At 45.2% G+C, this 57,671-nt stretch carries 51 protein-coding genes (2 of these 51 cut by a window edge); 18 read left to right on the top strand and 33 right to left on the bottom strand.

Features of this window, described 5'->3' with window-relative positions; translation table 11 throughout:
- Positions 1–522: the 5' portion of a GNAT family N-acetyltransferase gene (locus ACHKAR_RS02390; RefSeq protein ID WP_395416016.1), read on the bottom strand. Its footprint begins 516 nt before the window's first position; 522 of the gene's 1,038 nt are visible here — the first part of the coding sequence; the start codon lies at positions 520–522; the stop codon falls past the left edge of the window.
- Complete coding sequence (locus ACHKAR_RS02395) at positions 523–3,351, bottom strand: S8 family peptidase (protein ID WP_395416017.1); 2,829 nt, start codon at positions 3,349–3,351, stop codon at positions 523–525.
- A gap of 244 nt (positions 3,352–3,595) precedes the next feature.
- Between ACHKAR_RS02395 and ACHKAR_RS02400 the strand changes: the two genes are divergently transcribed.
- Positions 3,596–4,441 (top strand): M57 family metalloprotease, encoded by an 846-nt coding sequence (locus ACHKAR_RS02400; RefSeq protein ID WP_395416018.1) that lies wholly within the window; start codon positions 3,596–3,598, stop codon positions 4,439–4,441.
- A 55-nt stretch (positions 4,442–4,496) separates the two neighbouring features.
- Here ACHKAR_RS02400 and ACHKAR_RS02405 read toward each other — a convergent pair whose 3' ends face one another.
- Complete coding sequence (locus tag ACHKAR_RS02405; protein ID WP_395416019.1) at positions 4,497–5,045, bottom strand: DUF2911 domain-containing protein; 549 nt, start codon at positions 5,043–5,045, stop codon at positions 4,497–4,499.
- A 134-nt stretch (positions 5,046–5,179) separates the two neighbouring features.
- Here ACHKAR_RS02405 and ppgK point away from each other — a divergent pair, with 134 nt between their 5' ends.
- From ppgK to ACHKAR_RS02425, 4 genes are all read left to right on the top strand, one after another.
- Positions 5,180–5,920 (top strand): polyphosphate--glucose phosphotransferase, encoded by a 741-nt coding sequence (gene ppgK, locus ACHKAR_RS02410; protein WP_159579919.1) that lies wholly within the window; start codon positions 5,180–5,182, stop codon positions 5,918–5,920.
- A 24-nt stretch (positions 5,921–5,944) separates the two neighbouring features.
- Complete coding sequence (locus ACHKAR_RS02415) at positions 5,945–7,624, top strand: AMP-binding protein (protein WP_395416020.1); 1,680 nt, start codon at positions 5,945–5,947, stop codon at positions 7,622–7,624.
- The gene (locus ACHKAR_RS02420) at positions 7,614–8,564 is read left to right on the top strand and encodes a D-2-hydroxyacid dehydrogenase (protein WP_395416021.1); all 951 of its coding nucleotides are present in this window, start codon (positions 7,614–7,616) and stop codon (positions 8,562–8,564) included. The genes ACHKAR_RS02415 and ACHKAR_RS02420 overlap by 11 nt, the downstream gene beginning before the upstream one ends.
- 93 nt (positions 8,565–8,657) lie before the next feature.
- Positions 8,658–9,494 (top strand): hypothetical protein, encoded by an 837-nt coding sequence (locus ACHKAR_RS02425; RefSeq protein WP_395416022.1) that lies wholly within the window; start codon positions 8,658–8,660, stop codon positions 9,492–9,494.
- An 80-nt stretch (positions 9,495–9,574) separates the two neighbouring features.
- Here the strand turns inward: ACHKAR_RS02425 and ACHKAR_RS02430 are convergent, their stop codons facing one another.
- From ACHKAR_RS02430 to ACHKAR_RS02455, 6 genes are all read right to left on the bottom strand, one after another.
- Positions 9,575–10,171 carry a sterol desaturase family protein gene (locus ACHKAR_RS02430; protein ID WP_395416023.1) on the bottom strand — a complete coding sequence of 199 codons (597 nt, stop codon included), beginning with the start codon at positions 10,169–10,171 and terminating at the stop codon, positions 9,575–9,577.
- 220 nt (positions 10,172–10,391) lie between these two features.
- Complete coding sequence (locus tag ACHKAR_RS02435) at positions 10,392–10,997, bottom strand: hypothetical protein (RefSeq protein WP_395416024.1); 606 nt, start codon at positions 10,995–10,997, stop codon at positions 10,392–10,394.
- A gap of 35 nt (positions 10,998–11,032) precedes the next feature.
- Complete coding sequence (locus ACHKAR_RS02440; RefSeq protein WP_395416025.1) at positions 11,033–13,456, bottom strand: leucine-rich repeat domain-containing protein; 2,424 nt, start codon at positions 13,454–13,456, stop codon at positions 11,033–11,035.
- Complete coding sequence (locus ACHKAR_RS02445; protein ID WP_395416026.1) at positions 13,443–14,276, bottom strand: hypothetical protein; 834 nt, start codon at positions 14,274–14,276, stop codon at positions 13,443–13,445. Before ACHKAR_RS02445 ends, ACHKAR_RS02440 begins: the two co-directional genes overlap by 14 nt.
- Positions 14,273–14,845: a hypothetical protein gene (locus ACHKAR_RS02450; RefSeq protein ID WP_370519051.1), complete on the bottom strand. Its 573-nt coding sequence runs from the start codon at positions 14,843–14,845 to the stop codon at positions 14,273–14,275. The genes ACHKAR_RS02445 and ACHKAR_RS02450 overlap by 4 nt, the downstream gene beginning before the upstream one ends.
- A gap of 20 nt (positions 14,846–14,865) precedes the next feature.
- The gene (locus ACHKAR_RS02455; RefSeq protein ID WP_395416027.1) at positions 14,866–15,357 is read right to left on the bottom strand and encodes a nucleoid-structuring protein H-NS; all 492 of its coding nucleotides are present in this window, start codon (positions 15,355–15,357) and stop codon (positions 14,866–14,868) included.
- Between the two features lie 268 nt (positions 15,358–15,625).
- Between ACHKAR_RS02455 and ACHKAR_RS02460 the strand changes: the two genes are divergently transcribed.
- Positions 15,626–16,192: a hypothetical protein gene (locus ACHKAR_RS02460; RefSeq protein WP_395416028.1), complete on the top strand. Its 567-nt coding sequence runs from the start codon at positions 15,626–15,628 to the stop codon at positions 16,190–16,192.
- Positions 16,193–16,315: 123 nt separating this feature from the next.
- A complete protein-coding gene (locus ACHKAR_RS02465) occupies positions 16,316–16,693 on the top strand; it encodes a hypothetical protein (protein WP_159579939.1) in 378 nt (125 codons plus the stop codon).
- A 37-nt stretch (positions 16,694–16,730) separates the two neighbouring features.
- Here the strand turns inward: ACHKAR_RS02465 and ACHKAR_RS02470 are convergent, their stop codons facing one another.
- The 3 genes from ACHKAR_RS02470 to ACHKAR_RS02480 all read right to left on the bottom strand — a co-directional run bounded on the left by ACHKAR_RS02470 (position 16,731) and on the right by ACHKAR_RS02480 (position 20,680).
- Positions 16,731–18,380, bottom strand: a complete 1,650-nt coding sequence (locus ACHKAR_RS02470; protein ID WP_395416029.1) for an alpha-amylase family glycosyl hydrolase — start codon at positions 18,378–18,380, stop codon at positions 16,731–16,733.
- A 633-nt stretch (positions 18,381–19,013) separates the two neighbouring features.
- A complete protein-coding gene (locus tag ACHKAR_RS02475) occupies positions 19,014–19,664 on the bottom strand; it encodes a response regulator (protein ID WP_395416030.1) in 651 nt (216 codons plus the stop codon).
- A 176-nt stretch (positions 19,665–19,840) separates the two neighbouring features.
- Positions 19,841–20,680 (bottom strand): CvfB family protein, encoded by an 840-nt coding sequence (locus tag ACHKAR_RS02480; protein ID WP_395416031.1) that lies wholly within the window; start codon positions 20,678–20,680, stop codon positions 19,841–19,843.
- Positions 20,681–20,760: 80 nt separating this feature from the next.
- On the opposite strand from ACHKAR_RS02480, the gene ACHKAR_RS02485 reads away from it, so the two are divergent.
- A complete protein-coding gene (locus ACHKAR_RS02485) occupies positions 20,761–21,198 on the top strand; it encodes a peptidylprolyl isomerase (protein ID WP_159579947.1) in 438 nt (145 codons plus the stop codon).
- A gap of 49 nt (positions 21,199–21,247) precedes the next feature.
- Here ACHKAR_RS02485 and ACHKAR_RS02490 read toward each other — a convergent pair whose 3' ends face one another.
- The 5 genes from ACHKAR_RS02490 to ACHKAR_RS02510 all read right to left on the bottom strand — a co-directional run bounded on the left by ACHKAR_RS02490 (position 21,248) and on the right by ACHKAR_RS02510 (position 25,899).
- Positions 21,248–22,459 carry a hypothetical protein gene (locus tag ACHKAR_RS02490; protein WP_395416032.1) on the bottom strand — a complete coding sequence of 404 codons (1,212 nt, stop codon included), beginning with the start codon at positions 22,457–22,459 and terminating at the stop codon, positions 21,248–21,250.
- Positions 22,456–23,460: an HlyD family secretion protein gene (locus ACHKAR_RS02495; RefSeq protein ID WP_159579951.1), complete on the bottom strand. Its 1,005-nt coding sequence runs from the start codon at positions 23,458–23,460 to the stop codon at positions 22,456–22,458. The genes ACHKAR_RS02490 and ACHKAR_RS02495 overlap by 4 nt, the downstream gene beginning before the upstream one ends.
- A 5-nt stretch (positions 23,461–23,465) precedes the next feature.
- On the bottom strand, positions 23,466–24,146 hold the full coding sequence (locus tag ACHKAR_RS02500) for a DUF4956 domain-containing protein (RefSeq protein ID WP_395416033.1): 681 nt from the start codon (positions 24,144–24,146) through the stop codon (positions 23,466–23,468).
- A gap of 303 nt (positions 24,147–24,449) precedes the next feature.
- Positions 24,450–25,454 carry an alpha/beta hydrolase gene (locus tag ACHKAR_RS02505; RefSeq protein ID WP_395416034.1) on the bottom strand — a complete coding sequence of 335 codons (1,005 nt, stop codon included), beginning with the start codon at positions 25,452–25,454 and terminating at the stop codon, positions 24,450–24,452.
- Between the two features lie 34 nt (positions 25,455–25,488).
- On the bottom strand, positions 25,489–25,899 hold the full coding sequence (locus ACHKAR_RS02510; RefSeq protein WP_395416035.1) for a QcrA and Rieske domain-containing protein: 411 nt from the start codon (positions 25,897–25,899) through the stop codon (positions 25,489–25,491).
- A 180-nt stretch (positions 25,900–26,079) separates the two neighbouring features.
- Here ACHKAR_RS02510 and typA point away from each other — a divergent pair, with 180 nt between their 5' ends.
- Positions 26,080–27,858 (top strand): translational GTPase TypA, encoded by a 1,779-nt coding sequence (typA, locus tag ACHKAR_RS02515; RefSeq protein ID WP_395416036.1) that lies wholly within the window; start codon positions 26,080–26,082, stop codon positions 27,856–27,858.
- Between the two features lie 77 nt (positions 27,859–27,935).
- Here typA and ACHKAR_RS02520 read toward each other — a convergent pair whose 3' ends face one another.
- Together ACHKAR_RS02520 and ACHKAR_RS02525 are read right to left on the bottom strand one after the other, a co-directional pair.
- On the bottom strand, positions 27,936–28,418 hold the full coding sequence (locus tag ACHKAR_RS02520) for a DUF6495 family protein (protein WP_395416037.1): 483 nt from the start codon (positions 28,416–28,418) through the stop codon (positions 27,936–27,938).
- Positions 28,418–28,843 (bottom strand): VOC family protein, encoded by a 426-nt coding sequence (locus tag ACHKAR_RS02525; RefSeq protein ID WP_395416038.1) that lies wholly within the window; start codon positions 28,841–28,843, stop codon positions 28,418–28,420. Before ACHKAR_RS02525 ends, ACHKAR_RS02520 begins: the two co-directional genes overlap by 1 nt.
- Before the next feature lie 137 nt (positions 28,844–28,980).
- Between ACHKAR_RS02525 and ACHKAR_RS02530 the strand changes: the two genes are divergently transcribed.
- Positions 28,981–30,231: a tetratricopeptide repeat protein gene (locus ACHKAR_RS02530; RefSeq protein WP_395416039.1), complete on the top strand. Its 1,251-nt coding sequence runs from the start codon at positions 28,981–28,983 to the stop codon at positions 30,229–30,231.
- Here the strand turns inward: ACHKAR_RS02530 and ACHKAR_RS02535 are convergent.
- From ACHKAR_RS02535 to ACHKAR_RS02550, 4 genes are all read right to left on the bottom strand, one after another.
- Positions 30,208–31,674, bottom strand: coding sequence for a TolC family protein (locus ACHKAR_RS02535; RefSeq protein WP_159579967.1), 1,467 nt, complete (start codon positions 31,672–31,674; stop codon positions 30,208–30,210). The genes ACHKAR_RS02530 and ACHKAR_RS02535 overlap by 24 nt on opposite strands.
- Positions 31,667–33,004: an ABC transporter permease gene (locus ACHKAR_RS02540; protein WP_159579969.1), complete on the bottom strand. Its 1,338-nt coding sequence runs from the start codon at positions 33,002–33,004 to the stop codon at positions 31,667–31,669. Before ACHKAR_RS02540 ends, ACHKAR_RS02535 begins: the two co-directional genes overlap by 8 nt.
- Positions 33,004–34,347 carry an efflux RND transporter periplasmic adaptor subunit gene (locus ACHKAR_RS02545; protein ID WP_159579971.1) on the bottom strand — a complete coding sequence of 448 codons (1,344 nt, stop codon included), beginning with the start codon at positions 34,345–34,347 and terminating at the stop codon, positions 33,004–33,006. Before ACHKAR_RS02545 ends, ACHKAR_RS02540 begins: the two co-directional genes overlap by 1 nt.
- Positions 34,348–34,501: 154 nt before the next feature.
- Positions 34,502–35,440, bottom strand: a complete 939-nt coding sequence (locus ACHKAR_RS02550) for an aldose 1-epimerase (RefSeq protein WP_395416040.1) — start codon at positions 35,438–35,440, stop codon at positions 34,502–34,504.
- Between the two features lie 116 nt (positions 35,441–35,556).
- Between ACHKAR_RS02550 and ACHKAR_RS02555 the strand changes: the two genes are divergently transcribed.
- Together ACHKAR_RS02555 and ACHKAR_RS02560 are read left to right on the top strand one after the other, a co-directional pair.
- Entirely contained in the window at positions 35,557–36,375 is an 819-nt protein-coding gene (locus ACHKAR_RS02555) for a hypothetical protein (protein WP_395416041.1), read from the top strand.
- Between the two features lie 156 nt (positions 36,376–36,531).
- Positions 36,532–39,630 (top strand): ATP-binding cassette domain-containing protein, encoded by a 3,099-nt coding sequence (locus ACHKAR_RS02560; RefSeq protein ID WP_395416042.1) that lies wholly within the window; start codon positions 36,532–36,534, stop codon positions 39,628–39,630.
- A 5-nt stretch (positions 39,631–39,635) separates the two neighbouring features.
- Here the strand turns inward: ACHKAR_RS02560 and ACHKAR_RS02565 are convergent, their stop codons facing one another.
- Complete coding sequence (locus ACHKAR_RS02565) at positions 39,636–41,003, bottom strand: alpha-amylase family glycosyl hydrolase (protein ID WP_395416043.1); 1,368 nt, start codon at positions 41,001–41,003, stop codon at positions 39,636–39,638.
- 67 nt (positions 41,004–41,070) lie between these two features.
- Positions 41,071–41,661: a pseudouridine synthase gene (locus ACHKAR_RS02570; RefSeq protein ID WP_395416044.1), complete on the bottom strand. Its 591-nt coding sequence runs from the start codon at positions 41,659–41,661 to the stop codon at positions 41,071–41,073.
- A gap of 21 nt (positions 41,662–41,682) precedes the next feature.
- On the opposite strand from ACHKAR_RS02570, the gene ACHKAR_RS02575 reads away from it, so the two are divergent.
- Positions 41,683–42,354, top strand: coding sequence for a uracil-DNA glycosylase family protein (locus ACHKAR_RS02575; RefSeq protein ID WP_395416045.1), 672 nt, complete (start codon positions 41,683–41,685; stop codon positions 42,352–42,354).
- A gap of 7 nt (positions 42,355–42,361) precedes the next feature.
- On the opposite strand, the gene ACHKAR_RS02580 is transcribed toward ACHKAR_RS02575, so the two are convergent.
- Complete coding sequence (locus tag ACHKAR_RS02580) at positions 42,362–43,093, bottom strand: MBL fold metallo-hydrolase (RefSeq protein WP_395416046.1); 732 nt, start codon at positions 43,091–43,093, stop codon at positions 42,362–42,364.
- A gap of 18 nt (positions 43,094–43,111) precedes the next feature.
- Complete coding sequence (locus tag ACHKAR_RS02585) at positions 43,112–43,810, bottom strand: TIGR04283 family arsenosugar biosynthesis glycosyltransferase (RefSeq protein WP_395416047.1); 699 nt, start codon at positions 43,808–43,810, stop codon at positions 43,112–43,114.
- Positions 43,811–44,021: 211 nt separating this feature from the next.
- Between ACHKAR_RS02585 and ACHKAR_RS02590 the strand changes: the two genes are divergently transcribed.
- The 3 genes from ACHKAR_RS02590 to ACHKAR_RS02600 all read left to right on the top strand — a co-directional run bounded on the left by ACHKAR_RS02590 (position 44,022) and on the right by ACHKAR_RS02600 (position 50,563).
- Complete coding sequence (locus tag ACHKAR_RS02590) at positions 44,022–44,363, top strand: PadR family transcriptional regulator (protein WP_159579989.1); 342 nt, start codon at positions 44,022–44,024, stop codon at positions 44,361–44,363.
- The gene (locus ACHKAR_RS02595; RefSeq protein WP_395416048.1) at positions 44,350–46,935 is read left to right on the top strand and encodes an ABC transporter permease; all 2,586 of its coding nucleotides are present in this window, start codon (positions 44,350–44,352) and stop codon (positions 46,933–46,935) included. The genes ACHKAR_RS02590 and ACHKAR_RS02595 overlap by 14 nt, the downstream gene beginning before the upstream one ends.
- An 88-nt stretch (positions 46,936–47,023) precedes the next feature.
- The gene (locus tag ACHKAR_RS02600; protein ID WP_395416049.1) at positions 47,024–50,563 is read left to right on the top strand and encodes a caspase family protein; all 3,540 of its coding nucleotides are present in this window, start codon (positions 47,024–47,026) and stop codon (positions 50,561–50,563) included.
- Here the strand turns inward: ACHKAR_RS02600 and ACHKAR_RS02605 are convergent, their stop codons facing one another.
- The 6 genes from ACHKAR_RS02605 to ACHKAR_RS02630 all read right to left on the bottom strand — a co-directional run bounded on the left by ACHKAR_RS02605 (position 50,564) and on the right by ACHKAR_RS02630 (position 55,970).
- A complete protein-coding gene (locus tag ACHKAR_RS02605; protein WP_395416050.1) occupies positions 50,564–50,764 on the bottom strand; it encodes a hypothetical protein in 201 nt (66 codons plus the stop codon).
- Positions 50,765–51,012: 248 nt separating this feature from the next.
- Entirely contained in the window at positions 51,013–51,375 is a 363-nt protein-coding gene (locus ACHKAR_RS02610) for a hypothetical protein (RefSeq protein ID WP_395416051.1), read from the bottom strand.
- Positions 51,375–51,986 carry a tetratricopeptide repeat protein gene (locus ACHKAR_RS02615; RefSeq protein ID WP_395416052.1) on the bottom strand — a complete coding sequence of 204 codons (612 nt, stop codon included), beginning with the start codon at positions 51,984–51,986 and terminating at the stop codon, positions 51,375–51,377. Before ACHKAR_RS02615 ends, ACHKAR_RS02610 begins: the two co-directional genes overlap by 1 nt.
- A complete protein-coding gene (ku, locus tag ACHKAR_RS02620) occupies positions 51,986–52,828 on the bottom strand; it encodes a non-homologous end joining protein Ku (RefSeq protein ID WP_159580001.1) in 843 nt (280 codons plus the stop codon). Before ku ends, ACHKAR_RS02615 begins: the two co-directional genes overlap by 1 nt.
- A 208-nt stretch (positions 52,829–53,036) precedes the next feature.
- Positions 53,037–55,343, bottom strand: a complete 2,307-nt coding sequence (ligD, locus tag ACHKAR_RS02625) for a non-homologous end-joining DNA ligase (protein WP_395416054.1) — start codon at positions 55,341–55,343, stop codon at positions 53,037–53,039.
- Positions 55,344–55,358: 15 nt separating this feature from the next.
- Complete coding sequence (locus ACHKAR_RS02630) at positions 55,359–55,970, bottom strand: histidine phosphatase family protein (protein WP_395416055.1); 612 nt, start codon at positions 55,968–55,970, stop codon at positions 55,359–55,361.
- A gap of 132 nt (positions 55,971–56,102) precedes the next feature.
- On the opposite strand from ACHKAR_RS02630, the gene ACHKAR_RS02635 reads away from it, so the two are divergent.
- Both ACHKAR_RS02635 and ACHKAR_RS02640 read left to right on the top strand, forming a co-directional pair.
- On the top strand, positions 56,103–56,522 hold the full coding sequence (locus tag ACHKAR_RS02635; protein WP_395416056.1) for a hotdog fold thioesterase: 420 nt from the start codon (positions 56,103–56,105) through the stop codon (positions 56,520–56,522).
- Positions 56,523–56,527: 5 nt separating this feature from the next.
- Positions 56,528–57,671, top strand: partial view of an isochorismate synthase gene (locus tag ACHKAR_RS02640; RefSeq protein ID WP_395416057.1) — the 5' portion only. Its footprint extends 53 nt past the window's final position; 1,144 of the gene's 1,197 nt are visible here — the first part of the coding sequence; its start codon is at positions 56,528–56,530; the stop codon falls past the right edge of the window.

Below are 57,671 nucleotides of genomic sequence, written 5' to 3' on the forward strand. Positions count from 1 at the left end.
CTTGACAGGTGTTATTTTCGGATGCCTCTTGGGAAACAGGCGACTAAAAAATACGGTACGGAACCTTCCAACTTCCTCAAACCCAAAGGAGGTAATGAGCCTTCTGGAGCGAAGATTATCCGGATCTACGTAAGCATAGAAAAGATGACCTTCCGGAATTTCAAGTGTTTTTCCGGAGAGCACCTCGGCAATTTCATCTTTAAGAATTGACTTTTTCTCAAGGCGTTGCAATGCGTTAGAGGGAGCTCTGAATCTGCTTTGAAAAGTAAGGTACCTGATGTAGTGGGCGGGTGAATCCTGCCCTGAATTGGAAACGGTTCTGCCCACCAAACAGCAGGCTCCCACCACTTTATCACCCAACTCCACCGTCAGAAAAACGGGGTTGCTGATGTGATCCAGCTTAGGATTGACCATGCGATGCTGATATACCAGACTTTCACCCGGAGTACCAATGATGTTTTCATTGAGCAATGCCCTTAGCTGGTCGTTGGGAGCACCTCGTGATATTTTCAGAATTCGCATCTATTGAATGATCAACTTACCATTAAATGACTGATTGCCAGCTTCTATTCTGTAAAAATACAAACCACTTCGCACTCCAATAATAGGTACAGATTCCTGACTAGTCAATAAAGTATGTCTGAGAATAAGTGCTCCACCACGGTCATAAAGATGAAAGACTGGAGCTGCTGAATCAAACGCTCGGGTATAAACATTGAGAAAAGAGGTGTTGCTCAGAGGATTTGGAAAGATAAGAATCGGCTTTTCAGTCAGATAATAAGTGTTGCTTGCGGTTTGGCTAAGCGATTGTCCATTTTGAAAATGCAATGTCACCCGGTGCTCATTGTGACCTTGCCTGGGTTGCGGATCCAGTAGTCTGATGCTGGTGGATTCCGGATGAACCAGCTCACCCACCCTTTCAAAATTGTCGCCTATTCTTCTCTCAAATACAATCTTCTTTACTCCATAAGTAGTGCTCAAGGTCAGGTTTAGATAAATGCCTTCTTCCAGTACCACTTCCTGAAAAAAGGAACTCAGGAAACACCCTGCCCCCTGGATGGTATAATCAAAGGTGTAGCTTGGAAGGTACGTGTCACCAGTGCTGCTGACTGGCTGAATCGAAAAGTGATTACTAGTAAGATTCTCCCCATTTAGGAGGAGAAAGGTATCTGTTACCACAGAGAGTAGTTCAAGGTGTGACTCACCCAAAGTAGAAACCCGATATTGTGTGGACAGATCCTGCATGGGCCATTGAAGCATCAACGAGTCCCCACAGTTAAATCCAACAGAAGCATTGAGCCGTCTGGAAATCGTGAACACCTCCGTTTCGTATTGCGCTTCATCTATAGACATTCGAGCCCTGGCCATGCCTGTAAGATCATCCGGTAAAGAGCTCCATCGAAAATGGCCATTTTCGAGTGTTAGGTCCTCTTCAATCATCTGCCATTCACTTTGCCCCACCATCTGATATTCCAATGTGCCTGTTTTACTTCCGAAAGTACTTTGCCATCTAAAATAGGTAGTGGTTTCTCCATTATAAGGAAAATTATCACTTCCTGTTGGATAATCCCATTCGAAAGTATTCAGGGTATCCCAGTCATAAACCACTTCAAAGGATTGTGAAGGGGTTAGAAGCCCCTCTCCGTTAATATTTAGCGTATAAGTCCCTGCCTGGGGTGTGCTTAGTGAAATTTGCTCAATGTTATTCAGGTGATCAGCGCCTCTGACTGCAGGGAGACTCAGCGCCAAACTATCAGGAGCGGTATTGAGAACCCAAGGTCGGTAGATGGCTCCCTCGGGATCGATCAATTCCAGGTCCAGGTCATTGATCAGCGCGATAGCATCTCCCGGATGGGCGGGCGGATCTATCCAAACCAGTGTAATCTTAAGATTGATTGCATTTTCAGGAATGAAAAGTTCGAAAGTACTGATCTCATCCTGGGTGACACTTGAAGAGACAAAATTCCCAGAAAGGAGAGATTGCATTGATTTCCACGCATTGATTCCGCCAAATCCCGTAACGTGATCTGGCCCCACCTCACCAAAATCATCAGCACCATTAATCAGAAGGGCTTTGATCAGTGCAGAAGTGGGCTGATATCCATAAGCATTACTGAATTGTTCCTGAAGCAAGGAAACCGTACCTGAAACGAGCGCTGCAGCGTTAGAACTTCCATACATGCTGTACGATACTACTTCTGGTTTTATTCGTCCGTCATATGCCGGGCCACGGGAGGAAAACTCCAACCTGTGCCCTACTGTATCTACAGCGCCCACTATTAGTGTGTTTTTAGCCATTTTGAAATTCCCGGTAATGTTACTGAACCCATTGACCCCTGCGTATAGGCCCACGTGAGCGGTCAGTGACCCCTGATTTCCGCTACTCAATACATGCAGCAGGGTTGGGTTCCTGACGGCATTCTGATCAAAAGCCTCGGCTTGCAACCCGTAAAAACTCTCGATACTGGTGCCGTAGGAATGATTTTGAACAGAGATACCCCGCTTTTGATAATAGAGATCCGACTGTGGCAATACATTATTGAACCCGGATGACGAGAGTTGGACAGCAGGACTCACTCCTCTCCCTGTGATGAATGAATTACCTGCTCCGCCCACTATAGTGGCCATTTCAGTGGCATGCTGGCTCATTTCGAGGGATGATTTATCAGAAATGTGCGTGCGGCCTATGAGATCTATATCCGTAGGATCAAAGCGGTCTTCCTGAATGGACAGCGTAGTGCCACTCCCATTGAGCAACGGGAAAAAGTTATGCAACTTATTTACCCGATTCGGGTTCAGATTGAGGTCGATTACCCGGCTTTCTGTAACTGGCTCCAGAGACTCCCTGGAGACGAACAATACCTCGCGGTTTTGGACGATTTCGGGTAGGTGCCTGTTCAGGGTTTTTAGCGTAAATAATTTTCTGGATCGGTCTATAATTTCCACATTTCCGAAATTTTCCAGAAATGGCAGTATATCAATTGATGAACTTTTGATTACATAGGTTACCCAGTCATCTGGCATGGTGAGGTAGTCCCTGAATTGCAGTTTCCAAAGATTATTTGCTTCCACTTCACTAATGCCATACAAATTATTTTTTTGTTCTTTCTGCTGCCGAATTATGTACGAATTCTGACCTGTTCGCCGAAGAATTTGATTCGAAGTATCCCGTAAGTAGTCCTTTCCTTGTTGGCCTCTAAGGGTGACTTCCAACGTAGAAAGCCCTTGTTTTTCACTTTTTGAGACCGTTTCTTCTAAGTTTTTCTCTCGGCGCGATTCACCAGACACAATCTGTCCCTCGGCGTAAAAACAAAGAAGGGTTAACACTAAATAAACTGGTACCTTAATCATTGATTTCAAATTAGGTAAAATTTAACTCCAAAAGCCTAAGAAATGAACACTAAACCGCTCATTCAAGGGTGAATCTTGCATTTTTCATAGTTAGCCTAAACAAAATTATATTTGGATAAATATGCTTAGACTGACAAAATATCCTATATATCAAATGATATATAGGTAAAATAAATACAATCATTCCTTCTGCAAATAGAATCTCTTTTTCTACATTCGATGCATAACTAAAACCTAATTCATTATGTCTAAATTAAAATTCACGCTATTGAGCACTGTTGTGCTTCTGGCGTCTTTCACGTTGGTGACGTCTTGTACACAAGATGAAGTAGTCCCTAATGACAATGCGATTTCTGACGAAATCTCTGCCAAGTTCGAGGAACTTGGATTTGACGTAAGTGATATGCGCAAAGTCAACACCACTAATCCGCTCACTAAAGAAACCACTTCGGGCTTCTTGCTGGAGGGGGACATTATGATTCCTTTGGCACAAATGGAATCAATGCTGAGTAGTGAGCTTTTCCACCAGGGTCCTTGTGGTGAGCAGTACCGTACCAATAACCTGGTGAGTTCACCTAGAACGATTTCGGTTATCGGCTACACTGGTGGATCACAAGCATTGGATAACACCATGCGGACAGCCTTGAGCTGGGCAGTAGACAACTACAACGCGCTCAACATCGGCCTGACGTTCACTCTTTCTTATGGTACCAACTATGGTAGCAAAGATATTGTAGTCTACAAAGGAGGTAGTGGAGCCGGTGGTTCTGCCGGATTCCCTAGTGGTGGAAATCCTTACAAGTACGTGCAAATCCTTTCAGGAACCAGCAGCTATGGCACGAATGTAACCGAACATGTGATCACTCACGAGATTGGTCATTGCCTGGGTATGAGACACACTGACTACTTCAACAGGTCATTGTCTTGTGGATCAGGAGGAAATGAAGGTGATGGAGGTGTAGGTGCCAACCACATCCCCGGCACTCCCACAGGATTTGATGCCAACTCAATCATGCTCTCTTGTTTTAGCTCAAGTGAAGATGGTGAGTTTGGCTCTTATGATGTGACTGCTTTTGAGTATCTCTACTAAGATACTGAGTGGACTATTTCAATTAAAAAAGGCTGCCGAATGGCAGCCTTTTTCTTTACTCTGTAATCACCGGAACTTCCATCTTAATCTTGTCCCATTTGAAGACAATCTTAACGCCTGTGTCATACAATGGCTCCAGCGCAATTGTAAACTGCTCTGTATGCTCAGAAGTAAGCACAGGAATCATCACCGAAAGAATGTCTAACTCGCTATCCGCTTCAAAAGCACCCCACTCACCAAGCTCTGAGTTCAATCTCAATTCAAAATATTGAGGGCCGGGGATTGCGTACATGCGATAAGTTCCTTTTTTCACTGGCTGATCCACCAGAAGGACATCCTGACTGAAAGTAACCTCAGTAGATTCGTTGGCCCCTAGTCGCCAGTACTTTCCATAAGGCTGCAAAGCCTCGTCCTCTTCGGTCCCGAAAATCAGGCGATCTCTTACAGATGGTCTACTGTAAGTGATGTCAACAGTCAGCTCCCCATTGGTAAGGTTGGCCGCTCCTCTAGGGCTAAGTGTTCGGTTTCTATTGTCCAGGTAGAAGTAAGCTGCCACCAGCAGAACTACAACTACTCCAAGCGAGATTAATATTTTCTTCAACATTTTATGAGTGTTTATTTTCGGCACAATCTAGCGATAATCTGTTGCTTGGAAGATATTGGGTAGATGATTTATTCCAACACAGCCTGGCAGGAAACGCTACCAATTCATTCATATTTTGGTAAGTTTAAGGCAGGATGAAAATATTAGGAATAGACATTGGAGGCACAGGAATCAAGGGAGGTATCGTAGATACCAAAAAAGGTGAATTGATCACCGAAAGGCATAGGATTTCCACACCCGACCCTGCAACCCCAGCTGCCATTATCGAGACAGTCATAGAGTTGGTAAAGGAATTTGACTGGCAAGGCCCTATAGGTTGCGGTTTTCCGGCGGCAGTACGTCACGACATTGTAGTCACGGCCTCTAATATTGATCAAAGTTGGATAGGCATGAATGCTGCCAAAGCCATTCAAAAAGCCACTGGCTGCCCTACCCACCTGGTCAACGATGTAGATGCTGCAGGTATGGCCGAGATGAAGTTTGGAGCTGGCAAAGACCAAAAAGGAGTAACACTCATGGTGGCCGCCGGCACTGGTATAGGCACGGCACTGTTCATTGGTAAGCATTTGGTCCCCAATACTGAACTGGGTTTTGTGCACGTAAAAGGGATGCCTGGTGAACATTATGCCGCCAATTCAGTTCGGAAGTCAGAGGATTTGTCCTGGCAGGAATGGGCAGAAAGGCTCAATGAATATTTCAAGAAACTGGAATTTCTATTTTGGCCAGACCTGTTTATTTTAGGAGGTGGTGTCAGTAAGGATTTTGACTCATACAAACAGTATTTTACACTGGATACCCAATTGGTACCCGCCGAGTCAAGAAATCATGCCGGAATCATTGGAGCTGCCCTGGCGGCCAAAGAAGCACTCAAATAGATCATTTACCTCAGAATAGACAACATGAAAGACTACCCATGGCTGGCCCAGTACCCGGAGGCTACTCCCCACGAAATTGATCCCGACATCTATCCCTCACTGGTGGCCTTTCTGGCTGATTGTGTAGCCAAATTCGGGGATAAGAGTGCCTATGAAAACTTGGGCGTCGAGATATCTTTTAACGATCTGGATGTGCTCAGCAGTGCCTTTGCCAACTACCTGATGCACGAGACAAACCTCAAGAAGGGCGATCGGGTGGCGCTGCAAATGCCCAATGTGCTCCAATATCCTGTTGCACTGTTTGGCATACTCAAAGCCGGAATGGTGGTGGTCAACACCAACCCTCAATATAAGCCTTCAGAAATGGAGCATCAGTTTACCAACGCGGGTGCTAAAGGCATTATTTTACTCAATACATTTGCTTTTAAACTCGAGGAGATTTTACCGAAGACTCCAATTGAGACCATCATCATCGCCGAAGTGGGCGATATGCTGGGAACTCTCAAAGGTGCGCTGGTAGATTTCATGATCAAAAGAGTCAAGCGAATGGTGCCTGATTACGATCTACCTACAGCGGTAGACTTCCAGGACGTCATCAAGGCAGGCAAACAACACACCTATGTGCAGCCAGAGATTAAGAATACAGACCTGGCACTACTTCAATATACCGGCGGTACTACAGGGGTGGCCAAGGGCGCTGCTTTGAGCCACCGCAACCTAATCGCAAATATAGAGCAGGTGGCCGCCTGGATGCGCCCCAGACTGGTAGAAGGTGAAGAAGTGACCATCACCGCTCTCCCACTCTATCACGTTTTTGCGCTTACGGTCAATTGTTTTGGCATGCTAAAAATCGGGGCTAAGAGTGTCCTCATTACAGATCCCAGGAAGATGGGCGATTTCATCAAAGTGCTAAAAAATCATCCGTTCTCAGTGATTACAGGAGTTAATACACTTTTTAATGGGCTAGTACAAAGACCTGAGTTTCAGAATGTGAATTTTGAGCACCTGAAAGTGGCCGTAGCAGGTGGTATGGCCCTGCAGAAAGCTGTGGCCGACAAGTGGAAATACCTGACTGGCAATGATATAGTGGAAGGTTACGGACTTTCGGAAACCTCTCCACTCCTCACCTGCAATCCCATAGATGGCACTGAGAAACTAGGAACAATTGGACTGCCTGTCCCCTCTACTGAGATCAAAATTGTGAATGATGAAGGAGAAACCCAGGGGGTTGGTGATTTTGGAGAGATCTGGGCCAGAGGCCCACAGGTAATGATGGGTTATTGGCAAAATCAAGCGGAAACAGACATTGTGATGGAGGGCGAATGGTTCAAGACCGGGGACATTGGTTTTTTCGATAGTGAAGGATACATCAAGATTGTGGACAGAAAGAAAGAGATGATCAATGTATCTGGCATGAAAGTCTTTCCAAATGAAGTGGAAGATGTGATTGCACAACTGGAGGGTGTTTTAGAAGTGGGCGTGATCGGTGTAGCGCACAAAACCTCCGGAGAAGTGGTCAAAGCCTTCATTGTGAAAAAAGACAAAAATCTCACTGAAGATATGATCATGAAGCACTGCCGGGACCATCTGGTGGCTTACAAGATGCCTAAGTTCATAGAATTCCGGGAAGAGTTACCCAAATCCACCGTTGGTAAAATTTTGCGCAAAGAACTCCGAAAAGAAGAGATTGCCAATGCGATTTAAAATTGTGGTTTTGGATGGCATCTATGCCAACCCTGGAGACTTGATCTGGGATGGTTTGAAGCCCCATGGAGACTTCACTATATATGAACGAACTGCCCCCGAACAGGTAATGGATCGGGCCCTGGAAGCCGATATTCTCATTGTCAATAAGGTGGAATTGAGAAAAGCGCTGCTGTACAAGCTTCCTAAGCTCAAAATGATTGTGATCTCCGCCACAGGAATGAACAACGTGGACCTGGAAGCGGCAAAAGAGCATGGAGTTTTGGTGAAGAATGTTGTGGGATATGGCGCTCCATCCGTGGCACAGCATACTTTTGCCCTGATTCTGGAATTAACCAACCGAGTGTCTGCTCACCATCACAGTGTGCAAAATGGTGAATGGGATTCAGGAAAAGGATTTAGCTACACCGTCTCTCCGGTTACAGGCCTCAGTGGAAAAACCCTTGGCATTTATGGTTTCGGAAGTATAGGTCGGGAGGTAGCCAGCATTGGCCGGGCCTTTGGTATGAACATTCTCGTGGTGAGCGGTCATACCCTCCCCGCTGATTACCCCAATTATGAATTTGTGAGCCTGCCTGAGTTATTTGAGCGATCAGACATCATCAGTTTACACGCCCCCCTTCGCGATGACAATGAACGTGTGGTAAATAGAGCGCTCCTGAGTAAGATGAAGCCGGATGCTCGCCTGATCAATACTGCCCGCGGGCCTTTGATCCATGAAGAGGACCTGAAAAACTGGCTTATGGCACATCCCATGGCAGGAGCCGCACTGGATGTGCTGGAGATGGAACCCCCGGGAGCGCAGCACCCATTATTCGGGCTTACCAACTGCATTATCACCCCACACATGGCGTGGACTGCTAAAAGTGCCCGGAAAAAGCTGATTGATGAAGTTGTCCTACACGTCACAAAGTTCGTTTCCCAACAAAATTCACTTTAAAGCGGGTTTTCGAGGTTTCTTTTTCCCCTAAGGTCCAAGTCATTGGGCGTAGTTTCTTATTTTTGCGCCTAGTACTCAAAACGTTTACATCACTTGCCTATGAGACTCGGTCAGCTCTCCAGACAACTCAACCTGGACACTAAAGATATTGTTAATTTTTTGGCTGAAAACAATATTGAAATCAAAGATCACCCCAATGTAAAGCTTGATGAAAACGCTGAGCAAATGGTCATGGAAAAATTCAGCGACCCCAAATCTGAAGAAACTTCGGTACTCATGGAAACTTCAGAAACCCTGACCATCGAAAACGAACCATCTGAATTGGACAGCGACATTCTTCCGGAGCCACAGAGTGATGCAATTGAAGATGACCCATTGGCCGAGCCAATAGCCACTACGTCCGATGTGGAACCTACTGAACCAGCCAGCGAAGAAGCAATAGCATCAGAAACACCGGATTCAGAGGAAGAAATAGAAGTTATTAAAGCACCTAAAATAGAGCTACCAGGGCTTAAGGTGGTAGGCAAAATCGACCTACCCGAACCTAAAGCCCCTAAAGAGGATGAGGAACCTGAAGAACCCATCGAGAAAGAGGAAAAGGAAGAATCTATCCCCAAAGTACGGTTGGTGCATCACAGCAAAAGAAACAGCCGGCCCAGACTCACTCCTGAGCAGCTGGAAGAAAAGCGCTTAAGAAACAAGAGAGCCAAAGAAAAGCGTATCCGAGAAGCTGAAGAACGTGCCAAAGCACGGGAGATACAGCGACTCAAAGACATCAAAGCTGAACACTATAAAAAGAAGTTGTCTAAGGCCAGTGCCAAACAAACTACCAACAAGAAGAAAGCGACCTCCAAGCCAAAACAAGTCACCCAACAAAAGCCACAACCTAAATCACTATTAGGTAAATTTTGGCGATGGCTGAATACCTAGATAAGCTACAGATGGTAATGTTTCAGATTTATGCCGAAACTAAAATCACTTAACAATTCGGATGCGCTACACCCAGTGGATCAGGGCATCGTGCGAAAGACAAAATCCCAAAGCGGAGAAGTAACCCCAAAAGCTTTGTGCCCCTGACGGTAATGGTGAATCCCATGATGCACCCAGAAGATCTTCAGGAAATTCTTAGGCGGACGGTAAGCATGCACCAGGTAATGGATGAAAAGATATCCTGCATACCCAAACAGAAATCCTGGCAAAAATGCAAACACCTGATCCCCTATCACCAGTTTGAACAGGAAAAGTAAAATCGTAGAAATCGTCACGCTTACGATGGGTGGCATGGCCAGCCTGTCTTTGTCTTTCGGGTAGTCATGATGCACCCCGTGAAATTTATACTGGAAGTTTTTACGAGCGCTGGTGTGAGTGCTCATGTGGAAAAGAAACCTGTGAATGGAATACTCCAAAAGCGTAAAAAAAAGCAATCCGCCAAAAAATAAGCCGGTGGTAACCAGTGGATCCAGCTGCACCGTCGCAATACTCCAATAGAGTAGTGCCATTCCATAAAGTATGAAAATGCCGATTGGCAGGGCTATATGGGTTCTTGTGAGACGCTCCAGTATCGGATTCTCAAATAATCGCTTGGTTCCTTTATTGTGTATTTCCATATCAGATGCTAAGTTAATTTTTTACAGGAGGTTTTGATTGTTTTTGCGAGAAATGAAGGAATGCACAAACAACCCTTCTAATCACCGCCTAACCAGCATCGGAACTCTGACTGAGTCTTTGATTAATCAGCGATGAGGAACTTTGATCTCAAAGGATCGACCCCATCCTCGGTTGGGTCACAGGATCAATAAAGGATATGAGAAGTGAATGTCTTAACAGCTACCTCCGGGCTCCTCCGCGTTTCATTTCTTCGATGGTATTCACCGCTGTTTGAAGCTCTCTTTTGAGTCTTACCTGAGTTTCCCTGGATTTATCCCGGTGAGTTTCAAACTCTTTTCGCTGTTGTTCAAACTCTCTTTTAATTCGGGAGGTGGAGGCATTGCTCTTCATAAACATGCCATAAGCCAGTACCACTGCCACGGCAAGAATGAGAATGATCACCCAAACCAGAATATGATAGGCGGTCTTTTCCATCTCCATACCAAGAAAGGTTATCACATCGTTGGTTTTGATGCTTTCAGCCAATCGTACATTCACTTTACGTAAGTCTGACTTCAGAGAATCTATGTTCGTCTGAAGGTCTGTGATTCTGGATTGAAGTGATGAAATTTCATCTGACTTACTGCTGAGGGTATCTGCAATATTTACCCAAAAACCCTCAATTTCGGTCTGTCTGATCACCTTGTATTGCTCGTAGGTGGACGACTTCTGCATGATCTGTTCGTACTGATCTTTTAGGCTCTCCTGTGTGTACCCCACATGAGTGGTGGCCATTACAGTAAATAGTAATAAACAAAGTTTCAGTGCTCTACGAACCTTTTTCATCTAATAATCGCTGGTTTGGTATTGATTGTATTTGATTAATAAAAAGTCACCTCACAGTTAGGGAAAACTCCCTTGAATTCGTCAATCTTATGAGACCGAATTCTGGTATTGTAGCAAATGAGTGATTTCAGACCGCTAATATCGTAAAGCCTGTCCAGTTGCCAAACTCTTGTGTTGCTTATATTTAATACCTCAAGCTGGCGCAGTGCCTCCAGCCCTTTCAATTTCTTGACATTGGTGCCTGAACAGTTCAGGGTCATCAGGGTCTGGTTGTCACTGATCGGCCTCAGGTCGTCCACCGCTGTACTGGAGATGTCCAGCAATCGCAGGTACTGTAATGACGCCAATCCTTCCAGGTCCATCAGCGGGCCATTTTTGCAGGTGATTTGCTCTATCCCTTCATGAACATTGAGGTCAATCAGACTAGTCACTCCGGTATTGGAGAGTGAAACCTCCTTCAAATTGATAAATCTATCCAGCGGCCTGAGCGAGGAAATTGGAGTGTTTTCTATTTTGACAGAGCGGCTCTCGATGAGCTGATGCAAAGTAAAAGCATCTGTTTTACTCAAACCAAAGGCCTTTCTCCAGGGATCAGAAAGTTCTTCCCACCACGATAGCAAAGCTTCCGACTGGTAAATAACCACTGTTTCCGGGTTCACTTTCAAAAAAGCCCTTACCCGATCTTCAGTGATTTTCGATTGGTCCACATCCACCAGTAAGAGCTTATTGAGGGATTGTATAGACCTGATGTCCTGAATGAGGCTCCCCTTCACAATGACGTACTTGAGGTTTTTGTTTTGCTCCAATCCGGCCAATGTCTCTATGGGGAGCTTCTCTCCCTCCAGAAACTCAAGATCAGACATTCCTGCTGTAAATCGCAGATCAGTAAATAGGTTCTTACTGACGTTTAGATACCTGAGTCTCGTGAATTTTTCCAAAGGTTTTGAGGACACCAGCTGCTGGTTGCTCACATCCAGCGAATCGATATTGAGTAATTTGATCACATCCTCTTTGCTAGGATTTGAAAGCCCGACCCTTTGAGTAAGTACAGTTTTCCAATCAAAAGGTAGATTTTTCCACCATTCGATGACCTTTTCACTGTTGATCACCACCACCAATCCAGGTTTGGCAGACATCAACTGAGAGGCCTGTGACTCTGATACTCCCGTGTAGTCCGCATAGACTTTCTTCAATTTTGGGCAGTCTCGCAATGGGCTCAGGGTGTTGACAGTGGTCTGATTAATGGAGAGTTGCTCCAGTGCGGGGTGATTCTCCAGGCCGACAAGGCTGCTGATATAAGTTTCAGACAAGTCCAGCACTTTCAAACCTTTGAAGCCGCTGAGTACAGATAACGTCTTCACCCCAGTTCGTGATAACAGAGCTTTTTGGAGTTGTGTACTACCGATAAGCACTTCCGGATCGGTAAAAGCCGTGTTGGAAAAGTCAACCATCTTCAAGCTGGTCAGACTTCTGAGCGGCGTGAATACAATTACATTAGAACCTGATAGGTTCAGCGTTTCCAGACGGGTAAGTCCTCCAATAGCCGTAATATCTTGTGCCAGGGTCTGTGAGAGGTCGACCTGTTTAAGGTTTTCGAAGTACTGAAGTACGTCAATATTTGAGAGTCGTGTATTCGATGCACTTAATTTTTCAAGCTTCATGGCATACCGCAGTGGCCCCAGGTCATCTACCTTGGTATTGCTGATGTCCAATACCCTCAGTCCTCTCAGGGCAGCCAGTGGACGAATGTCCTGTATCATCTGGTTTCCAGACAAATTGATACTATCTATGGCGGCTATCTTAAAAAGTGCCTCATCCGATATGGTATCAAAGTCTACATAGGCCTTGAAGATGCGTGTCCAACCATAAGACAAGTTTTCCCACCAGTTTCGCAGCTCTTTTTCCCGACTGATCTTGGTGGTGTATACACTGACAATTTTCAGGTCAGATTCCTCTTCATTTACGTTCACCTCCAGAAAGCGCCTGGAAGTATTCTTGTAGGGATTTCCCTCCAGGGTAACCGCCTCAATCGTATTTTGGAACTCTACCAGAAAATAGGCCTTTCCATTTTCCCGTTCGGCCTTTGTTATTTGGATATCCTCAAATGAAAAAGAGATGTGCTTAAAGAAAAAATCCACATCCCTGAGGTAGCCGGACACATCCTTATTGGTGATGGCGTTGCGGTCGGGCAGCAGGTCATCCTCCACCTGCACCTGCCGGTTTAGAAAGATTTTCTTATAACTCTCGGTGAGAATGGCTTCCTTATCTCTTGTGGGGGTTTTGGAAGATCCCACGGTATTGAGCATATACTGATAAAAGGACACCAAACCTCTCACTTCAGACAGATAGGCTTCGTCTGTTTCTGTGGTTTGATTCTCCTGGCCGAAGGTTTTGATCGTGCCAAAGAGTAAGGTAAAAGTCAGGAATATGAAAACGGCCTTCAGGCTAGTTTTTGTCATAGAGGTAATCTTTCATTTGTTTTTGCTCAGCAGCCCCCACCTTCACCAGGTTAGAGATCAGCCAGCCAGTATTGTATCCAGGTCTGTTAAAATTGGAGAGTTCAAAATACCAGCCATCCACTTCAAAGAAGTGGAACTTCACATTTTTCACGGTTTTGAACTCAAGTGCACCGCCTTTCATCTCAAAAAGGAAAAGTGTAAGGTAATCCGGCTCCCATTTTCGAGAGGTATATTGCTCGGGGTTTTGGGTGTTTCTAAAAGCTTTCCTGAGGGTCATGAAATCCAATTCATGGCTCATGGGATGTATAAACATTTTTTGCTCTGAGGTGTCCTTCTTAAAGGATGACTTATAAGGATCGAAAGAGAGATCATCGATGACCCATTCATAACCTTGGCCCTGCTGTTGCAGGATCATATAGAGCAACACACTCACTTCTTTGCCTTTGTAGAGGAAAGTGGTATTCACTTCGGCAAACCAGTCGCCTGAGTGAAAGTCAAGAAATACAGGGTTTTTCTTATCCAGAACTTCCTTGATAAATGAGTTGGCCGTTTCGGTCTTGACGTATCCGGTTTCAGTATCAAAAAGTATCGGCAGATACTTCTTTCTGAGTCCCGCATCCCGGTATTTCTTATCCTCCGGATAGTAGCGATTACCGCGCTCGTCTTCTTCCCCATTGAAGCGGTGAAAGAATTGATTGATCTGCTTGGTAGACGCATACAACTCATCCTCGGTATCTTTCATTTCATCAGTGACCGATCGCTGGGCCACTGATGAAGTGAAAGTGATCACAAGGGCTGTAATCAATAGGCCGTATCTCATGCAGAGGTTTCGGTTACCCGCACATCTCCCAATAGGACATCCCAAAACTCGATGGTGCGACCGGCAATTTGTGTTTCCTTCTTCTTCACATAGATCGTGATATCCTTCTTGGTGGTATCCTTATAGCTCATACCATCATCAGAAGTTCCTTCAAATCGCTGGTAAATGGTAATCACTCCTACAAAGGTGCCGTCTGGTTGTTGCTCCAAATCACTGATGTAGTGGATATCGTACCATTTGATGCTCACCTTGTCATAATTGAGCGCCATCAGCCGCTCAAAATACTGACGAACTTTGTAGTAGGAGATTTCTTCTTTGGATAAGGAAGAAACGCCCATTTCACTATCAGGAGCAAAGAGCTCTTCTGCCCGATCCATGACTCGCTGCGCTTCAGAATACTGGGTTTTTTTATCCCCTATAATGCTGATGTACTTACTCAGGTCTTTGACCTTTTCCAACGCGAGTGAATCTATCGCCTGTTTTCTTCTAGGATCAATGTCGTCCTGCGCAAACGCAGAAGATACTAGTAGCAGCGTGGCTGCCAGTGTGATGTATTTAAATATTTTCATGATTTTCTGTCTTTTTGAGTTTACTTCTTAAGCACCAATTCTTTGATTTTGCCATAATCATCCAACACCATTTCTTCCACCTTGGCCTTGTTGTTTCCGGTATCCTTCAGGTATTCCAGATACTTCTTGATGGTGGTGGGTTCGTCATAGTCAGTGCTACCATCTTTGCGATAGATCACGATAAGCACCGGTGCATCGGGTCTACCAAACATGGTTAATGCCTCGCTAATACTTCCATTGGCAGAGGTGGCAGAGGGAGCATTCGCTATGGCTGCAAAATAGTTCTCCAGCTTTTGAGATTTGTTAGGCTCCTTCGTGGCGATTCGTTCTTCAGGCTCTTCCATTTCTTCCGTTTGGTCTTCGGCCAGCTCTTCTTCTATTTGGTCTCTTACTTCCTGCGGATCCGAAACTTCGGCAACTTTCTTTTTGTTTTTACATGCTGAAAAGCCCACAATCAGCGCTAGCAAAAGCGTGGTATTGATCAGCGAAATATTCAATCTTTTTTGTCTCATTTTATTCATTGGTTTGTCATGATCGTTAAACGTTATCTCTTGAAATATGATGTAATAATTTATCCACTTTCAAAGACTGACCTCCTATTGCAAATAGCATTCCAAACTTACTGAGTACTGATTAAATTAAGTTTCAAACCTGAGAAATTATCATTATGAGAAAATAGTCGCCTAATTGAGAATACTTATCCTTGTAACGGATGCCATCACAGAGCAAATTGCTGGTCTGTATGATTTTGGGTAAATTATGATCAAAACCCGAAAGACCATGAAGCGCGTCACTCTACTCCCCTTATTTCTTGCCTTACTATCTAGTGTAGCTCCTGTGATTGCACAGACTAACCTTGAGTTGGCTACTTTGGCTGCACCGGAAGCATACCGTGCAAATGCCACAGTATATGGATACAATGCAGACGGAACGTTTGTTTTGCTTCGTGAGGGGTCCAACCACCTGGTCTGCATAGGTGATGATCCGTCCAAAGAAGGGTTTAGTGTGGTAGCTTATCACAAAGACCTGGATCCCTTTATGGCCAGAGGACGTGAATTGAAAGCCATGGGAAAGTCGTTCGATGAAATCTTTGCCACCCGTGAGGCAGAAGCTCAAGCTGGTAAATTGGTGATTCCAGATAAATCTACGCTAACAGTATATCAAGCCGATCTGGATGACAATGGCAGCCCCATTAATCCATACCTGAGGTATGTGGTGTATATACCATTTGCCACAGCCGAGGAAACAGGACTACCTACCGGCCCCATGTCTGATGGGGGTCCCTGGATTATGGATCCGGGTACTCATCGCGCTCACATCATGATTACCCCTCCTAGAAAAGATTAATGCCGGTTTAAAACAATGTGGTGAGATTATTGTTTAACTTAGTGGATTATTTAATGCACTGAAAAATTGCCACTTAGGCAGCTGCACTTCGACAAACGAAAAAATCATAAATTTTAAATACCTATGCTTCAACAAACTAGGAGTAAAACTTCTTACGAAGAATTATTATCAAGCGTAATCGAAAACATTAAGAAACAGGGTTACGAAAATATCAGAGCTGATCTGAGCGACTATGAATCCCCTTACCAATTGATTGGGCAAACCAAAGATGTGAATTTTACTCCAGATGTGACGGCAACGAAAAACGACGGAAAAGCCTACTTTGAGATTTCTACTAAAGTGGATAACCCGAATGATTTGATCAATAAATGGAAACTGCTGGAAACACTGGCAACAATGAAGCGAGGCAAATTTCAAATATTTGTACCTCATGGTCATATGAAATTCACTCAGGAATTGGTGAAAGACTATAACATCAACGCTGAAGTTAGAAAAATTTAGTAAAAAGCCCTTCAATTAATTTTGAAGGGCTTTTTTGTTAAGGGCGCCTTCCGATCAAGAGCAGTCCTACCCCTTCCTCAAAAGAGATTTCACCATTCGCCACTTCAGTGGTTTCGCCCGTATAGTAATTCGTTACACGCTCCCCATCGCCGAAAATCCCCCTGGAGTTAACCGCACTACCATCATTATCCATCACCACTATCACACGATCACTTGCAGCTCCATCACTATAGGTTCTTGAAAAGGTATAAGGCGTTCCGTTCATGAGCTGATGCTTCCCCGCACCAACGGCGACATGATCCTTTCTGAACTGTCCCAGTCGCTGCCAGTGTGATAGCAAGCCCTGAATTTCCGGAGTATCCAGGTCAGCCCAATTCATCATGGTACGAAGGTTGGCATCTCCCTGAGCGCCCTCCGCTTGCAATGGCCGGGACGTTTCATCTCCATAATAGATCTGGGCCTGTCCAGGTGTGAGCATTAGCATGGTACCGGCCAGGTAGCCGTTGGTTCTTTCGCGATCAAAAGGCCCACCATCATCATGAGAACTCACATAGTTGAGCACTGTATAGCCACTAAGAACAGTGCTGAGTTGATTGGCATAATAGGAAAAAACCTCTTCCGGCACTCTGCCAGCATCACCTTTCATAGAGAAGTTGATCAGACTTTTAAAGCCATTTTCGAAAAAATTGACACTGTCCTCAGCATTATAAAAGTAATCTTGACCATTCTGAATACCGTATCCATACACCTCCCCGACCATGAAAAAGTCCTCGTCATCCAGCACTTCCGCCGGTGAAGTTGATTTCCAATCCTTAAAGGCTTCGCTGGCGAGCTTATAGAGCTCTCCCCAGATAGAAGCTTCGGTATGTTTAGCAGTATCCACTCTGTAGCCATCAATTCCCATTTCGCGCACATAGTCAGTCAGCCATTTCATGATGTAAAACCTGGGTGCTCGAGGATATCCCGTTCTTTCAAAAAACGCATCCAACTCCGCCACTTCTTCCTCCAATCTTCCCTCCTGGGTCCATTTCTCAACCAGAAAATCGGGAAGCGCCACTTCCTCGTCGCTATCCGTTAGGATATCCGGCAAGTTTTCTACCAGTGTACAGGCTATGGTGGAAGCGGCATCTGTATAAGTGCACTGCGGGGTGGTTCGCACCCATGCATCCGGCCACTGGCTGTCTTCTGGTGTGACGGGCCCGGTATGGTTCACCACCACATCCATTAAGATGCGGATCCCATGCTCGTGTGCTACTTTCACAAGACTTTTGAGGTCTTCCATAGTGCCAAAATTGGGATCAATGGCCGTCCAGTCACGCGCCCAATATCCGTGATATCCATAGGTTTTACCAGTACCCTCGTCCACATAGCCATGAATCTGTTCCACTGGTGGGTTGAACCAAATGGCATCAACCCCCAGGTCGTCAAAGTAGCCTTCCTCTATTTTCATGGTGATCCCTTGCAAATCTCCGCCCATAAAGCTCCTTAAAACCGCTCCATCGGGCTCACGACCATAGTTCGTATCATTCTCGGGATTACCGTTATAAAAACGATCCGTCAACAGGAAATAGATCGTCGCATTCTCCCATTTGAAGACTGGTGGCTGTTCTATTGCCTCAGAAGTGGGCTTTTCAGAACAACCTAAGCCGCCAAGGGTAATGAGTATTGTAAAGAGGGCTTTGTACATGGGTCATTTATGTTTTAGAAGAAGCTAAAACTAAGAGAAAGAAGTAACTCTGCCAAGTAGAAAAAAAGAAAGCCGGCCACTTGGCCGACTTTCAAATGCTCACGCACTGATATCTACAATAAAGAGAGGGGTTTTAGTGTGAGTATCTAAAACAAAAAACCCATTTTAAAATTTCTTCTAGCGAAAACCACATGACCCTACTCCTGGCAGTCTAGGTATTCACTGCAAATTGATAGATCGGGTAATCCAGAAACCGATGATCGGATTGCAGTAAGCTTATGATGCACTCTATTTCAGGAAAATTTTTACCGAGAATAAATATTCTGGCTCGACTCCCGAGCTCATTTCCTTTATATAATCCTCTTGAGCGCAAATAATCAAACGTTCGCTGGCTGTCTTTTAACCATAGCAAATCACAAGTCTCTTCCGAAACCTTCAAACTACTCAGCATCATATCCACCTCATAGGGATTCGATGATATGAGAATTATTTCTGTGTTCCGTATAAGATCATGTGGATTTACCATCTTTCTAATTGCTGATGATACAAATCTATCCGGACTCAAAAAGAGATATTAGGGTGTTAACCTGATTATTGAAAAATAGGTGAATTACCTATAAGTTAAGCAGAGGCTCAAATGATGCCTTTCTCGATGGCGTATATGGCCAGGCCAGCCATGGTCTTGCAACCTGTCTTTTCGAGGATGTTACGCTTGTGAGCTTCCACGGTTCTTACGCTAATAAAGAGCATATCCGCAATCACCTGATTGGAATGCTCCTCCATAATCAACCTTACGATCTCCTTTTCACGTTTGGTAAGAGTTACCTCCAGTGAAACACGCTGCAAGGCAGGTTTTTTACCAGACAACTGCCCCATGATGATGTCATATACTTCACGTGTGTAGTAGTTTTCTCCACCACTTATGGTTTTGATGGCCTTGAGTATTTCTTCCTTTGGACTATTTTTCAGTACATACCCCTTGGCTCCAAGACTTATCATCTTCTTAATTTGAGAAACTTCATTGATCATAGAGACTACCAGAACATCCTGTTTGATTTGCCGATCCTGAAGGGCCGTCATAAACTCCACCCCATTCATGTCTGGCATAGCCATATCTGTGATAATCAGATCAAAATCTTTCTCTTCAAGTTTTTGGAGGGCTTCCTGTCCATTATTGGCTTCATCCAGAATCTCTATTTCTTCATTTGTAGAAAAGTATTGCCGGATGGCGTCCCTGATCATGGGATGATCATCTACCAAAAGGATCCTAATCTTGTTTTTCATGTGGCGGTGACTCTATATATCAACGATCCTGCGATTTCATGGGTACAATTTTGTCACCAATCAAACGCGATTTCACAGACATTCGATCCTAATAAACTCCTTATACCTCCATAATGTTTTATTATTTTGAAACAACAGAGTTATAAGGAAGTACTAAGAAAACAGAAGAGTCGGATCTATTTCAGGGTAATTCCCTTGTCATCAAGGGTCACGAGTCGTTGTCTGTAGAGGGTACCAATAGCCTTTTTGAAATTCTTTTTGCTCATTTGAAGAAGTCGCTTGATTTCGTCAGGATCACTCTTATCATGAAGTGGCAAAAAACCTTCGTTCTTCTTTAGTACCTCAAACACTCTTTCAGCATTGGGTTCAATGCTTTCGTGGCCTGTACGCTCCAGCACCAGATCTATCTTATTGTCAGGCCTTATTTGCTTCACAAAAGCCGATGTGGTATCTCCCGGCTGGATATCCTTAAAGATTTGGTTCTTATAAACCAGGCCCTTGTATTTACCATTCACAATGCACTGAAAGCCCAGATCAGTATCATTGCCCACCAATATCTGCACTTCTTCACCCTCTTCCAGTTCGATCGTATTTTGCTCCACAAACTTGTTGAGGTGTGTAGAACCAACAAGGCGATCGGTCACATTGTCCAGGTACATGTAGACCAAATAAGATTTGCCTACATCCATACGCTCCAATTGCTCTTTGAAGGGAACCAACAAGTCCTTTTCCAACCCCCAGTCCATAAAAGTACCGAAGGAAGTGGCATCCTTTACTTTTAAATAAGCAAACTCTCCCCGCATGATGTGAGGGGTCAAGGTGGTAGCAATCAATCGGTCCTCAGAGTCTGTATAGATAAAAACATCTATATAATCCCCTATTTCAAGACCTTCGGGAATGTACTTATTGGGCAATAATATTTCTTCAACACTGTCCCCGAGGTATAGCCCTTGTTCTGTGGACTTTAAAACTTCAAGCTTATTGATTCTGCCTATTTCGACTAATGGTAACGACATTATGGACCTTATTAAGCCACAAAGGTATTCTATTTACTGAGCCTCTGTTACCTTTGCGGGGTTCATAAATAACAATACCAATGAAAAAAGCAGAAATACATACCAAAAAGGGTGTGATGAAAATCAATTTCTTCGAGCAAGACGCTCCTAAAGCTGTAGCTAACTTTATCTCTCTAGCAGAGAAGGGGTTTTATGACGGATTGACATTTCATCGCGTGATACCTGATTTCGTGATCCAGGGTGGTTGCCCAAAAGGAACCGGAGCAGGTGGCCCCGGATATACCATAGATTGTGAATTGGATGGTGACAATCAGTATCACGACCGTGGAGTGCTTTCGATGGCGCACGCAGGCAGGAATACAGGTGGTTCACAGTTTTTCATCTGTCATAGCCGAAAAAACACTGCACATCTGGATAGAAATCACACCGTATTCGGAAAAGTGGTTGAGGGTTTGGAAGTAATTGATGCCATCAGAGAAGATGATGTGATGGAGAAAGTGGTCATCACTGAAGCGTAAAAATGGAATTTCTGATTGGTGAATGGCGTATTCACCAATCAGGATTGTCCTACTTCAACTCAAATGACACCTCATCTGCCGATAAATAATTGATCAGTGGCGACTCAGCCAGCTTACCCTTGAGATGCAATAGTCGGATATAGTTCATCCGAATGGCTGATTCATAGTTCAGGGTCTTTTCACGAATAAAGTAATCAAGCTCCGACAATTTGATGTAAGTATCCAGATCACCCGAGATCTCACTGTTCAGCTGCCGGTATTCATTCAATTTCTGCGATCGTTTAGCCAGCAGCATCAACTGCAAATAAGAGGTTTCCATCTCTGAGATCATATAATCCACCCGTTCCTTCTCTACGCTCACAGATGTCTCCAATTCCACCTGATCGTCTATCAGCGCCAACTTCTTGCGCTCCAATTGTGGCTTGTCCGAATTAAAAATAGGGATGGTCAAACCCATCTGAAACCCAAGGTGATCGGCGGGTGCGTCTCCCCTGTCAAGATCATATTCGCCTTGAATGAAGCCGATGTTGCTGAAAGCTTCTGCCTGATCAATTTTCAGCAGCTGTTCCTTCTGAGCCAAAGAGCGCAGCGCCCGGTCATGCAGCATTCCATTAGACCATTCTATCTCCCTGGTGCGCTGCCAGATAGTGTCAATCGGGATCACATCAAAGCTTCCCCACTCCAAGTTCCGCACGCCCGAGGAGGAAACAGACGACATGACCAATTCAATTTTATGATCAAGGCCGATGCTTTCAAGCCCCAGTTTGGTGAGCGACTCCTCTACGTCAATCAGGTCATTTAGCGACCCCTGGGCTCCTAGCAGGAGATTCGATTGCTTCTGGAGCTCATTTTCCCGACTTTCCAACAGGTCCTTTTTTCTGGTGAGAAAAGCATGCTCCAATAGTATTTCATATCGTCGCAACATGACATTGTTAATAACTTCCAGTCGCTCTGCGCCCAACTGCCTATCCATCAAACGTTTATAATCTCTGTTGGCTTTGATCTCCAGTGGATTGATAAGGCCCAGGCGCATCCTATACTCTTCTACCCCAATCTGTGAACCAGAGGAACGCACCCTGAAATCCAAATCTCGCAACCATGGAGAGCCAAATTTATGATCAGAGAGGAAGTCCTCCGTCATTTGTACGATCATGTACTCCCCATCAGTGATTGGGGCACTGAGGTACTCTAATTGGCCCTGTCCCTGACTGGTCAATGCGCTGGTCAATGCCAGGCCGATCATCAAAATCCATTTTTTCATTGCGTGGTAGACATCTGAGGATATACAAATACCTTCTCCCCGTTCAGAAAGCTATTGTCCGTAGGGATGCTGATGAAGATCTCCTGTCCGTAACTCACTGTGTTGGCCGTTGGTGACTGAATTTTACCAGGATATGCCGTAATCCGCGCACCCAGCTCCTTCACATACCCGGTAATGCTATATAGCCTATTTTCAGAAACCACCTTCACCGTATCTCCTGGCTTTACCATAGAGGTAAAACGTTCGTTGATATATGCTTTGATGATGGAAGGGTGAGACTCATAAATGGACAAAAGGGTTTTGAAAGCCGGCACGAGTTCATCCAAATGTACATCCAGCGTGCCCACGATGCCCTGAAACTTAGCCACCCTCACGAGGGTGTTTCGCTCGTCATAAAGGGCCTGAAGCTCTTTTTCGATCAGCTCAATCTCCTTTTTCTGGATTTCCAATTGCTCGTTTAATTGCAACTGCTGACGTTGGATCTCCTGGGCGTAGAATCGCTTCAAGTCAGATATTTCTGTTTCAATGGCCTTTAGCTGAATGATTTTCAATGAGTCTGCTGTGGTGGAAAGCATTCCTCCGGACAACTGCTGGCGGATTCGCGTTTGTTGGTTGAGCTCTGTCTGCAATTCGCTTCTTTCGGAGATTAGCCTGTTGATCTTCCCTTCTCTTTCTATAGTAAGAAGCTCTTTCTTGCTCAGGTAGTCCTGATTGGCCTGGACTATACCTGAAACCACGCGCTCCTGCTCGTTGGTTTTCCTTTCGATATCCAGGTTAAGGTCCGGTCTGGAAACCACCACCAGAGTGTCTCCCACGTTGACCTCCTGGCCCGGAATGACGTAGATTCTTTCTATAATGACCGGCTTCTGATAACTCACGGCAGTCACCTGCGACTCCACCACTGCCACCAACGCCTCTGTTCTGCTTTTATACCTTAAGGAAATGACCGCAAGGGAGACACCCAATACAACCCAGATCAATACAAATAATTTTTTACTCATGAAACTTAAAGTTGTTCGGGGATTGGTTTCTTAATGATCCGCACATCGGAAATTCCCTCCAGGGATTGGAGGTATTCAAAAATCTCCAGAATATGGCTTTCGTCCTCCAGGAAGATCAGGTATTCATAGCGGTTGTTCAACTCGGTGCGCTTCCTCAGTTCCAATTCGTCGAATGACTTGCTCCTGGCAATCAGATATGCCTTGACTTCCTGAATCAACTCATGATCAGAAGACTGGCAAATCACCTCAAACTTGTGACTCATCTTCCCCCCAGCAGGTGACCAGTATAAAAGTATGGCCGTAATGCAGAAAATGATGGTACCCGCAATGCCCACGGCATACCCATGTACACCGGATGCAATCCCAACGGAAAGCGCTGCAAAAATGAAAATAACATTTCTGGGATTTTGAATATTGGTGCGAAAACGAATAATGGCCACAGCCCCGATAATTCCAAACCCCACAGCAAGGTTATTACCCACAGCCATCATGATCATAGAAGTGACAAGTGCACTCAAAACCATCGCCTGAAAAAAGCTCTTGGAATAGAACTCATCACCATTGGTGAAACGATAAATATAGGCAATGGAAGTACTGAGTACCAGGGCGAGTAAGAGGGAAAAAACGGCCACCTCGAATGAAGGATAGTCATAATATTGATTGCCTTCAAGGAACTTGTCAAACATTTAATTTGGTAAAAATTTAATTTGAGTTAATAAAACGGTAATATAAGACAATATTGAAGTAATCTGAAAATGAGATTAAAGACCACATGAAAGGAACCTTTCTAACATGTCGCCCACCCTTGAGCTGCACTCCCATAAGTAAAAACCCAATGAAGATTTCCCGACTATTCCAAGTCATTGATGAGACCATAACGCCCATTTGATGCCCTGATTGTAACGAAAGAAAATAATCTTCTGGCGAGAGTAGTGAGGATGGGAAAATGAAACCAAGTTGATTTTAACCTGTTCCCTTTGGCAATGCTATTATTGAATGCCGGTCAGCTTCAGAATCTGCTTAGCAAACCGAGCAGTAGAGTCCTGTACGTTCTGTACACTTCTACCTTTCAGGGGATTGGCAATCACATGTTCTCCGGCATCAGGAAAGGCCACCACCATCTTTTGAGTCTCAGATGTAGCTGTCTGCAAGACAAACGACCAAATCGCATCTGTGGAGATGGTTCCATCCTGCTCCGCCTCGTTTTTATAATAATAACCCAGAAAATAAGGCTGAGTGATCTTCTCAAAGATTTCTGTGGTCATGGTTTGGTCCAGCAGCGACTGCAATGCGATAAGCCCTTCGGTTCGATACGTTCTTGTCCAATATTTTTGCCCGTCACCGCCCTCTTCCGGAGCGTTAGGGTTCCAGTAAGGGCCCACTACCTGCTGAATGATCTGCCTGCCCCAGGGGCCCGTCACGAGTTTAGCTGTTGGGTCTTTCAAGGCAATGTTTGGCGAATACATGATCAAAGCATCTATCAGCTCCTTATTTTCGCCAGCCAAATAGATAGCCAGAGTGCTACCGGTACTACATGACATCACAATGACGTCCTCTCCAATGAGCTGGCCAATGGCTATGGCTTCCTTTGCGTCTCTGATCAGGTCATTGGGCTGAAGGTCAGCAAAGGACTCTACGCTATTGCGCCCGTGACCCGCGAGCAAAGGGAGGTAAATGTTAAACCCAAATTGTCGTGCAAAATCTAAATGTGTTGGGTTGGACTCCATTGGGCTGGCGGAGAAGCCATGTAAATAGACCACACTGTATCTCGTTTTCCTGATACTGTCTGCCCATACAATTCTTGATGCATTATCTGCCTTCAGGTCGGGAATGTCCTGATCTTTCGCCTTCACATAGCGATTCAGACTATCCAGCGAGATATTCATCAGCTTGATATTTGGGCCTTCTAACTCATCAAACTGAGGCCTGGGACCAAGGAGATAGACGAGAAAAAGGGTCAGGGGAAGGATCAGGATTTTCAGCAAGCGTTTCATACCTCTGCGGGATTATCTACGCAAGATAAGTTACCTATCCCAATGTGAGTGTATCACCATCTCTTGTCACTGATATTCTGGAAAGCGGACGTGAAGCTGGCCCGTTGGTGACATTGCCTGAGGTGTCGAACCTGGAGCCATGGCAGCCACATAAGAATTCACCACTAAAGCTCCAGTCTGTAGAGCAGCCTTCGTGTGTACAAACACTGGAAAAGGCACTGATCGTGCCACCCACGTTCACAAGCAAGATCTTTTGGGTAGGATGCAGCACCCATCCTCCGGGAGACTTGAGGCTGGAAAACGGTGAGGTATTCAGATCGATGGTCGTTTTAGATGTATTGCCAGGCGTTGGTTCATCATCAGATGAGCAACTTTCGAGTGTCAAACCAAAACTAGCCAGAACGGTCACTAAACTGGCTTTCTTTATAAATGCCCTTTTATCCATGTCTAAATATAGTGAGTTGAATGCTTAGTTTTAGAACAAGTATGCCAAAAGAATCACCTTATCCTAGGCCTCAAATTCTATCCTAAGATTCGTGCTTCGCGAAAGATTAACGAATTCTTTTTACCGAACTCACATATTTGAGGGTAATACCTATTATTTTTGCGCTCTTTTAGACAACGCATGACAAATATTAGAAATATCGCCATCATCGCACACGTTGACCATGGCAAAACCACATTGGTAGACAAGATCATTTACGCAGCTCAGGCCAATGACGCGAAAAGATCTCAGGATAACAATGAACTAATCCTGGATTCCAATGACCTGGAAAGGGAACGTGGGATCACGATTCTTTCGAAAAACGTATCCATCAATTACAAAGGAACTAAAATCAACATTATTGACACTCCTGGTCACGCCGACTTTGGCGGTGAGGTAGAGCGTGTTTTGAGTATGGCTGATGGTGTGCTTTTGCTTGTCGATGCTTTTGAAGGAGCTATGCCACAAACTCGATTTGTATTGGGCAAAGCTTTAGGGCTGGGGCTGAAACCTATCGTGGTGGTGAACAAAGTGGATAAGGAAAACTGTCGTCCTGACGAGGTGCATGAGGAAGTATTTGACCTGATGTTCAACCTGGATGCTACAGAAGACCAGTTGGACTTCCCTACCCTTTATGGTTCTTCCAAACATGGCTGGATGAGTCATGACTGGAAAAACCCTACAGACAACCTGGAGCCATTACTGGATACTATCCTTAAAGAAATTCCTGCTCCGGAGCAAAAAGAAGGTGTATTGAGGATGAAAATCACTTCTCTTGATTTTTCTGCTTTCACAGGCCGAATTGCCATCGGAAGAATCCACCAGGGATCAATCAAAGTGGGACAAAGCTTAGGACTCACTAAGAGTGACGACACCATCAAAAGGGTAAGAATCAAAGAACTTCATGTATTTGAAGGACTGGGCAAGCGAAGCGTTGAAGAAGTTGGATGTGGAGATATTTGCGCTGTGACCGGTATTGAAAGCTTTGACATTGGAGATACCATCACGGATTTTGACAATCCAGAACCCCTGGAGCGTGTAGGTGTGGATGAGCCAACGATGAACATGCTCTTCACCATCAACAACTCTCCTTTCTTCGGGAAAGAAGGCAAGTTTGTGACCTCAAGGCACTTGAGAGACAGACTGATGAAAGAAATAGAGAAAAACCTGGCTTTGAGGGTAGAATCTACAGACAGTGAGGATAAATTCCTGGTGTATGGTAGAGGCGTACTTCACTTGTCAGTACTCATAGAAACCATGCGACGTGAAGGCTACGAGCTTCAGGTGGGTCAGCCTCAGGTAATCTATAAAGAAATAGACGGCCAGAAGCATGAGCCTATCGAGCATTTGGTAATAGATGTTCCGGAGGATGTTTCAGGTAAAGCCATCGAGTTGGTAACCAAGAGAAAAGGTGAATTAACCATCATGGAACCTAAAGGTGACATTCAACACCTTGAATTCAATATCCCTGCACGTGGTTTGATCGGACTGAGAAATCAGGTACTGACAGCTACTGCCGGAGAAGCTGTGATGACGCACAGGTTCAATGGATATGAGCCTTACAAAGGTGAAATCCCAGAGCGTTTGAATGGTTCACTCGTCTCTATGGAAACAGGCCCTGGTACTGCTTATGCGATTGATAAGTTGCAAGACAGAGGCATATTCTTTGTGGCTCCTGGTGACGAATTGTATGTGGGTCAGGTAATCGGAGAGCACTCACGTGCCAATGACCTGGCGGTGAATGTGCAGAAAGGAAAGCAGTTAACCAACATGAGAAAATCCGGTACGGATGCAAGTATGAAAATTGCTCCGCCGAAGAAATTCTCATTGGAAGAAGCTCTTGAATACATCAACAAAGATGAATATGTGGAAGTAACTCCTTTGTCTTTGAGAATGAGGAAGATCAACTTCAAGCCATAAGGCACTTCAAAAAGATTGATATAAAAACAAAAGGGCGTTCATTTGAACGCCCTTTTTATTTGCACCCCTCTGAGTGTCTATTTGTTCATGGCCATTGCCAGGGCTTTAAATATCTGTCCGTCAGAAATGGAACACCCTGCCTGGATCATCTCGAAAAGCTCCAGTTCTCTTGTCTTAGCATAGCGCTTTTCGGTGGAGTAGACCTTTACTCCCTTTGGTGGTTCTTGCGCAGCTGTCTTCAGGTACTTTTTCTCGGTAAAGTTCACCTCGGGGTTTTCACTCATCATTCCCACCAAAATGATCTTTTCTTCCAGGCATTGAAACGCTTTCAGGTCAGATTTTTCCCTGAATTCCAGAAACTTCACCTTCCTCATTACCCCTTCGAATACTACATCACTGAATAGGACTATGATGTCCTCGGCTTTCTCCTTTTCCTCTTCTTTGATCTTTACCCAATCGTCGGCAGTTATGCCATTCACAATCAGGTAATCAACAAACTCCTTCTCGAGCCCGGCCAGCTCATCTTTTGTAAGTGCTCTATACTTTGGATTTACAGGCATTATTTGGCAAAAATCTGGTTCATATCTTTGAATGCTTTAAACTCAAGCGCGTTTCCCGAAGGGTCTCTGAAAAACATGGTCGCCTGCTCTCCTACTTCACCCTGAAACCGAACATACGGCTCGATGATAAACACCACTCCCTTGGACTTTAGCCTGGCCGCCAGCTCTTCCCAGTCTTTCATTGCCAGAACCACACCAAAGTGGGGAACTGGCACATCATGACCATCCACCGGATTGTGGTGCACTTCCTGACTCACCCTTTTAGGTTGCAGATGAATTACAAACTGGTGCCCAAACAAATCAAAATCCACCCAGTGATCTGAACTGCGCCCTTCTGGACACCCAAGGGTATCCCGATAGAAGGCACGAGTCTCATTGAGGTCATCAACGGGTACTGCCAGGTGAAAAGGTGTGAGTGAGGCCATTGGTTTAATTTAGTTTGCAAAACTAACCCTCACCTTTCAAATGCCTAATTCTCAGCTTATATTTCTACCAGGTCGCTTATCACAAATGCGATGGGGATGGAACTGCTCATCGGTCTTACTCTTAAACCAACCTTACTATGCGCCACTTTGTATTGATACTTTTCATCCTGTCCACTCATCTGTCTTTTGGTCAAATGGACAGTTTGCGCACTTATTACCAACTGAGCATAGAAGCCTACAAAGCCGGTGAATACGGAGATTTCTTAAGGTATACTGTTCGGGCCAATGAGATCAGACCTAATCACCCTGCACTCGCTTACAATCTGGCCTCAGCATACGCAGTGAATAATCGCAAAGAAGAGGCCGTAAGTGCGTTGAGCACTTTCCTGAGAATGAATGCAAGCCTGGACTATCAGAAAGACTCTGATTTCGATTCGCTGCGGGGCTATGAACCTTACGAACAGCTGGTGGAACAAGTCGCCCAATCGACCAAAAAGATGACCAATGCGCAGGTGGCATTCAAACTGAGCCAAAAGGAGAATCATTATGAATCCATGACCTACGACGCGGGTTCCGAAACCTTTTTTCTCGGCACGATCAACACACGGAGAATCATGAAGTACAAGAGTGGTGCTGTAGAACAATTCCTGGGGGATGAGCCCCTACTCTACTCCATCATGGGGCTGGATATTGATCCTGAGTCGAACATGCTTTGGATATGCAGTGCAGCGCTCCCGGAAATGCAGGGTTACTCAGACACACTTCAAAACAGGTCGTCAGTCTTTGGCCTGGAACTCACCACTGGAAAAGTGAAATTCTCCTACCCGATACCGGAGGCTATCTTGGGAGACCTCATCAGCACGGGCAATGGCGCTGCCCTGGCTTCTGATGGATTGGGGAATAAACTGTACGAGCTGAGGCCTGATGGCTTTAGCGTCTTTGCTGACCTGAGTGGCACGCTGCTGAACCTTCAGGGCCTGTCAAAGTCTGAGAACCAACTTTACATTTCTGATTATTTGACTGGGCTCTATTCATTGAATCTGAAAACTAAATCATTGAAAAAACTCAGAGACAATGATCTCTACTCAGAGAAAGGGACAGACGGGCTTTTGTCCTATCAGGGGCACCTTATTGGTTTTCAGAATGGCACCCAACCCAAACGGGTTACTGGTGTCAGATTCGATGCGCACAAAGCCGTGCAAATGAAACTGATTGAGCAAAACAGTTCGCTCAAAGGTGAGCCCACTCAGGGAGTCATTTCAGGCAACACCCTCTATTACATAGCCACCAGCGCTTGGGATGCTTACGAAGACGGGAAATATCAACCCGACACTGCCGCAGATCTTGAGATCAGAACTCTGGATCTAGTCCAGTTCCTGATAGAGTAACTCATCATTCATAAAGTCATAGAGTGTAAGCCTTCTTAGGTCGAAATAAGCAGCCCAGAAGGACCTCAGTGCACCTATATAGCTCCTCCTGGCATTGTCCTTTTCAGTCAGTGCTATATTCAGGTTGGTGATGTCTATTTTACCAATCAGGTACCTGTTTTGCGCGACCTCATACCTTTCCTGAGCCACTTCATCAGACTTTTTAGTGATTTCCACCTGTAGTCTGATCACATCCATCCTACTCACAAGCGTGATGATCTCCTGCTCGAAGTTCTGAATCTCCTGATCCAGGGTATATTGAGTCAGTTCCTGATTGGCCAGGGCAGTTTGTACCCGCGACTTGCTCCTTCCCCAGTCGAGTATGGGCACGCTCAGGGTAAGATTTACTCGCTGTTGATCATTCGGACTATTGTAGGTTTGGGGCAGGTCTCCGGCAGCATTGTTCAACCCAAAGGAAGCCACCAGGTTGGATTGAAACCTTCGGGCTCTGGCACTGGCCACATCTCTATCAGCTTCAGCTCTCCTCCGCTCAAACTCGATATAATCCGCCCTGTTTCGTTTGGCATAGGCCAATGCTTTGTCCAAAGCAATAGAGAACTCAGGAAGCTCTTCAGGAAGCAACAACTCCAACTTGCTGGCGGTGGAGTCCTGTACGCCTATGTACCTTCTCAGGGCCAGTCGGGAGGTTTGCAGGTCCAGATTGGCCTGAGCCACATCCTGTTTGGAACGCAGCAACTGAAGCTCTACCTGGAGCAACTTGTCCTTGGAGGTCGTCCCAATGTTGTATCGCCCCTGCTCAATGTTGAATATGGTGTCATTATTCGCCAGGTTGAACTCAGCAATTTGCAGGTTGATCTGAGCATCCATGTAGTCAAAATAAAGGTTGGTGGATTGCAGCGAAATAAACTCCATCTCCTCTACATACGATCTTTTAGACTCCTCATATCTGAGCGGTTCGGTTCGTTTGTCCCATTTTAGCTGGTTGAAACCAAAGACCGGCTGCACCAACTGAATGTTGAACAAAGTAGTGTTATATATAGGATTGATCGTGGTTGAATTGGCGTTGAGGTCGTTAAACTGATTCAGGTTACTATTGATACTGATTTCTCCTCCTGTGGCCGCGATAGGCTGAATCAAACCCAAATTGAGACTGGACGAGAGCTGCTCACGACTTCTATAAGCAAACGTACCGTCATCCTGAGAAACCTGAAAAAAATCGCGGTTGTACCCTGGAAGATTTCCGGTCAGGTTCAGGGAAGGATTGTAGTCAGACTTAAAACTTCTGTATTGCCAGTAAAGATTCTTCTTTCTCGTTTCGGCAGCTTTGGCAGACGGAGATTGTTCTTTTGCCAGGTCAATCACATCCACGAGTGAAAGCTTGATTTGACCTGACGCAGTAAACGAAAGGCTAAAAATCAAGAGTAAAAAGGCTATTTTATTCATATCTAAGGGAGTCAATAGGGTTTTGAGAGGCTGCCCTTCTCGCCGGGGCAATTCCGAAAATAAGCCCCACAGCAGCAGCTACGCCGAAGGATAAAACAATAGATGAGAAGGTAATCACAGTAGGGATTTCCGCAAAAGCACTCACCATAATGGCGATACTCACACCGAGTATCACCCCGATAAGGCCACCCGAAACACTGATCATCATGGCCTCAAACAGGAACTGATTGATGATGTCGAACTTCTTGGCTCCAAGAGAGAGTCGCAGTCCAATTTCCTTGATCCGCTCCAGCACAGAAGCCAGCATAATATTCATAATGCCGATGCCCCCCACCAACAAGGATATCCCGGCAATAGCACCCAAAACATAGTTAAAAATATCATTGGTTCTTTGTTGCTGTTTGAGCAGAAGCTCGGGAATTTCAATCTCAAAATCCACCACACTATAGTGTTTTCGCTGAAGCATTCGGCTGATCACATCAGCGGTAGCGCCAATTTTGGCCGTCTCATCCACTTGCACCACCAGTCGGTCCAGTTGGTGATAGTTGGGATCCTGATTCTTCATCGCTTCCTCATCATCATCATTAAAGGAATTAGCCCTTCTAAGCATTTCGGTAGTGACCAACGCTCGGTTTTTATACCTGATGAGCATGGTTTGCAAAGGAACGTATACATCCATGTTGTAATCCCTGATACCCAGGTTGGAGATACTATTCTTACTAATCAGCCTTTCTTTGAGGATCCCAATCACTTTGAGCCAATTGTTTCCACACTTGATGTATTTGCCAATGGGGTCTTCTGTCGGAAAAAATTTGGCCTTGATGGATTTGCCAATAATACACACAGGTTCTCCACTGATGAGGTGATGCTCGGAAAACATGTCCCCTTTATCCAGCTCAAAATTGAAGATCTGAAAATAGGCTGGCTCTACCCCCACCAGTTTGGCTGTTCGCCTGAATCCATTGTTGATGATGTAAGTGTCCAGGGTGATTTCAGGACTGATCATGCTCACTCCCGGCACTACTTTCCGAATGGCTTCTGTATCCTTGGAGCTAAGTCCGGGTGAGAATTTCTGGGTTTGCCCTTTGTTGTCTTCATCCGTCAGCTTCTCCTCACTCTGAGGCACCACCGGTCTGATAACAATGTTATTTACACCTACCAGCTTGATCTGGTCAAGTATTTCCTGCTGAGCGCCATTGCCGATGGCCAGCATGGCAATCACTGCCGCCACTCCAAAGATGATCCCCAATCCGGTCAAAACGGACCTCATCCTGTTGGCCAATACCGCCTCAATGGCGATATATAGATTCATCAGTAACTTTTGATTCATCAGGCGTTGGGTTTCCTTTTTCTGCCTTGCTCTGGTTCAGGGGCTTTCACCGCAGGAGTTTCCTCGCTCTTCTTGCCCCGCTTACCGTTCAGTTCCGGGAGCAAAGAAACTTCTTCATCACCACCGTTGGGAATGGACAGGTAGAGTTGCTGACCTTCGGAAATGCCCATCAAGATCTGTGCAGAATTGGCATTGGTTTCACCCACCTGCACTTCTTGTTTGATATAACCCAACCCTTGTTTCAGATAGACATAGGTGATGCTATCTTCTTGATTGTGAAGGCACTCCAACGGAATGAAAATGGTCTCCGGAATTACATTGGTGAATATTTTATTACTGGTGGTCATCCCTGGACGAAGAGACTCGTCTATTTTGTCTATTTCTATCGTTACCTGAAAAACCTTGGCATCTGAGTTGGGTCGTTGCTCTCCTACATTGGCCACCCTCTTCACCAAACCCGTCAATCGCTTGTCAGGAAAAGCATCCAGCCCAATATCCACCTTCTGCCCCACAGCAATGCGCCTGATATCCACTTCATTCACATAAGTAATGGAATTCATGGAAGAGAGATCTGGCAAGGTCGCCACCACTGGATCCCAGGCACTAATCTGGCTTCCTTCTTTGATGGGCTTTCCGTCCCAACCCTTGCGGTAAATAAGCATCCCATCTTCGGGCGCAGTGATGATGAAGTTCTCCTGAAGGTCCATCATCCCTTGCAGCTCTAACCGTACCTTTTTTCTATTGGCGGCTACCTCCTGCATCTTGGCTACATTCTGTTGCCTTTTGATCTCGTAGTTTTCTTTAGCCTGCTCAAAGGCACGCTTGGCTTTATTTACCTCTATCTCAGCCTGTTTGATCGTGGCAGGTGGCTCAAACTGAGATTGCTCCAGCACTAACCGTTTTTCCTCTACCGCATATTCCAGATTGATTAGCTCATCACGCGATTCGCGCATTTGCAACGTGGTGTCCAGTTGGGTTTGTATGAACTGTGATTCTTTTTCCTCTACCTCAAGCTGCGTGTCTTTCACCCGTGTGGTGAGCTCAGAAGGATCCAGTCGGGCGATATATTGGCCCTTTTTCACATAAGTACCTTCGTCTATAATGTTTTGAATATTGACCTGATAAATCCGGTAATTTCTCAGACCAGAAGGCCCCATTATACTGGTAGAGTTCTTCGCTTCCAACTCACCGGTGGTGTTCACATCCACGATGAACTCACCAACAGATACCGGAACCATAATGTCGGAAGAAATCCCGGTACCGGAGCCCCGTAAAATAAAAAACAGAATAAGTAAAAAGAGGGATGCCCCTCCTACAATCAGAACCCTTTTATTCTTCAGCATGCAACTAGATTGGTTAGTGATTACAAAACTATACTTTTAGTTTCTCGCCAGGTTACCATTTACACTCGCAAAAAACCATCAGTAAAAAAAAATGTCTGTGTGGTATAACGGACAAACCCACTACCAAGTATACATCGAGATCCAAAAAAGGGGTTTATGGTGTCATATTAGTGTCTTTTGTTAGCTCTATTTTCACTTTGCAATCAAAAGAATCCCCAGGTTCGAGGGTGAGCAGGCCTTCCTGATTGTTAAAGGCATTCACATTGCAGGTCATCGGTTCGATGGCGATGGTTTCACCTCCATCGGGTGTGAATAGCTGCAGATAGCTCAGAGAATCTGAGGCCCTGAAGGAAACCCTGAGCGCATCAGGTCCTTTGAGGGAATAGGTCGTTTCTCCTTTTAGCTGATAAGCATTATCCAGTTTGTGTTTGTTCAATGCCAAAACCGGATTGGGAATGAGCTTTCGCTCTCCGGTAGGAATGGAAGTTCGCTGATCCAGCGCAATCTCCTCCAGATCACCAGAACTGAATACGTAATCATTTACTCCGATACCATCAATCTGAAAATATGGATGCCAGCCAATGCCGAAAGGTAAACGCTCCTGACCGGTGTTTTTCACTTGAAATTTCACACTGAAACCGGACAAATAGTATCGGTAAGTAACCTCAAATACAAATGGAAAAGGATAATATGGAAGTATACCGGAATACTCATGAGCCAGTGTAATGGATGCCTCCAGGTCTGATTCTCTCGTGTCTGTGACCTTAAATGGCGCATTAAAAAGCATACCATGCAGCTGATTATTCACTTCTACCTCATTAATCGGAAACTGGTAAGACCGACCTTCGAAATGGTATTGTCCGTCTTTGAGTCGGTTTGGAAACGGGAACAATATTGACTGTTTAAACCAGGCGTTGCTCTCAAGGTCCGTATCTGAGATTGGCCAAAGCACATCATGAAATTCCTGACCTGCATTCAATTTCATAGCTGTCAGCTTAGCTCCATACCACGGAGCTACCGTTAATAAAATTTTATCATCATGGATGATTTGAACGCGTTGTTTAGAGTCGTGGGAAGATTGGATAATTTTCATTTGAGTTGGTTAGTTCCTTTCGGATGGCTAAAATATATCCTCAAATAATTCTATATAGAGAACCAAGATATTATTTTTGATCCCAGTTAAAGAATATTCAATAACCTAAATCCATTATGAATAAGAAAGTGAACGTTGTGCTGCTAGTTGTGCTAAGTTTTGTGTTTACATATTGTAGCAATGCCAAAAAAGAAGCCGCATCCGAGAAAGCTGCGGAAAAAAAGCAAGAACTGGAGCAATTTGTAGAAGAGCAATTTGAATATCCTTTGCCTACCTCCTTTGAAGTAACAAAAATGCTTCAGGACGCCAATGCCTCATATAATAGTGAGATCACCAATGATGCCGGAAGCGTGGACAAATATGTGGCTGAGTGGCAGAAAGCACTCAACCTGGGTGTCTACGGTGCAGATCTCAGCTATGCCAGTACTTTCGATAAGCAGCAGGAGTCTGTAGCCTTCCTGAATGCATCCAGAAGATTGATCGAAGAGTTGAATGTGTCAACAGCTTTCAATAAAAGCCTTGCCGATCGTATTGAGGATAACCTTGAAAATAAAGATTCTCTGATCATGATCATCACTGAATCATTCTATCAGACGTATAACTACCTCAACAAAAGCGGAGATGAAAAAACTTCTCTTCTGGTAGTGGCCGGAAGTGTAATAGAAGGGCTCTACATCACTGCTCAATTGATTGAAGCCAGTGACTACAACGCAAGTCTGATGAATGTACTGGCTGCTCAGAAAGACCAGGTGGGTGACCTCACTACTCTTATGGAAGCACACGCCAGCGATGAAAACGTAAACAAGGTGTTGCCGTTTCTCAGATACGTAAACTTGTTTTACGATCAGATTGGTGAAGGTGAAGAAATCAGCAAAGGCCAGTTTGATGATGTATCTGCCAGTATCTCTGAAATGAGAGCAAAGATTGTAGGTTAATCACCTTAGTAAATAGACTCTGAAGCCGTCTCAGGTATGTTCAGATCAGTTGAGCACTATTGCAAAGTCTTTACAAGCGAAAGCTCATAAGGCAAATTCAAAAAGTCCGCACAAACTTGATCTATATTTGAGACGGTTTTTTTATGACCCATACCTATGACCGAATCAATCATTAATGCATTAGTCCACCTTTTCGCTATTATCGAAAGCGTGAAAGAGGATAATGACGTGGTGGATTCGGGTGAGCTCATTATCAAACCGTATTTGAGCAAACTCCTCAATCAGGAACTCACCAACGAGTACCTACGGTTGTTTTATGACTACCTCTCCTTTTATCGGGAAGTAAATGCCGAGGCCAGCGATCACATCCTGGAGATTGACTCTTCCAGCATCTTGCAGGTGGCCAAAATATGCAATCAACTTAATAAAGAACTCCAGTCCAGAGAGCGAATCATCGTGTTTATGCAACTGTTGGAGCTCATCAATACAGATGAGAAGGTGATCCCTCGTGAGAACGAGTTTATTTCCCTGGTGGCGATGAACTTCAACCTGAATGCGGCGGAAGCGGACTCATTGAAGTCATTTATCATCGATCCAAACGGCAAAGGTATCGATCAGGACAAGGCCATGGTCATCGACAATAAGATGACCGAGTGGCCCGAAGAAGTGGCCTGGATGATGCGAAAGAAGAGCAAGAAGCTTCCAGGCGCCTCTGGTTTTCATCACATGTACGTGGAGAACCTTTTTGGTAAAATCCTGGTGTTGCATATTGCATCCGTAGACACATATGTATTTAAGTATGACGGCCCTCTGAACCTCTACCTGGAAGGCAACAAAATTGTCCCCAGAAAATTCTATTTGCTAAAACCCGGATCCATTATCAAAGGGCCCAACATCAGGTCCATCTATGAGTCCGAAATCATCCGACAGTTCGTCCAGGAGCGCAATAAAGTCAAAATAGTACTGGCTGGAGAAGACCTGACTTACCGCTTCAAAAACAGCGCCAATGGAATCCATAAATTCAGCTTCAATGAAGAATCTGGTAACCTGATAGGCATCATGGGTGGAAGTGGTGTAGGTAAATCTACACTCATCAATCTGCTCAATGGAAAACTAGAGCCTACATCTGGTCGCATTCACATCAATGGTCACACCATTCATAGAGCCAGCCAGGAAGGTGTCATCGGCTATGTGCCTCAGGATGACATGCTCTTTGAGGAACTGACGGTCTACCAAAACCTGCACTTCAACGCGCAAATCTGTTTCAGTGATTTTTCTCCTACCCTGTTGGAAAAAACTGTGAACAAAATTTTGGATGACATGGACCTGCAGGACATCAAAGACCTGAAGGTGGGTGATCCGTTGAATAAGTTTATCAGTGGTGGTCAGCGCAAGCGCCTCAATATTGCCCTGGAGCTGATGCGGGAGCCTGCAGTGCTTTATGTAGATGAACCAACCAGTGGCTTATCTTCGATGGATTCCGAAAAGGTAATGCTCCTGCTGAAGGAACTCGCCCGCAGGGGGAAACTGGTTATTGCGATCATTCATCAACCATCTTCTGATATTTTCAAGCTCTTCGATAAGCTATGGATATTGGACAAAGGCGGGTATCCGATCTATAACGGCAACCCGATAGATGCAGTGGTCTACTTTAAGACCATGAGCACCCAGGTAAATGCCGCGGAGAGCGAATGCACCCGCTGCGGCAATGTGATACCGGATCAGATTTTGCAGATCATTGAGGCCAAAGAGATCGATGACGCTGGCCGGATGACCAATGCGAGAAGGGTGACACCGAATACCTGGTATGAAAAATACCAAACCAATCTGGAGAGCAAACTCAAGAGAATCAGGTTTGAAGAGCGGCTACCTGCGACCAACTTCCATATTCCTTCGCTCTTTCATCAGTTTAGGATTTTCTCCAAAAGAAACCTGTTCTCCAAGCTGTCCAATACGCAGTACATTCTGATCAATTTATTGGAAGCACCGATTTTGGCCTTTATTTTGGGATACTTCTCTAAGTACGCGCCAAGTGGAGAGTATGTGTTCGCGGATAATAAAAATCTCCCTGTGTACCTGTTTATGGCCGTGGTGGTAGCCCTATTTGTGGGCATGTCTGTCAGTGCGGAGGAGATCTTCAAGGATCGGCGGATACTCGAGCGGGAATCGTTTTTGAATCTCAGCCGATTTAGCTACATCAATTCCAAAGTGGTTTTCCTTTTTGCCTTATCCGGCATTCAGACATTATCATTTGTGCTGGTGGGCAACTACGTGCTGGAGATCCAGGGTATGACCTGGTATTACATGATGATCCTTTTCTCCACGTCGTGCTTTGCCAATATGATAGGACTGAACATTTCATCGGCACTCAACTCCATCATCACCATTTACATTCTCATTCCCTTTATTCTGGTGCCTCAGCTCCTATTGGGCGGTGCAATGATCAAGTTTGACGAGCTGCACACCGGCATAGCCAAGCAATCACATGTGCCACTGGTGGGAGATGTGATGGCCTCCAGATGGGCCTATGAAGCGCTTAGTGTGGCGCAATTCAAACACAATGCCTACGAAAGTCATTTCTTCGAAGCAGACAAAGCGATGAGCCAAAACTCATTTCAAAGGTCTTACCTGATCCCCGGCCTGGAAACTGCCACCAGAGATATCCTCAGAGATAGTGGTGCCTATGAAACACACCAGGCCAATTTTGATCTGATTCAAAAAGAATATGATTATCTGGTGGAGCACTTTGGGGTGAAAACCTTTCCCATGATAGGCTCATTCTCTCCTGCCCTTTTTTCGCCATCCATTGGTCAGCGTTTTTTGAATTATCTCGATGATCTGAAAGACTCATTTCAGGTTAAATACAAAAATGCAGTAGCTCAGAAGGATTCAATCTATGAAAGCCTGATTGACCAAATGGGAAAAGAAGAGTTTTACAGACTGAAACGTAATCATTTTAATGAGAGCGTATCTGACCTTGTGGAAAACAGGAATGAATTCAATAAAATCATTCGATCTGATAACCGACTCATACAGCGAAAGGATCCGATTTTCAAAGATCCCTACAGCCACACCGGAAGGGCGCATTTCTATGCTTCTGAGAAAATCATAGGTGATTGGCACATAGATACGGTTTATTTCAATGTCATTGTACTTTGGGTGATGATTGGCTTGCTCTATTTGCTGCTCCTGACTGATGGGCTCAAACGTACCCTTGGCATGTTTGCAGGGAAAAAGAAGAACAAGAATTCCTAAAACCGTTATCGAGCCGTATAAACCTCATATCCCCAGGCTGGCAGGGTCATTGCTTCCCTACCCGTTAAAGAGGCTGTAGACCGACTTTTGAAGCTTTTAAAATCTCCCTGATACTCTTGAGCATCGACCGTGAAATGCACCTCTTCGGGAGAGCAGTTAAAAACAGCCAATACACGGTTGCCGTCTTTCACCCGATAAATCGCAATGATCTGATCCGGATTTGTGGTGGTTAGCAGCTCCATTCGGCCACCCCAAGCCCCATTCCAAAGCGCTGGGTTATCTTTTTTAAGTTTATTCAACCGCGAATAGAGCGCGTTAAACGGGTGATCACCCCACGAGATTTCATTTTTTTCGGTAAGAGACAGGGAATGGCTGAGCCCAACTTCTTGCCCAGAATAGATCATGGGTATGCCTTGCATGGTGTAGGTCAGTACTGCATACGCTTCCGCGGCTTTGCCAAATCGTTCAAATACACTTCCCTCTTCTGCATTTTTTTCATAGTTGGAGGTATAAAGCATTCGGATGCCCCTATTGGACGTACTATCCAGTTGAGATTGAATGAATTCGCGAATTACAGTGGCGCTCACTTCTCCTCTGCTAACAGCCTGCATGGCTTTTTCCAGTTCCCATCCACTCACTATGTCAAATCCTGACGGCACAGAATGACCTGATGCATCTGCGAGTAAAATCACTGGACGCACGGACTCGAGCGTCTTGCGCACATCCTCCCAAAATGATGATAAAATCTTGTCATTCACATGAAGAACATAACCATCCAGGTCATATTCGGTCACCCAGTAAGTCATGGCGCCAATCATATATTCACGCAATGCCGCCACATTGTAATCAAGGGCAATCACATCGGATTGACCCATATACTCTGGTGTAATGAAATTTCCCGCATCATCATGCAGATACCAATCGGAGTGTGACTCTGTGAGCACATGATCCCAGGCCGTAGCACTAGCGGCCCAGTCCATCAAAACATACATACCAGCTTCATGAATGGCCCTTACGAGTGCACGAAATTCCTCTTGGGTGCCCATACCTGCATGAATGGCATAATAATCCTGAACAGCATAAACTGACCCCAAGGTGCCCTTGCGCTTCTCTTTTCCAATGGGATGTATGGGCATCAGCCAAAGTATATCCACCCCCAATTCTTTCAACCTTGGAAGGTGATTCTGAAAAGCGCTGAAAGTGCCCTCAGGAGTGTATTGTCTGATATTTACCTCATACAATACGGCGTTTTTCATCCATTCCGGCTGAGTCGCCTGTACCAACGAGGAAGACTCCAATTGCCGGGACTGCTCTGGGGTCTGGCAATGAGCACACATAGTGAGGATTACTATTGCTGAAATTAATCTATACATGCTGGAATTATACTTGATCGGGGTCCAAGATAACGGATAGCATCTCTTCCCACCAAATGATGTGGTACTAGATCAACTTGAGTTTTTTGTAAAGGACTTTCTCTGAAATCTGGGTAATACCACCCGGCTGAAGAGGAAACACAGAAAGGTCCTCAATGCCCACTCGTACCAGTCGCAAGGTCGGGTGCCCGATTTTAGCAGTCATCTTGCGTACCTGCCTGTTCTTGCCTTCCACCAGCCTGATCTCCATCCACGACCTTACAGGATGTTTAAGATAATTAACCGGAGGATCACGCTCCGCAAGTGCCGGCGATTCTATCAATCTTGCTTCACATGGCAGGGTGTGATAAATCCCCTTCACATTGATTTCCAGACCGTTTCTAAGTGCATCCAGGGATGTCTCAGTAGGAATACCCTCCACCTCTACCCAATATGTTCTTTGGTGGCTATTTTTGGGATTCAGAAGGGCGGAGTTCAGTCCTTTATCATTGGTGAGGATAAGCAGCCCCTCGCTATCCAGGTCCAGACGGCCAACGGGATAAATGTCCCTGGGCAAATCGAAGATGGTACCCAAACCCGGATTACCATCTTCGCTGGTGAACTGAGTGAGCACCTTAAAGGGCTTATAGATAATGAAATACTGCTTGGTTCGCGCCATTGGGTAATCTAACTTTCAAACATGACTGTAGCCGAGAACATACTAAACTTCTATCAATCTCTGACTCCCCCATCAGGATTGCCTCCGGATGTGGTGGTGTTGAATCCATACAAAGATGAGCAAGCTATGGAAGCCTGCACCTTATTTTACCAAAAATATTACTCTGATTCGCGAGAGCGAATCGCCCTTTTCGGAATCAACCCGGGGCGTTTTGGCGGAGGACTTACCGGTGTGCCTTTTACAGACCCTATCCACCTGGAGGAGACTTGTGAGATTAAAAATAACTTGGACAAGCGACCAGAACTCTCTAGTAGGTTCATCTATGAGATGATCGCAGCCTTTGGCGGACCGGCCCTGTTTTATCAAAAATTCTATTTATCGGCAGTCTCCCCAATCGGATTTGTAAGAGAAGGTAAAAACCTCAATTATTATGACATCAACGGTTGGCCAGACATTTTTGAAGAATATGTGGTAGCGTGTATCCGGGAGCAATTAGAACTGCCCATCAGTCGAAATGTGGCTTTTAGTATTGGTCAGGGCGAAAACCTGAAGTATCTCAATGCACTGAATGCCAAATATAAATTTTTTGATGAAATCCGGACAGTACCTCATCCCCGCTGGGTGATGCAGTATCGTTTGAAAAGAAAAGCAGAATTTGTGAATCAATACATTGAAAGCCTTTCCAAGGCCTGAAGAGGTCTCAGAATATTATTTCCTGACCATCAGATAATCGCTCTATTTCCAGACTATTCTGATTGATTACTTCCGCTCCCATATGCGTTAGTAACATTCGTTTAGTGTTGAAGAGTGCCCTTCTTTCAAGGATTGTTTGATAACTCAAATGCCCCGGAGAGTCTTCTTTGAGGTTATTGGACTCTATCACAAAAACATCCGACCCATCCGCCAAATCGATAAGCGAGTCGTTCCATTCTGTGTCTCCTGAAAATGAAAATAACTTATCCTTCCACCTGATTTTCACTCCATGTGGGTGGGAAGGTATCGCATGGGTAACAGGTCTTGCGTAAACCTCCAGATCATTCGTATTAGTCCAGTGCTTATCCTTATACTCTACAAAAGTGATATTAAGTGCTTCCAGTATTTTGGAAGTACCCGGATACAATGCTTCCTGTAATGCAAAAACCATCTTTTCTACTCCTGACGGCCCGATGATCGTAAGCGGAGTGGTCCGCTGGTATTCGATATGATTGCTCAACACCAGAAAGGGAATCCCACCATAGTGGTCACCATGAAAATGAGTGATCACAATGGTGTCGATGCTGGTAACTAAAATGCCCAACTGCTTGAGGCGAATGAGTGTAGAAGCACCACAGTCTACAAGAATCTGCCGATGGTCTTGCTCCAGCATAAAAGAAGTATTGAACCTTCCTCCAGAACCGAAAGCATCCCCACAGCCAAGAATCGTCAATTTCATAGACAAGTAATTTACAAACTAGTAAGTAGCCAGTTTCAATGATTCTTTATAAAAGTGGCGAATAACCTCCGGTTTTACGCCATTTCTATACATCCGAAAAGCCTGCATGTTAGCCCACTGCACCCGGAGATAATGATTATGTTCATATTTACGAGCGGAGACGATCACCTCTTTCGGAATAATGTAAAAATGAGTGAGTTTCTTCGCACGTCGGATCAGGTCAAAATCTTCCATCACAGAGAAATACTCATCAAAACCACCCAGTTGGTCAAATAGTGATCGCTGAATGAAAAGTGTCTGGTCACCTCCCCTGCACCATAGCATGGAAAACCTGGTGAAATAGCCATTGATACGAAGTAACCATTTGGTGGAATCAAAACGATAGCGGTAACTCCCGACGTGATAGTTAACCAGAGCTTGCTGTAGATCGGCGTAAAAAGTATAAGGAAGTGTCACATCAGCATGCACAAAATATAAAACATCAAAACTGGCATTGGCTGCACCCAGATTCATCTGCACAGCTCTGGAGGCGATATGACTATTGATAATGGTAACCTTCCGAAGATCAGAAATAGAGTCAATGGTTCCGTCTGTACTTCCTCCATCCACTACAATGATCTCATAGTGATCATTTGCCTGGTTGTTACATAGAAAGGCGCATAACCTTCTGATGTTAGCGACCTCATTGAGGGTCGGTATGATAATACTTATGTTCAAAACTATGGCGGCAGTTAATTGAAGATGAAACTTAATGGATTCAAGGGGATAAGACAAGGGATGAGTATTAAATAGTGACCGTTTTCTGAATAGCCACTATTTGTAATCACGAACGGCCTGTCATAATGGATTCCAACTATTTGTTTCTACTATTCAGAACAAAATGATTAGTGCTTTCGTATGAGTATTCATACAAAATAGAAACAAAGAAATGAAAGGTACTAATCTGGGTGAATTTGAAGAGCTTCTTTTACTCATTGTCTTGATACTGGAGGATCAGGCCTATGTATTGAAAATTCAGGAAGAAATCAGAAATCAGGTTCAGCGGGACACTTCCATGGGCGCCCTCCATGCCTCCCTCACCCGACTGGAAGAAAAAGGTTTTTTGAGTTCTGAAATGACCGGTGCCACTGCCGAACGTGGTGGCAGAAGGAAACGCATATACCAGCTTTCATCTGATGGTAAAATCGTATTGAATCAGGTACGCACCCAGCGTGAAAGTCTATGGCAGCAGGCTCCCAAATTCTCACTAGATACCTATGGAACCATATAGTCAAAAAGGCCTGCCGAGACTTGCCCTACTCCTGATCTCCAGGTTATGTAAACATGACCTTCAGGAGGAAATTCTGGGTAATCTGGAAGAGTCATTTCACAACCATGGAAGCAAAGCACGTCTTTGGCGTGAGTGCCTCCTGTACCTCCGTCCTTCTTGTCTGAAAAACATCCACTTATCAAGCCAACATCCTATGTTCATCTTTAACCCACTTCTGACCATTCGCAATCTGCGCAAACAAGGAATGAATACCGTCATTAATATTGCGGGATTTACCATTGGCCTTCTGTGCGTGTTTTTTCTGTATTTCTATGTCTCCAGTGAGTTGAAATACGACACTTTTCATAAGGACTACCATGAAATATATCGAGTACTCAGAACCGCTGAGATGAACGGAAGTCCATTTAAAATTGGCGTCACCTCCGGACCCTATGCCAGAGCGCTGGAAACTGACTTTGAGGGGAAAATTCATACCTGCCGTGCCAGCCTGGAAACAAGTCTGGTCAAATACAAAGACAAACAATTCTTTGAAGAACACATCCTCTTCGCAGATGTTGATTTCTTTACTTTTTTCTCCTACCCACTGGCTACTGGGAATCCTGAGAGCGTTTTGAGTCAGGCGAATAATGTGGTCTTTTCTAAAGCACTCGCCCGAAAGTACTTTGGTGATGAAGACCCCATCGGGCAAATCATAGAGACAGAAGGTGAACAGTTCATTGTGACAGGTGTCATGGACAAAATACCATCAAAGTCACATCTGGAATTTGACATGGTACTGCCGTTTGCCTTTTTGGATAAGTATGAATGGACGAGCAACTGGTGGAACAATGGATTGATTACCTATGCCAAGTTCACCTCCCCGAAAGACAGGCAGTATGTGGAGGGCCAATTACAGTGGTTTATGGAAAAATATATGGGGGATGATTTTGATCAGACCAAATCCAGAATAGGTTTGGTACTTGAGCCTCTGTCAGAGACCTATTTTGCCAGCGATGTTAGATATGATCTGGCTCGTCATGGTGACCTCACAAGCGTCTATATTCTCGCCATGGTAGCCGTTGCCATCCTATTCATAGCCTGCTTCAACTATGTGAATATGTCCGTGGCCCTCTCCTTCAAGCGGGCACGGGAAGTAGGAATCAGAAAGATCATGGGTGGCAGAAAGGGTCGTTTAATTGTCCAGTTTCTTGGTGAGTCCCTGATGGTGATATTAGTGGCTGTATTACTCGCAGGGGGGCTGAGTCAATTGTTCCTCCCCTTGTTCAATAGCTTATTCGGGTTAGAGGTTACCTACAACTGGTCAGACCCCAATATCATGCTTTTCATAGGTGCGCTGGTAGCTTTGGTGGTCTTGTCTTCAGGGGTTTATCCAGCCATTCTGCTGTCATCATTTAAGCCCTTGCGGGTAATGAAAGGCGAAATGATCAAGGGTACCAAAGGGGTTTTCATTCGAAAAGGCCTTGTGGTCACTCAGTTTGTCATTGCCATTTTCCTGATAGCCGTCACTTTCCTTGTGACTATTCAAATCCAGTACATGAAAAATAAGGAGCTTGGCTTTGACCAGGAATCCATCATCACCATAGACATCAATAATGGTGACATCAGAAAGCAAATAGACACCTTCAAAGAGCGACTGCTCGCGAACCCAGCCATCGAGTCGGTAACAGCTGTATCAGGTGAGCCGGGAGGATTTCACGATGGAGCTAGTCTACAGTTTAGTGGTATCGAGGAGCAGTTGAAGATCAGGACGTTATTTGCAGATTATGACTTTCTGGAAACGCTCAATGTACAACTTGTAGAAGGTCGCGATTTTGATCGTTCATTTGGTTCGGATATGAACGGAAGTGTGCTGATCAATGAAAAGGCGCTGGAAGAGTTGGGGATGTCTGCAGAAGAAGTGCTGGGCCAAACGGTGAAGATGCCGCTATGGGATGACTATAATCGAAAAGTAGTGGGTATAGTAGAGGATTATCATTTTCAATCATTGAAAAGCCCAATAGAACCACTTTGCATTGTCCTAGGTGGCAGACCGAGAAAAGTAGTGGTGAGAGTACAGGCAGGTAGTTTGAACCAGGGACTTGAACATATGAACAACACCTGGGAAGAACTCATTGACGGGTTTCCCATGAACTATTCGTTTTTGGATGAATCTCTCTCCCGACTCTATGAAAATGAACAAAAGCAGCACCATGTGTTTACCACCTTCTCCGTCATTTCACTTTTCCTGGCCACTTTGGGGATATTTGGGTTGGTGACCTACTCCGCACAGCGTCGCCAGAAAGAATTTGGTATTAGAAAAGTGCTTGGTGCTTCTGTTGGTGAGATCCTCTCTTTGATATCGAAAGAATTTACCATCCTGATTCTCCTGGCCTTCATGGTATCCATTCCTCTTGCATGGCTCTTTGTCACCAACTGGCTGGAGGCCTTCAGTTATCGCATTGCATTGCAGGATTATTGGTATGTATTTGCAGCAAGTGGTATCGTATCCTTGGTCGTGGCGCTTCTGACTATTGGGTTTCGATCGCTCGGTGTGGCCCTATCCAACCCATCCGAAAGTATCAGGTGTGAGTAGCGATCACGGGTTGGCAAATTGGTTTGGTTTTTGGTAAGAGATTTCAAGTCATATTTTACCTAAATTTAGCCCGCTAATTTATTGCCTCATGAGATCACTTGCTACCCTATTCTTCTTCTTCACAGCTTTATCACAAGTTGCTGCACAGGACACTGAATTAATCATTCCCCTGGGACATACCCGGCGTGTAGTGGATATGGCTGTCTCACCTGGACAGCAGTGGATGGCCTCCATTGATGGATCCACTGAGGTAAAACTCTGGGACTATGTGTCGGGAAGAGAGCTATACCACCTACATCATCAGCAATCTGTTAATGCCATCTCATACCATCCCCAGGCGCAGTGGTTAGCCAGTGGAGATGATGGTGGTCAGCTCATCCTCTGGAGCGACCATGGCCTGAAGAGATGGACCATCCAGGCACATGACGAAAAAATTAAACAAGTACGATTTACCTCCGGCGGAGACACTTTGGTGACTGCTTCGGCCGGGCAGATTGGAATATGGAATGCTGCATCTGGCAGTCAAATTGCTCAATGGTCGTCACCAGTTGAATCCATCGAGTCCATTTCTGTCATGGAAAATTACCTGATCATAGGCGGTGGCCAGGGGGAGCTGGCTCTTATCCACATCATCACTGGAGAGGTGATCAATCAACAGAAAGTTTCCGAAGCGCGCATTGGTAGTATCTGTTCAGATCAATCGGGTGCTTTTTTGGGCACTGATGCGGGAGAACTCATCAAGCTTGATTGGAAGACATTTGGGATCACTAAGTCGGCGCCATTCAGTCTGAGAAATTATCGGGTGGTTTCGGTTCCGATTCAGAACCTGGTATATGCCTGTGGCCGGGATGCCAATGAAAATGTGAAAGTATTTGACGCTAAAACCCTCCAGGCCCTTCCACTCTCTTTCGAGATAGAAACAGATAAAAATTCTGAAGCATTTAAGTTTGGGTTAAGGGCAATGACCATAGCCGCAGATACCTTATTGTTGATGGCAGATTATCAGCAGGTTATACGCACCTATGATCTGAAAAACAAGCTGTGGACAAGCCCCATATTCAAAGGGACAGCCGCCGCAGTTTATGACCTTGCCGTGAATCGGACAGAAAATCAGCTGGCCATTGCCTCAGGTCATGGCTCCATCAAAGTAATAGACCTTACTGGTACTCAATCGGATATGATCCTCACAGGAAGTGAATTGGGAACCCGGGCCATTGACTTTCACCCGGTGAATCCGGTCATAGCAGCCTATGGAATGGATGAACAAATCAGGGTTGTGAACCTGATCTCAAGGGAAGAAATTTTCACTTTGAAAGCCAAAGGCGAATACAGCACCACCCCCATCACATTTGATCCCACAGGCAAATACATCCTCAGAAAAAGTAGCAACAGCGACTTTGATTTTTATCAATTCAAAAGCAAGACACCCAAAAACCTAAAGGTAAAGGATGGTCAGCAGTATGAGTTTTCGCCCGATGGCAGAAGGCTCGTTTTTCAAACACCCTCTGGCCTCAGTATTTATGATCCCATCTCCCTAAAAGTAATCAAGGAAATCCCACTCAAGGAGATTCAGGACATTTCCATTTCCGCTCAAGGGCTTACCGCTGCACTCCTTCGAGACGATCAGACCATCCACATTTTTGATAAGGATTATCAAAAAACCTCAACACTAACGATCCCCGTAGAAGGACACAGTGACAAAATCTACTGGTCACCCGATGGTAAATATCTGATTGGGATCAGAAACTCCACCAAACGTGGTGAAAGTGGTCCCGACTTCAGCATCAAAATCATCGATGTTCGGGACGGTCAGGTCACCTCTACTCTAAAGGGACATGCCGGGTTTACCAACTCCATTGCATTTGTCAATGGACACCTGCTTAGCTCAGCGGTGGATGGAAAAATCAACATCTGGGACCTGAATAATGCACAGAACCCACTGAAAGGGTCGGTAGTTCCTTTAGACGATGACCAATATGTGATCACCACCCCGAAAGGTCTGTTTGACGCTACGCCTCGTGCGATGGATCAACTGCATTATGTGAAGGGTGGAAAGATCGTGGCATTATCCCAGATGAAATCTGCTTACTATGAGCCACACCTCCTTTCTAAGCTCCTGGGGCTGAATGCTGAACCGGTACGCACTTCAGCAGATCTGTCGGGAGTTTCGCTTTACCCGGAGCTGTCATTGGATCACCCACTCAAAAACAACGGCAAGTTAGGAATCAATCTCAGCAACAGTGGCGGAGGCATTGGACGGGTGATCATCATGATCAATGGAAAAGAAGTAAGCAGTGATGTGCGGGCAGCATCAGTGACCAATGAAGCATCAGTAGAGATTGACTATGACATCACTAACCACCCTTTTCTATATAATGACAGGGTCAATAAAGTATCCATTAAGGCCTACAACTCAGATGGAACACTTAGTTCGGAAGAAAAGAGCTTGTACATTTTCGGAGAAGAGAAAAACACCGTAACACCACGTTTGTTCGCCATTATAGCGGGTAGCTCTGATTATGCGGGAGAAGCGCTGGATCTGAAATATGCCGCCAAAGATGCCACTGACCTGGCCAATGCCATAGGCTTAAGTGCGCAAGAATACCTGGGTGCAGAAAACACGCACATCACACTCCTGACGACCGATCAGGAAGAGGCTTTTTGGCCTACCAAAGAAAACATCAAGTCTGCTTTTGAAAGCTACTCCAAACAAGCCAAAGCCAATGACGTATTGCTAGTGTACCTCTCGGGACACGGAGTAAACCAGGGTGGTGAAAATAGTGACTTTTATTACCTCACCTGTACTGCAGAAAGTGGTGACATGAACAATAGCCTGACCAGAGAGAACTCGGCCATTGCGAGTAGCGAGTTTACAGAATACATCAAATCTGTGTCGGCTCTAAAGCAAATTCTCATTATCGATGCGTGCCACTCCGGACGGCTGGCATCCTCCCTGGCCACTTCCAGAAGTGCCATGAGTTCTACGCAAATACGCGCCCTGGAGCGAATGAAAGACCGAACAGGACTATTTGTATTGGCGGGCTCTGCCGCAGATGCTGTGAGTTACGAAACTACGCTGTTTGGTCAGGGGCTGCTCACCTACTCACTGCTCTTCGGGATGAAGGGAGCTGCGCTTCATGAAGACGGATTCGTGGATGTAATGGATCTCTTTCAGTTTGCAGCCAATAAAGTACCCGAACTGGCAGAGGAAATCGGAGGAATCCAAAGACCTGAAATCAGAATGCCCGAAGACGGGAAAAGCTTTGATATCGGTAAGCTCTCTGAATCATCGCGCGAGAAGATCGCAATCAAAGCACCAAAACCAGTGTATGTTCATAGTCGCTTTCAGGACGAAAGCTCCATCTATGATCGCCTGGGAGTCAGCGATCTGATGGACAGCAAACTAGTGGAGCTGAGTAAAAGCAAAGACGCGCCAATTGTCTTCGTGGATGATAAAAGTTTTAGTGGAGCAACCATCATCAGCGGTAGATACACCGAATCCGGCGACCTCATTCGCGCGCGGGTCAGCCTGATCAAAAAAGGAACCGAGCCTAAGGAAGTGAATCTGGAAGCCGTGAATATTGATCAGCTGACAGAGCAGATTGTAGAATTGCTTAAAGTGGATTGACTACTGACAGATGACACAATTCCCTGACTCGTTGCTCTCACAGTCACTCAAAGTGGCGTAGCAGCCACCATCCAGGGTTCCATAAGGAGCGTCATCTGAGCAATGGGTGCAACTTTGCAGATCATCATCTCCACAGGAAATGGTGATCGCTGCAAGCGTAAATGTGCCCAAAAGGGCGAAAAGTCTTAATTTTTTTGTCATAACGTGGATTCTTCGGTGTTTAAAAATATGCGAATTGCCTAATCAATTACAAATGACACAGTCACCCTTTTCTGCTGCTTCGCACTCCTCAATGGTTTTATAGCATTCTTCCGAACCAAAAACCGACCAAACAGCATCGTCCGGGCATCCGGCACACGTACCTGTTACATCATCATCACCGCAGTGTGAAAATATAATAAGGCTCAAAACAGCCAAAATGACTAGCAAACTCCTGGTATAATTCTGCATCACATGGCCTTTCTATCGCTCCCAGATTCCTTTTTCTTCCCTTTGGCCTTTTCCATGGGTTTCTTAGCTTTCATGATGAGCTGACCAGTGGCTTTTTCCAAAAGCCCCTCATTTCCGTTGTAGTTGTAGCCCATGCTTTTCACTTCTTTGATCACCATGGCGTATTCCTCCACAGTGGCCGGATTGAATGGACTTCCTCCTTGTAAGTAGATGGCTTCCACTATCCCAAGGCTTCTTTTGAGTAGCTGAAATAGCTGGGTATTTTCATCACCTCCTGCGTTCACCTTTTGGCTGTAAACTTCAGGAATCAGTTCTTTGAGTCGTTCGAAATGCTCAGCGAGTATTTGGTTTTTATCATTCATTAGGCAAAGGATTTTAAGGTTTTTATCAGTTCAGAAGCAATTTTATGGTCATTGTCTGGTGACCTGTCGATGTATTGATCGATGGCGTCAATGGCCTCTTTGTATTTTTTTAGCGAAATCAGTACCAGACCAAGGTTGTAGTAACTGTTAGGAAAATCCGGGTCTATATTGATGGACACCTCATAATGGGTTTTGGCCAGCGGAAAATTGCCCATATCGGAATATACGTTGGCGAGGTTATAGTGGGCTTCAAAATGCCTTGGGTTGAGCTCCAGGCACTTGGTGAGATAGTCAATACTCTTGGCGAGCTCGTTCTGCTGAGATTTGAGGATGCCCAAATTGCAGTAAGCATCCACCACCGACTGATCATGCTGAATAGCCAGTAAATAGTATTTCTCTGCCTCTGGATCATTTTGTTCATCCAGCATCAGGGCTTCTTCGAAAAAGCTATCGGACTGTGGTAAACTCACCAGTCGCCCCTCTTTGGCTGGGCCATCAAACAGGTTCATCTGGCCATAGTCCTCCGGATCGGGTCGCCTTCTTTTTCTCTTTACTTTCTTGGGCCCTAGCTTTTCTGGTGGGGTTACTGGAAATTTGATCACTCTGGCCATTAGCTAGCCTTTCTTTTCTTTTTGGTTTCCTCCACTTCTTTCTTGGCCTTTTTCATAGGCTTCTTGTCTGCCTTGGCCTGTTCAATACTTTGCTTCAGAGCGGTCATGATATCCACTACTTCAGGCTCCTCTTCGGTGATACTGATCACCTCTTTGCCTTCTATCTTATTCATGATCACCTCTTTAAGTGCACCATTGTATCGATCCTCTAATTTAATGTCTTCGAAACTTTTTGTCATAGAGTCGATCAGGGTATTTGCCATTTTGAGCTGCTCCGCATCGATGGCTTCTTCCAGTGTATCCAGCTTTGGTACCTGCTTAATGCTTCTTACTTCCTCAGGATACCTCAATTTATACAGTAAAATGCCTCCCTCATGTGGTGTGAGCAAAACGACGTTTTCCCGATCACGCAGTACCACTTTACCTACCCCTACTTTTCCTGAAGCCCTGAGCGCTTCGGATAGCAAGCCATAAGTTTTGGCTGCTACATCTCCATCCGGGCCGGCAAAATAAGGTGAGTCAAACAGGGTGGCATGCACTTCACTAGCGTCGACAAACCCCTCAATCTCAATTACCTTGGTGCTCTTGAGTTTTACTTTTTCAAAATCATCATTGTCCACAATCACAAACTGACCAGGCTCATACTGATAGCCCTTTACAATATCTTCAGTACGCAAGGTCTCCCCGGTTACCTTATCCTTCTTCTCATACTTTACGGGATTGTGGGTTTCCTTAGACAGCAGATTAAAAGATATGGTCTGCTTGTTATCTATGGCATTGTAAATCCTGATGGGGATGGTGACCAGGGAAAATCGAATGTGACCCTTCCAAATTGCTCTCATGACTCTGTCGCGTTAACTTTCAGCAGAAAGTTAATAAAGATTCAATAATTAAACCAACTCAATAGGCTTATATATTTAATTATCAGCTCTTTATAAATACGTAATTTATCTATTCTTATCACCCGCCCCACTGCTTAGAGCGCAGATTGAATTTTGAAGCAACACCCACCTGAATTTCAACTGAATAGCCATTATCTGTTGTAATCTTCTAAAGGTCTTCTCTGAGTCGCTTGAACACAGCATCCCGATAGTGCCTGTCTTTAGTGAGCGACGTGTACTCGATTTCACATGGTACTGGTCGAAACCAAACTGATTCTTCTGATACTTTTTCGGAGATGGGTTTTTCGGTTACTTCCAATGAATCAAAATAGTCTTTGAGTTCCGCGAGCAGCTTGTCAGTAAATCCCGTGCCCACCCGACCTCTGTAGGCCAGCTGATCGTCCTCCAGCTCTACCAGGTGCAACGAACCAAAATACCGCTCCCGATCCCCTTCTCCTTTGGTATACCCGATCACAAAGGCATCAACCGTGTTTTTCACCTTTACTTTATACCAGGCGGTGGATCTTTTACCTGGATAGTACTTTCCCAGTGGATCCTTAGCCATGATACCTTCTATACCCATCGTCTTGGCGGCTTCAAAGAGCGCCTGCCCATCTTCTATATCTTCACTGAACCGATAAGGGGTGTTTTTCCGGAAAGAGTCCTTCAGCCATTCCCTGCGGCGCGTCCATGGATCATTGACTAATGACCGCCCATCCAGATAAGGAACATCAAACAGGTAACAATACGCAGGATTCTTCCTGACCTGATAGTCAATCTCCATCTGCTTTTTGGTCATCAGGCGCTTGATTACCTTTCGGAAATCAGCCCTGCCCTGCGGATCCAGACATACGATCTCGCCATCAAAAACACCATTGTTAACACGAAAGGCTTCTTCGGGAATATTTAACTCGGGAAACTGAGCGGTGATATCATTCATATTTCGACTTCTGATGATCATTTTTCCTTCATTCAGCGTGATCATGACCCTGATCCCGTCCCACTTCACCTCATAGCGATAATTCCCTTTCGGCGGCTTCTTTAAGGCATCTGCCACCATGGGCTGAACCTCCATCTCCAGAAAATTCTGCTGGGGTTTATCTACCCGCTCCAGCAACCATTCTTTATTTTTCATCAGGTGCATCCTATATTCTGCATTGATCTGTGGACCTGATAGTCTAAAGTAAAAGCCGTTTTTCTTCTCCTTGGTGATCTCATACCGGCCTGCTGCATAAATCCACATCATACCTCCTCCGTATTGCCCTTTGGGGATTTCCGCTTCGAATGACAAGTATTCCAGCGGGTGATCTTCCGTTTGCACCGCCAGCCGCTTCACACCAGGCACCGGGGGCATTCCTCTGGGCACCGCCCAGGATTTGAGCACACCGTCCTGCTCCAGACGCAGGTCATAATGGAGGTGAGAAGCATGGTGTCTCTGAATCACAAATCGATTGCCCCTACCATCATCCTCAGGCACGTAAGGTTCAGGTGTCTTTCCGAAATCACGCTTCTGCTCATATTCGGCCAGCTGCTCGGGACTCTTGTGTTTGGGGTTCTGTGGTAAATTTTTATAAACAGACCTTCTTTGAGTATCTGTATGCAATGGCACTGCCCAACTGCGAATATCTTCCCACGGATCACCATCATTCAGCACCATGTCCTTCACTAGCGCTATGGTCAGCTCCTGAGCGCCTTGTATGTCCTGAAGCTGCTCCCAGGTGATGGGCGCAGATACAGGAGCTCCTGCCCTGCCTCTAAGGCTGTACGGGCTCACTATGGTTTGCGAAGATTTGTTTCGAAAGATGTCAATGAGTACCCGGCCTTTTCTTGCCTCTTTGTTCAGGTGCAGCGTAGTGTTCTTGTGCTTTCGGATGAAAGCTTCTGCAATCTTCTTGGCCGTATCAAAGCATTCATCAAAACTATAATTGACTTCAAGTGGCGTGATCAGATGTAGCCCTTTGCCACCCGTGGTTTTTATGAATACGTGATAATCCAACTGCTCCAGCTCTTCCTTAAGACTGAATGCCAATGACTTAACTTCTTCAAAATCATCCTTTCCTTCGGGGGGATCGAGATCGTAAACAATGTAGTCGGGTTTATCTGCATACTCACTGAAGCTATGGATCTGGTGAATCTCCAGGCAGGCCAGATTGGCCAGCCAAACAAGAGTAGCCTCTTCTCTAGCCACGATGTATTCCTTCTTTCGCTCCTTTCCAAGCCTGATGTAGTCGATCCAGTCGGGTGCCCAGTCGGGTCGGTTTTTTTGAAAAAATTGTTCGCCATAGATGCCATCAGGATAGCGCACCAGCGAGAGCGGTCGGCCTTTGATGTGTCGGAGAATGGTGGGTGCCAACGTGAGGTAATACTCGATCACCTGGGCCTTCAGTATTTCACCTTCCGGATAGAGTACTTTATCCAGGTTTGAGAGCTCAAGCTTGTATTTACCTACTTCTACATGAATTCTTTTCTTAGCCATGCACCAGCACCTTCGTTACGGCTCAAGATGCGAAGTTTCGTTGAATAACTCAATAGAAAATTGACTTCCCGTCCAGTTAACGAGGTAAAGTCCGGTATTGGTGTGTTCAAAATGATCCATATGGCTCAATGGGTAATTGAGCATCCAGCACATCATGATCCTGATGGCCCGCCCATGTATGCAAATCAACACCGGGTTTTCGTTCGGTTGACTCAGGATGTAATCCATGGCCCTTTTTTGACGTTCAGCCACCTCCAGTGGGTTCTCACCATTTTGGATTTTGGCAGTAAGATCTCCCTGTGTCCATGACTCACAAATCCGTTGGTACTCAGTGGATGACTCGGGGGTAAAAGCCACACCCTCCTGGGAGCCCCAGCTGATCTCACGCATATCTGCCAATGCCTCATACGGGATTCCCTGATTGATGAACTTTTGCACCGTCTGCTGTGTGCGACCAAGATTGGAGGTATAAATCTTCTGAAAAGGGATGTGATGATAAGCCTGATAAAATGCTTCCGCCTGTAGTTCTCCGGTTTCATTGAGGGGAGCATCTATCCCACTACCCTGCACCATGCCCAATTTATTGTACTCTGTTTCGCCGTGGCGAATGATATAAAGCTTTTTCAAAAGATCTCAGTTTTTACCAAAGCCGCAAACTTAATTCATTCAAACACTTTCCTTCAATAATGAGCATTCATTATCCAAAACCATCATGGTGTAATAGCGACCTTTGCTTACTTTTAGGGCAAAATAGAAAGCATGTTTCCCAAAGGAATTACCCCAGAGGGGTTGAATGAATTTTCCATCAATACCCTCGTCTCTCACATTGACATTGAGTTCACCGAAGTGGGTGACGACTATCTTATCGCTAAAATGCCGGTCTCAGAGAAAACCAAACAACCCATGGGACTGTTACACGGTGGTGCCTCCGTGGCCTTAGCTGAGACATTGGGTAGTGTGGCAGCGAGTTTGATTGTGACTCCCAAGGGGCAGTTTGCGGTGGGGCTGGAAATCAATGCCAATCATATCAAATCTGCTCGTGAAGGCTACGTATATGGCAAAGCAACACCTTTGCATGTAGGCCGTAGTACCCACCTTTGGGAAATCCGAATCACCAACGAAGCTGGAGATTTGGTGGCCATTAGTAAAATCACCATGGCCATTTTAGATAAGAAATAGACCTTATGAGTACGCAAATTACAGCCAGTACAATTGAGCAAATCTCCACGAGACATCAAGCCTTGGAGCTTGTAAGAAAAACGCTGAACACCACCTACCCTGTGGCTTTGTGGAGACTACCCAACACCACCGACATTCTGGCCCTGATAGACATCACCAGTGAAGAACGTCACGCAGAGGCAGAAATAGAACGTCTTGAACAGTGCTTTGTGATCAATAGCTATGACCAAAGCCATCCAATAAATCCGTTGGTGCTCAAAGGCGATATTATAATTAACATTCAGGGGCCCGAATCAAAAGTAACCCTGAGCACCACTCTAAAGGCATCTGATCTGGAGGCATTCACCTTGGCCATAGATCGGGTGGAACTGTCGGCACTAGGCAGAAACCCTCAGGAAAGTGAATTCCATCCTGATTTTGAAGGAATGGTCACTGAGGCCATCGATCACATCAAATCAGGCGAATTACACAAAGTCGTGCTCTCCCGCTATCAGGATTTTGATCTCCCGGAAGGCTTCGATCCCATCGCGATTTTTGAAAAGCTGGATCAAACCTACGCCAACGCGTTCTGTTACCTGGTACAGACCTCCACATTTGGTGCATGGATGGGTGCTACTCCAGAAAAGCTCATTGCCATTGAGGACGAACACTACTTCAGTACTGATGCCCTGGCAGGCACACAGGTGCTGGGTGAGGTGGAAGACCTCAGCGATGTACCCTGGACTCAAAAAGAGATCATTGAACAAGCCATGGTCAGTCGCTATATCATCGAATGCTTCAAAAAAATAAGATTGAGGGAGTTTGAAGAGGTAGGCCCAAAAACCGTGAAAGCCGGAGACCTGGTGCATTTAAAAACCTCCTTTAAGGTGGATATGAAGGAGACTAACAGCCCACTGCTGGGCAGTACGATGTTGGAACTGTTACACCCCACATCAGCGGTATGTGGTTCGCCGAGAGGGCTGGCCAATGATTTTATCCGCACCCATGAAGGCTACGAACGTGAACTTTTTGCGGGATTTCTAGGCCCTGTTGGCTTAGACGGAAACTCAAGACTGTTTGTCAACCTGCGATGTATGCAGCTTTTCAAAGAAAAGGCGAGACTCTATGCCGGGGCAGGCATCACAGAAAACTCCCGCCCGGAAAAGGAGC

This window comes from Marinoscillum luteum (assembly GCF_044005705.1).
Classification (GTDB): Bacteria; Bacteroidota; Bacteroidia; order Cytophagales; family Cyclobacteriaceae; genus Marinoscillum; species Marinoscillum luteum.

Bases quoted from the DNA above. Each gene is read 5' to 3' on its own strand.
- ACHKAR_RS02605 (WP_395416050.1), bottom strand. From the start codon at position 50,764: ATGACAAAAAAATTAAGACTTTTCGCCCTTTTGGGCACATTTACGCTT.
- ACHKAR_RS02575 (WP_395416045.1), top strand. From the start codon at position 41,683: ATGACTGTAGCCGAGAACATACTAAACTTCTATCAATCTCTGACTCCC.
- ACHKAR_RS02460 (WP_395416028.1), top strand. From the start codon at position 15,626: ATGAAGCGCGTCACTCTACTCCCCTTATTTCTTGCCTTACTATCTAGT.
- ACHKAR_RS02550 (WP_395416040.1), bottom strand. From the start codon at position 35,440: ATGAAAATTATCCAATCTTCCCACGACTCTAAACAACGCGTTCAAATC.
- ACHKAR_RS02405 (WP_395416019.1), bottom strand. From the start codon at position 5,045: ATGTTGAAGAAAATATTAATCTCGCTTGGAGTAGTTGTAGTTCTGCTG.
- ACHKAR_RS02420 (WP_395416021.1), top strand. From the start codon at position 7,614: ATGCGATTTAAAATTGTGGTTTTGGATGGCATCTATGCCAACCCTGGA.
- ACHKAR_RS02540 (WP_159579969.1), bottom strand. From the start codon at position 33,004: ATGAATCAAAAGTTACTGATGAATCTATATATCGCCATTGAGGCGGTA.
- ACHKAR_RS02475 (WP_395416030.1), bottom strand. From the start codon at position 19,664: ATGAAAAACAAGATTAGGATCCTTTTGGTAGATGATCATCCCATGATC.
- ACHKAR_RS02555 (WP_395416041.1), top strand. From the start codon at position 35,557: ATGAATAAGAAAGTGAACGTTGTGCTGCTAGTTGTGCTAAGTTTTGTG.
- ACHKAR_RS02415 (WP_395416020.1), top strand. From the start codon at position 5,945: ATGAAAGACTACCCATGGCTGGCCCAGTACCCGGAGGCTACTCCCCAC.
- ACHKAR_RS02395 (WP_395416017.1), bottom strand. From the start codon at position 3,351: ATGATTAAGGTACCAGTTTATTTAGTGTTAACCCTTCTTTGTTTTTAC.
- ACHKAR_RS02580 (WP_395416046.1), bottom strand. From the start codon at position 43,093: ATGAAATTGACGATTCTTGGCTGTGGGGATGCTTTCGGTTCTGGAGGA.
- ACHKAR_RS02510 (WP_395416035.1), bottom strand. From the start codon at position 25,899: ATGGATAAAAGGGCATTTATAAAGAAAGCCAGTTTAGTGACCGTTCTG.
- ACHKAR_RS02455 (WP_395416027.1), bottom strand. From the start codon at position 15,357: ATGAGACAAAAAAGATTGAATATTTCGCTGATCAATACCACGCTTTTG.
- ACHKAR_RS02600 (WP_395416049.1), top strand. From the start codon at position 47,024: ATGAGATCACTTGCTACCCTATTCTTCTTCTTCACAGCTTTATCACAA.
- ACHKAR_RS02590 (WP_159579989.1), top strand. From the start codon at position 44,022: ATGAAAGGTACTAATCTGGGTGAATTTGAAGAGCTTCTTTTACTCATT.
- ACHKAR_RS02505 (WP_395416034.1), bottom strand. From the start codon at position 25,454: ATGAAACGCTTGCTGAAAATCCTGATCCTTCCCCTGACCCTTTTTCTC.
- ligD (WP_395416054.1), bottom strand. From the start codon at position 55,343: ATGGCTAAGAAAAGAATTCATGTAGAAGTAGGTAAATACAAGCTTGAG.
- ACHKAR_RS02450 (WP_370519051.1), bottom strand. From the start codon at position 14,845: ATGAAAATATTTAAATACATCACACTGGCAGCCACGCTGCTACTAGTA.
- ACHKAR_RS02435 (WP_395416024.1), bottom strand. From the start codon at position 10,997: ATGAAAAAGGTTCGTAGAGCACTGAAACTTTGTTTATTACTATTTACT.
- ACHKAR_RS02565 (WP_395416043.1), bottom strand. From the start codon at position 41,003: ATGTATAGATTAATTTCAGCAATAGTAATCCTCACTATGTGTGCTCAT.
- ACHKAR_RS02560 (WP_395416042.1), top strand. From the start codon at position 36,532: ATGACCGAATCAATCATTAATGCATTAGTCCACCTTTTCGCTATTATC.
- ACHKAR_RS02440 (WP_395416025.1), bottom strand. From the start codon at position 13,456: ATGACAAAAACTAGCCTGAAGGCCGTTTTCATATTCCTGACTTTTACC.
- ACHKAR_RS02485 (WP_159579947.1), top strand. From the start codon at position 20,761: ATGAAAAAAGCAGAAATACATACCAAAAAGGGTGTGATGAAAATCAAT.
- ACHKAR_RS02500 (WP_395416033.1), bottom strand. From the start codon at position 24,146: ATGTTTGACAAGTTCCTTGAAGGCAATCAATATTATGACTATCCTTCA.
- typA (WP_395416036.1), top strand. From the start codon at position 26,080: ATGACAAATATTAGAAATATCGCCATCATCGCACACGTTGACCATGGC.
- ACHKAR_RS02610 (WP_395416051.1), bottom strand. From the start codon at position 51,375: ATGAATGATAAAAACCAAATACTCGCTGAGCATTTCGAACGACTCAAA.
- ACHKAR_RS02495 (WP_159579951.1), bottom strand. From the start codon at position 23,460: ATGAGTAAAAAATTATTTGTATTGATCTGGGTTGTATTGGGTGTCTCC.
- ACHKAR_RS02635 (WP_395416056.1), top strand. From the start codon at position 56,103: ATGTTTCCCAAAGGAATTACCCCAGAGGGGTTGAATGAATTTTCCATC.
- ACHKAR_RS02520 (WP_395416037.1), bottom strand. From the start codon at position 28,418: ATGCCTGTAAATCCAAAGTATAGAGCACTTACAAAAGATGAGCTGGCC.
- ACHKAR_RS02480 (WP_395416031.1), bottom strand. From the start codon at position 20,680: ATGTCGTTACCATTAGTCGAAATAGGCAGAATCAATAAGCTTGAAGTT.
- ACHKAR_RS02490 (WP_395416032.1), bottom strand. From the start codon at position 22,459: ATGAAAAAATGGATTTTGATGATCGGCCTGGCATTGACCAGCGCATTG.
- ACHKAR_RS02595 (WP_395416048.1), top strand. From the start codon at position 44,350: ATGGAACCATATAGTCAAAAAGGCCTGCCGAGACTTGCCCTACTCCTG.
- ACHKAR_RS02400 (WP_395416018.1), top strand. From the start codon at position 3,596: ATGTCTAAATTAAAATTCACGCTATTGAGCACTGTTGTGCTTCTGGCG.
- ACHKAR_RS02430 (WP_395416023.1), bottom strand. From the start codon at position 10,171: ATGGAAATACACAATAAAGGAACCAAGCGATTATTTGAGAATCCGATA.
- ku (WP_159580001.1), bottom strand. From the start codon at position 52,828: ATGAGAGCAATTTGGAAGGGTCACATTCGATTTTCCCTGGTCACCATC.
- ACHKAR_RS02445 (WP_395416026.1), bottom strand. From the start codon at position 14,276: ATGAGATACGGCCTATTGATTACAGCCCTTGTGATCACTTTCACTTCA.
- ACHKAR_RS02545 (WP_159579971.1), bottom strand. From the start codon at position 34,347: ATGCTGAAGAATAAAAGGGTTCTGATTGTAGGAGGGGCATCCCTCTTT.
- ACHKAR_RS02470 (WP_395416029.1), bottom strand. From the start codon at position 18,380: ATGTACAAAGCCCTCTTTACAATACTCATTACCCTTGGCGGCTTAGGT.
- ACHKAR_RS02535 (WP_159579967.1), bottom strand. From the start codon at position 31,674: ATGAATAAAATAGCCTTTTTACTCTTGATTTTTAGCCTTTCGTTTACT.
- ACHKAR_RS02570 (WP_395416044.1), bottom strand. From the start codon at position 41,661: ATGGCGCGAACCAAGCAGTATTTCATTATCTATAAGCCCTTTAAGGTG.
- ACHKAR_RS02615 (WP_395416052.1), bottom strand. From the start codon at position 51,986: ATGGCCAGAGTGATCAAATTTCCAGTAACCCCACCAGAAAAGCTAGGG.
- ACHKAR_RS02530 (WP_395416039.1), top strand. From the start codon at position 28,981: ATGCGCCACTTTGTATTGATACTTTTCATCCTGTCCACTCATCTGTCT.
- ACHKAR_RS02525 (WP_395416038.1), bottom strand. From the start codon at position 28,843: ATGGCCTCACTCACACCTTTTCACCTGGCAGTACCCGTTGATGACCTC.
- ppgK (WP_159579919.1), top strand. From the start codon at position 5,180: ATGAAAATATTAGGAATAGACATTGGAGGCACAGGAATCAAGGGAGGT.
- ACHKAR_RS02465 (WP_159579939.1), top strand. From the start codon at position 16,316: ATGCTTCAACAAACTAGGAGTAAAACTTCTTACGAAGAATTATTATCA.